This window comes from Deltaproteobacteria bacterium (genome assembly GCA_016218975.1).
Taxonomy (GTDB): domain Bacteria; phylum Desulfobacterota; class Deferrimicrobia; order Deferrimicrobiales; family Deferrimicrobiaceae; genus JAENIX01.
This window is the reverse complement of the sequence record JACRCO010000037.1, coordinates 55,906-113,053: the sequence shown is the minus strand read 5'-3', so window position 1 is coordinate 113,053 and position 57,148 is coordinate 55,906. Positions and strand designations below refer to the sequence as shown.

Genomic DNA, 57,148 nt, shown 5'->3' with positions numbered 1-57,148 from the left:
CCGGTAATCGCCGACGGCGGCATAAAGTATTCGGGCGACATCACCAAGGCCATGGCCGCCGGGGCCTCCGCGGTGATGATCGGCGGGCTGTTCGCCGGCACCGACGAAAGCCCGGGCGAACTCGTCCTGTACCAGGGGCGTTCCTACAAGGTTTACAGGGGGATGGGCTCCCTCGAAGCGATGAAACACGGGAGCAAGGACAGGTACTTCCAGTCGCACGTCGAAGCGGAGAGCAAGCTCGTTCCGGAGGGCATCGAGGGTCGGGTTCCATATCGCGGGCCGCTCGCCGCTGTAGTGTTCCAGTTGATCGGGGGACTGAAATCGGGGATGGGCTACGTCGGCGCGAAGAACATCGGGGAACTCAAGAAACGGTCGGTCTTCATCAAGATCACCCCGGCGGGCCTGCGTGAGAGCCACGTCCACGACGTGATCATCACCAAGGAAGCCCCGAATTACAGGGTGGAGTAGTCCTTTGCAGGGGAAAATCCTCATCCTCGACTTCGGCTCCCAGTACACCATGCTGATCGCGCGGCGCGTCCGCGAACTGAAGGTCTACAGCGAGATCCATCCTTTCAACGTTCCCGTCTCGTTCATCAGGGATTTCAAGCCGGACGGGATCATACTCTCCGGCGGGCCGTCCAGCGTTTACGAAGATGGAGCTCCGATCGTTCCCGGTGAGATCCTGTCGTTGGGCGTACCCGTGCTTGGGATCTGCTACGGGATGCAGCTCATCGCCCTTCTTGCCGGGGGGAAGGTCGGACGGTCGGCAGAGCGGGAATACGGAACGGCGAACATCCGGGGGGAATGGGGAGATCCGCTGTTCCTCGGCATCGAGGAATTCAGGCACAACATGACCATCCAGGTGTGGATGAGCCACGGGGACAGGATCGACGAGCTTCCAAAGGGGTTCCTGTCCATCGCCCGTTCGGAAAATTCGCCCGTCGCTGCGATCAGCAACGAAAAGAACACGATCTATGGGGTCCAGTTCCATCCGGAAGTCGCGCATACGCCGAAGGGGAAGGAGATCCTTGCGAACTTCCTGTTCCGCATCTGCGGGCTGTCGCCTGCATGGACGATGCATTCGTTCGTGGAGACGAGCGTTCGCAAGATCCGGGAAACGGTGGGGGGGGAACGGGTCGTCCTTGGGCTGTCCGGCGGCGTGGATTCTTCGGTGGCGGCCGTGCTGCTGCATCGCGCCCTCGGCGACCGGCTGACCTGCATTTTCGTCAACAACGGCCTGCTGCGGAAAGGGGAGGTCGATGACGTCCTGGCGACGTTCCGCAGCGGAATCGGGCTGCACCTGGAATACGTCGACGCCGCCGACCGGTTTCTCACCGCCCTCGAGGATGTCGATGACCCCGAGCGGAAACGGAAGATCATCGGAGAGATTTTCATACGGGTCTTCGAGGACGCGGCGAGGCATATCCCGGGGCATGTGGGATTCCTGGGACAGGGGACACTTTACCCCGACGTCATCGAAAGCGTCTCCTTCAAGGGGCCGTCCGCAACGATCAAGTCGCACCATAATGTCGGGGGGCTCCCCGAGAAGATGCACATGAAGATCATCGAGCCGCTCCGTGAGCTGTTCAAGGACGAGGTGAGGGAATTGGGAAAGGAGCTCGAAGTTCCCGATCACATCCTCTACCGGCAGCCGTTCCCGGGTCCGGGACTCGCCGTTCGGATCATAGGCCCGGTAACAGCGGAGCGGGTGCGCATCCTGCAGAACGCCGACGCGATCGTTGACGAGGAAGTCCGCGCCGCGGGACTGTACGAGTCCATCTGGCAGTCGTTCGCCGTGCTCCTTCCCATCAAGACCGTAGGGGTCATGGGAGACCTTCGGACCTACGAGAACGTGGCCGCCATACGGGCGGTGCAGAGCCAGGACGGCATGACCGCCGATTGGGTGCGGCTCCCTTACGATCTTCTCCAGCGCATCTCAACCCGGATCATAAACGAAGTGAAGGGCGTGAACCGCGTCGTCTACGATGTTTCGTCGAAGCCGCCGAGCACGATCGAATGGGAATGAAAGAGTTCGTACACCTTCACCTGCACTCGCAGTACAGCCTCCTCGACGGGACGATAAAGATCAAGGACCTCGTGCGGAAGGTCGCCGAACTGCGGATGCCCGCCGTCGCCGTTACCGACCACGGCGGGATGATGGGCACGGTCGATTTCTACGAGAAGGCGAACCAGGCGGGGATACGTCCCATCATCGGATGCGAAGTGTACGTCGCCCCGGGGTCGAGGCACGAGAAAAAGCAGGTTTCGGGGGACGAAAAGGCGTATCACCTTATCCTGCTGGCGGAGACCGGCGATGGATATCAAAACCTGATCCGGCTGGTATCCTCGGCGCACGTCGAAGGGTTCTATTACAAGCCTCGCGTGGACCACGAACTGCTGCGGCGATATTCGGAGGGGCTGATCGCCACCTCTGCCTGCCTTCAGGGGGAGATCCCCCGCACACTGGCGGCGGGCGGCGCGAAGGCGGCCGAGGAGATGCTGGAAACATACAAGGAGATATTTCCGGACGGAAGGTTCTTCGTCGAGATCCAGGACAACGGGCTCGAGGCGCAGAACAAGGCCAACGTGGAACTGGTCGGCCTCGCCCGCAGGACCGGTACGCCGCTGGTCGCGACAAACGACTGCCACTACCTCGAAAAGCAGGACGCTCGCGTCCACGACGTTCTTCTGTGCCTGCAGACGGGGAAAACCATAAGCGCGCCCGACCGGATGAGGTTCGGAAGCGACCAGTTCTACGTCAAGCCTGCGGAGGCGTTCGAAAAGGCGTTCGGGCACATCGCACCCGATGCCGTCAAGAACACGATGGCCATTGCGGAACGTTGCAAGGTGACCCTCGACCTCGGGCGCAACAAGATCCCGGAATTCAAGGTCCCGGAAGGGATGACGTCCGAGGAATATCTCAGGCGCCTGAGCGTGGAAGGCATGGACCGCCGCTTCATGGAGAAGCGTAAACGCGGCGAGAAGATCGCGGCCGCGGAGGAATCGGCGTACGCGAAACGCCTGGATTACGAGCTTTCGGTGATCGACCAGAGCGGCTTCTCCGGCTATTTCCTGATCGTATGGGACTTCATAAGGCACGCCAAGGAAGCGGGGATACCGGTCGGGCCGGGCAGGGGGAGCGCCGCAGGAAGTCTCGTCGCGTACGCCCTGCGGATAACCGAAATCGATCCGATACCCTACGGGCTGCTGTTCGAGCGGTTCCTCAACCCCGAACGGATAAGCCTTCCCGACGTGGACTGCGATTTCTGCAAGGACCGCAGGGACGAGGTCATCCGGTACATAAAGGAGCGGTACGGGGAGGAGAACGTAACGCAGATCATCACTTTCGGGACCATGAAGGCCCGCGCGGCGGTGCGGGACGTGGGAAGGGTCCTCGAGATGCCGTATGCGGACGTCGATCGGATCGCAAAGCTCATACCGCCCGATCTCGGGATGACGATAGAGAAGGCGCTCCAGGTGGAGCCGAGGCTGAAAGAGAGCATCCAGGAAAACCCGAAAGTAGGGGAGTTGTTCGAATACGCGCGATCGATCGAGGGGCTCTCACGGCATGCATCCACGCATGCGGCGGGAGTGGTGATAGCGAACAAGCCTATAACGGAATACGTCCCCCTCTACCGGAACTCCAACGGCGACATCACGACGCAGTTTTCCATGAAGGACATCGAGAAGGTGGGGCTCGTCAAGTTCGACGTGCTGGGCCTGCGGACGCTGACGGCGATCCACGATACGCTGGAACTTCTAAAAGAACGGGGAGAGGAAGTGGACCTCTCGACGATCCCGCTGGACGACGCCGAAACCTACGCGATGCTTTCGCGGGGGGACACGCCGGGGGTCTTCCAGTGCGAAAGCGGGGGATTCACGGACCTCCTTACCCGCCTCAAGCCCGATGAGTTCGCGCACCTTATCCATGCCGTCGCCCTGTATCGTCCAGGGCCTCTTCAGAGCGGCATGGTCGAAGACTTCATCGCGCGGAGGCACGGCAGAAAGTCGATAGAGTACCCGTTCCCGCAGCTCGAGCCGATCCTGCGGGACACCTGCGGCGTCATGGTGTACCAGGAGCAGGTCATGCAGATCGCGGTGACTCTCGCAGGCTTTTCCATGGGAGAGGCGGACGTGCTCAGGAAGGCCATGGGCAAGAAGGACACCGTCCTCATGGAGAAACAGAAGGCGCGGTTCCTCAAGGGGGCGGAGAAAAACGGTATCCCTTCGAACAAGGCGCAGGCGCTCTTCGAACAGATCGCGCAGTTCGGCGAATACGGGTTCAACAAGTCGCACAGTGCGGCCTACGCGATGGTCGCTTACCAGACCGCGTATCTCAAGGCGCACAACCCGGTGGAATACTTCTGCGCATTGATGACGTCGGAGTCGGGCGATACGGCCAAGATCATCCGTTACATCAACCATTGCCGTGAAAAGGGCATACCGATTCTCCCCCCGGACGTCAACGAGTCGCGGTTCGCCTTCTACCCTTCGGGGAAATCGATCCGGTTCGGCCTTTCGGCGATCAAGGGGATCGGCGAATCGGCGATCCAGTCGATCCGCGAGGCCAGGGGGGACGAGCCGTTCGTTTCCGCGGGGGACTTCCTGTCCCGGGTCGATCTAAGGAAGGTGAACAAGCGTGCGCTCGAGAGCCTCGTAAAGGCGGGCGCCTTCGATTCGCTCGATCCGGACAGGGGAAGGCTGTTTTCGTCGTTGCCGTCGATGATGGAAGGAGCGCAGGAAGAGACGCGCCGCAAGGAGTCCGGGCAGTTCGCGCTGTTCGGCGGCGAGCCCGCAAGGAAACAGGAACCCGCCGGGAGGATATCGGATGGAGCGGCGACGACGGTGTGGACCCGCCGGGAGCGGCTCGACGCCGAAAAGGAGACGCTCGGCTTCTACATCACAGGGCACCCCCTGGACGCTTTCACGGGGGAAATGTCCCTGTTCGCCAACGTCACATCTTCGCGCATAGGCTCGCTCAAAGCCGGCACCGAGATCAAGATAGGAGGAGTGGTCAGCGACCTGAAAAAAAAGACGACTAAACGAGGCGAGACGATGGCGATCTTAAGGCTCGAGGACCTCGAGGGTATCGTCGAGGTGGTCGTTTTTCCGGAAGCGTACCGGGCCAGCCTGGACGCTCTCTCTTCGGAGGAACCGATCTTTTTGCTTGGGAGAGTGGAGTCGGACGAAAATACGACCAAGCTGATCGCAGAAGAGATTTTCCTCATGAAGAACGTCCGCGAGCGGCTGGCGAAATCGGTCCATTTCCAGGTTAACCTGGACCGTATGACGCCCGCAGACATCTACGAGCTGCGCCGCATCGTCGAACGATTCAGGGGAGGGAAGAAGGGCTACCTGCACCTGTCGAGGGAGGGAGAATTCGAAGCCATGGTTTCCCTTCCGGATGGAATCGGAGTCGCGCCCACCCTGGAGCTCGCGAGGGAGCTCCGTTCGAGATTCGGGTACGACATGCTTCATCTGCACTGATGCGTCGGAGTTCGGGAACGCAGGAAAAAGCATGGCTTGTGTGGGTGCAGAGGAAGCACAGGCCGACCCGCCCGCCGCAGGCGCCCGCCGATCTGCTCGCGGAGCTGAAAAGCCTGGTCGAGGCTGCCGGCGGGATAGTCAAGGGCGGACAGGCGCAGGCGACGGCTTCCGAAAATCCGGCGACCCTGATCGGCAAGGGGACCCTGGAACGCCTGAAGGAAACGGTAAGGGAAAACGGCGTCGACCTGGTCGTCTTCCAGAACCTTCTTAAACCCAGGCAGCAGCTCCTGCTCGAGCAGGAGCTCGAGGTCAAGGTGCTCGACCGCAGGGAGGTGATCCTGGACATTTTCGCGCAGCGCGCACGCACGCGCGAAGGGAAACTCCAGGTGGAGTTGGCGCAGATGTCTTTTCGGCTGGGCAGGCTGACGGGCGGTCGCAGGGAGCTGTCCCGACTCGGCGGCGGCATCGGGACGCGGGGGCCGGGTGAAAAGAAACTGGAAGAGGACCGCCGGAAGATCCGGACCCAGTTGCGCCAGATCGGAAAGGAGCTGGCTGAGGTACGGCGAACGAGGAAGCTGCATTACCGGAGGCGCAGGGAGATCGGCTTTCCGGTACTGGCGCTGGTGGGATATACGAACGCGGGGAAATCGACCCTTTTCAACCGCCTGACGGGGGCGCAGGTTTTCGTCGCCGACCAGTTGTTCGCCACCCTCGATCCGACGGCGCGCAAGCTCGTCCTTCCGGGAGGAAAGGAAGCGATCCTGGTGGATACGGTGGGATTCATCCACGATCTTCCGGACGAGTTGCGGGAAGCTTTCATCGCGACGCTGGAAGGGATCGGAGAGGCGGACCTTCTGATCCACGTGGTGGACGGAAGTACGGAGGGGATGGAGGACAACATGGAAGCCGTCAACAGGATCCTCGGCACGCTCGATTTTCTGGGGAAACCGATCCTGCTGGCCGTCAACAAGTCGGACCTATTCGCCCCCGGCCCTCGCCTGATCGAAGGCGAGTACGGTATTTCCGCGAAGACCGGGGAGGGACTCGAACATTTGATGCGCGCGGCGGAAGGAGAAATATGCACGTCCCGATGGGGCGGGAACGGTTTGACGAAGCCCGCCTGATCAACATCGCGAACGCCCTCACGGCTGTCCGGGTGCTCCTTGTCCCCCTGTTCGCTCATTTCCTCATCACGGGAAGGATAAGGCGCTCGCTTCTCGTATTCGCCGTCTGCGGGTTGAGCGACGGGCTTGACGGACTCCTCGCGAGAAAGCTCAAACAAAGGACCGTCGTCGGCTTCTACCTCGATCCGATCGCCGACAAGCTGCTGATGGCTACCGCCTTCATCGTGCTCGCCTACGTGAAAATCCTTCCCGTGTGGCTGGCGGTGCTCGTGATCAGCCGCGACCTGTTCATTCTTGCAGGAAGCGTGCTCATTCTCCTCCTTCACGGGGTGGGAAGGATCCGGACGACGATCGCGAGCAAGGCGAACACGGTCGTACAGATTTTTACGGTGATCTATTTCCTGGTCGTTCGGGCGTACCCGCGCATCTGGGAATTCGTCCCCATGGGCTCGGAGGCGACGGCGACCCTGGTGGTGGTCGGACTCTGCGCGCTGACCACCGCGGTATCGGGACTACATTATCTGTTCATCGGAATGCGGCAGATCTCCAATGCATGAACCCGTAACCGGAGTACGCGTCGAGTCCGTCGCCGCCGGAAGCCCGGCCGACCGCGCTGGAATCGGATGCGGGGACCGGATAGTGTCCGTTTCGGAGGAGCCGATCTGCGACCTGCTCGACCTGCATTTCCACACGAGCCGGAAGTCCTTCAGGCTGCGATGGGTGAGCCCGGAGGGTATTACGAACGAAAAGACGATCCGCCCCGGGGGAGAGGCGCTGGGAATTTTCCCCGAGCCCATACGTGTGAAGCGCTGCAGGAACCGGTGCATCTTCTGTTTCGTGCACCAGCTTCCGCGCGGCCTGCGCCGCAGTCTTTACGTAAAGGACGAGGACATCCGCCTTTCCTTCCTCCACGGGCAGTACGTCACCTTTTCCGACATTTCAGGGGACGAACTCCGCAAGATTCTGGAATACCGCCTGTCGCCGCTCTATGTGTCGATCCACACGACCGATCTTTCCCTTCGCCGCAAGATGCTAGGGAATCCCGCGATAGCCGATATCATGGACGTGATGAAAAGGCTTGTGGAAGGCGGGATCGTGCTTCACGGGCAGATCGTAGTCTGCCCCGGCATCAACGACGGGGCGGAGCTGGAGCGGACGCTTCGCTCGCTCTTTCCTCTGCGCCCGGGGCTTGCCACCGTCGCGGTGGTTCCCGTCGGTCTCACTGCGCACCGTGAGGGGCTTCCCCCGCTTCGTCCGGTCGACAGGCGGGAAGCTGAGGAGACCCTCGCCATGCTGGAGAGGATCTCGCGTGCTGCGGGTAAAATAGACGGAGAATCGTTCGCCGTCGCCGCCGACGAATATTACCTGAAGGCCGGGAAGGAGATTCCCGAGGGCAGTGCATACGGGTCCTTCGCGCAGATCGGGAACGGAGTGGGCCTCCTGCGCAGGTTCGTGGACGAGGCCAAAGCCCTCTTCCGCAGAAAACGATGGCCTGCCGCGGACGCGGGAGGCGCAGTCGTGACGGGGCTTTCTCCCAGGGATTACGTGAGGCCGTTCCTCGCGGAATTTTCCAGGCGGGCAAGCGCGCGGTTCGAGGCGGTATCGGTGGAAAACCGCCTCATGGGGAAAAGCGTAAATGTGACCGGGCTGTTGGGAGGGCGGGATATCCTGGAGGCGCTGAAGCGGAAGGGGGGAGCCGGGCGTGTCTATCTCCCATCCGTGATCTTGCGGGACGCCGGAGATCGCTTTCTCGACAACCTTTCCCCGAAAGACCTTGCGAGGGAAACGGGGGCGGAGATCCGTGTTTTCGATCCGACGCCCAGGGGCTTTATCGAAGCCGTCTACGGATAGCTCATCGGTTATCGTCGCGGGAATGCGGGCCGGGAAACATTTACAATATAATTGACATCTTACGGTTAGTTTTGTTACTAATACTTGTTCGATGTCTACGGGGGCGATTAGCTCAGATGGTTAGAGTACCTGCTTGACATGCAGGGGGTCACTGGTTCAAGTCCAGTATCGCCCACCATTTTCTCTTCCCGGCACGGTGGATCGTCGATAAGCAAGGCGCCGGACCGTCGGTGCGCCGGGAGATTGCCGCAATGACGAAGGAAGGCGAATGACGCTGCTGGAGCTTGCGAAAACGAAAGGAAAGGCCAAGGTTGCTGTAGCCGCGCGCGTCGGCGGCGTGCTCGTGGACCTTTCCCGCCAGGCTCCCGATGGGGAAGAGGTCGACTGGATAACTCCGGTCGATGACGACGGCATCGGCATCGTGCGGCACAGCACCGCGCACGTCATGGCCGCCGCGGTAAAGGAACTGTTCCCGGACGCGCGGATCACGATCGGGCCTTCGATAGAAAACGGCTTCTACTATGATTTCGACGTGCCGTCCCCGTTCACTCCGGAGGACCTTTCCCGCATCGAGGAGAAGATGCGTGAGATCGTCAAGGCGGACTATCCTTTCACTCGTGAGGTCGTAACGAAGGAGGATGCGCGCCTGAGGTTCCCCGGGGAACCGTACAAGGAGGAACTCCTCGCGGACATCCCCGACAGCACCGTGACATTGTATCGCGTCGGGAATTTCCTCGACCTTTGCAGGGGACCGCACGTGCCCAGCAGCGGCAGGATCGGCGCGTTCAAGCTCATGAACACGGCGGGAGCGTATTGGCGGGGGGATTCGAAGAACCGAATGCTCACCCGTATTTACGGATGCGCATTCGCGTCGAAGAAGGAGCTCGACGCCCACCTTGCGCTGCTCGAAGAGATCAAGAAGCGCGACCACCGCAGGCTCGGCAGGGAGCTCGACCTTTTCAGCGTGAACGAAGATATCGGCCCCGGCCTGATCCTGTGGCATCCCAAGGGGTCCGTCGTCCGCCGGATAATGGAAGATTTCTGGCGGAACGAGCATGCGCGAGCCGGATACGACCTTGTGTTCTCCCCGCACATCGCCAGGCTCGACCTGTGGCGGGTGAGCGGGCATCTCGACTTCTACAAACAGAGCATGTTCGGAGCGATAGAGGTCGAGGGGCAGGATTACCAGCTGAAACCCATGAACTGCCCGTTCCACATACAAATATACAAATCGAGGCCCAGGTCCTACCGCGAGCTGCCCGTTCGCTATGCGGAGCTGGGCACTGTGTACAGGTATGAGCCGTCCGGAACTCTTCACGGCCTTTTGAGGGTCCGCGGATTCACCCAGGACGACGCCCACATCTTCCTTCGGCCTGACCAGCTTGACGAGGAGATCTATTCGCTCCTCGATTTCACGCTGTTCGTGCTGCGCAGGTTCGGCTTCGATAGATACGATGTATTTCTTTCGACTCGTCCGGATAAATACGCAGGAACGCTGGACAATTGGGCAAAGGCTGAAGCTGCGCTGAAAAAGGCCCTTGAGAGGAAAGGGCTTCCGTTCGAGGTCGACCCGGGCGAAGGGGTGTTCTACGGTCCCAAGATCGACATCAAGATCAAGGACATGCTCGGAAGATCCTGGCAGTGCTCGACGATCCAGGTGGATTTCAACAACCCGGAGCGGTTCGACGTCGGGTTCGCCGCAGAGGACGGGACGACGCGGCAGGCGATAATGATCCACCGTGCATTGATGGGCTCGCTCGAGAGATTCTTCGGCGTGCTGGTGGAGCATTACGCAGGCGCGTTCCCGGTTTGGCTCGCACCGGTGCAGGTGGACGTGTTGCCAGTCACCGACCGGCAGAACGGGTACGCGGGAGAACTTGTGGACCGGATGCGCGCGCAGGGATTCCGCGCGGAAGGGGATTTCCGAAACGAGAAACTGGGTTACAAGATCCGCGAATCGCAGCTGGGGAAAGTCCCCTATGCGCTGGTCGTGGGCGACAAGGAAGAGTCACAGCGGCAGGTGTCGCCGAGGAAACGGGGCGGGCAGCAGCTTTCCCCCATGTCCATCGAGGAATTTCTGGGCATACTCAGGGACGAGACGGAATCAACCGCAAACTAAAGGAGGGAGCCATCAGCAAGGAATCGAGAATCAACGAGCAGATCCATGTTTCCGAGGTGCGCCTGGTGGGCGCGAACAACGAGCAGTTGGGGGTGGTTTCGATCCACGATGCCTTGCAGAGGGCCCGGGTCCTGGACCTCGACCTGGTGGAGGTGGCGCCCGGCGCCGTTCCCCCGGTCTGCCGGATCATGGATTACGGCAAGTTCAAGTACGTGCAGAGCAAGCGTGAACAGGAAGCACGAAAGAAACAGACCGTGATCCAGGTCAAGGAGATCAAGGTAAGGCCGAAGACCGACGATCACGATCTGAACGTCAAGATCAAACACATCCGCAGGTTCCTTGAGGAAGGCGACAAGGTCAAGGTAACCGTGCGGTTCAGGGGAAGGGAACTGGCATACGCATCCCAGAGCGGTTTCGAGGTTCTGAAACACATCCTGGATTCGATCGGCGACCTTTCCAAGGTAGAGTCGACGCCCAAGATGGAGGGGAAGACGATGATGATGGTCGTCGCCCCGACGGCGCACAAGAAAAAGCCGGCAGGCGCGCCGCCCCCGGCGGCGGGGCAGAAGCCGCCGGAGGCGGGAGGCGGGGCTGCGAAGCAGCAATCGGCAACTCCCGCGAACCCGGCGGAAAAACAGGAGGGGAACTGATGCCCAAGATGAAATCGAACCGCGGCGCGAAGAAGCGCTTCAGCGCCACCGGAAGAGGCGGGATCAAGCACGCGAAGGCCGGCAAGAGCCACATCCTTAGCACCAAGAGCCGGAAGAGGAAGCGGGGACTGCGAAAGGGCGCGCTTGTCGGTTCGGCGAACGAGAAGTCGATCCGCCGCCTGCTGCCCTATCTTTAGGAAAAAGAGAGAGGAAGACCGAAAATGCCACGCGTAAAAAGATCCGTACACTCGCATAAGAAGCGCCGCAAGGTTTTCAAGATGGTGAAGGGATTCCGCGGGGGTGGAGGGCGCCTTCTCCGCTCGGCGAAGGAGTCGATCGCCCGGGCGCTGCGATACGCCTACCGGGACCGCAGGACGAAGAAGCGGGAAATCCGGTCCCTTTGGATAGTACGCGTCAACGCCGCGGCCCGCGAAAACGGGCTTTCATACAGCCAATTCCTTTTCGGCCTCAAAAAAGCGGGGATCGAGGTCGACCGGAAGATCCTTGCCGACCTGGCGGTGAACGACTCTGCCGGGTTCCGGGCCCTTGCCGACGCGGCGAAGGCCGCCATCGCGTGAGGAGGCTGATACCGGTTGGCTGACGAATCCGGCCGTTTGAAGGAGCTGCTGGAAGAGGGCCTGCGCGCGATTTCCGCCGCCGGAAACGAGAGCGTCCTTCTCGAAGCGAAGGGGAAATACTTCGGCAAGAAGGGTGCGGTCTCCGAGATACTCAAGACCGTAGCCTACCTCCCGGCGGATGAAAAGAAACGGATAGGCGCCGCCGCAAACGAGACGCGAAAAGCGCTGGAATCTGCGTTCGAGACGCGCCTCGAAGCGATCCGCGAGAAGGAACGCATCGCGAAGGAAGGAAGCGGGCGGCTGGACGTGACGCTGCCGGGCAGAACCCCGGCCGTCGGCCATCGCCACCCGATATCCCGGACGCTGTTCGATATCGTTTCCGTGTTCCAGCGGCTGGGGTTTTCCGTCCGGGGCGGGCCGGACATCGAAAAGGACTACTACAACTTCGAGGCGCTCAACATCCCGAAGGACCATCCGGCCAGGGACATGCAGGACACCTTCTACATGGATTGGCCGGAGATGGACCTAGTCCTTCGCACGCACACCTCCCCCATCCAGATCAGGACGATGGAAGCGATGAAACCTCCCGTCCGCGTGATCGCGCCGGGGGCGGTGTACCGGTGCGATTCCGACGTCACACACAGCCCGATGTTCCATCAGGTGGAAGGCTTCGCGGTCGACCGCAGCATCACGATGGCGGACCTGAAGGGCCTGCTCACGGAGTTCTGCCGGATGGTGTTCGGTGCGGGGCTGCCGTTGCGGTTCCGCCCGAGCTTTTTCCCGTTCACCGAGCCGTCGGCGGAAGTCGATATCCGTTGCGTAATCTGCAGGGGAAACGGCTGCCGGGTCTGCAAGGACACGGGATGGCTCGAAATACTCGGCTGCGGGATGATCGATCCCGCCGTCTTCGGATTCGTGGGGTACGACCCGGAAGAATACACCGGGTTCGCATTCGGGATGGGCGTGGAGCGCATCGCGATGCTGCGGCACGGCGTAAACGACATACGGCTGTTTTTCGAGAACGACATCCGCTTCATTTCGCAGTTTTAGCCGCACGCAACTACTCAAGAGGAACGCGCAAGTGAAGATCCTGTACAAATGGTTGAAGGAGTTCGTCGATACCCGGTTGTCTCCCGCCGAAATCGCGGAAGCCCTGACTATGGCCGGCGTGGAAGTTTCATCCTGCCGTTTCCTCGGGGAAGGGCTGGAAAACGTCGTTACGGCGAAAATACTGGCGCAGGGTAAACATCCCGACGCCGACAAGCTCTCGGTTTGCCGCGTCACCGACGGTGCGAAGGAATATCCCATCGTCTGCGGCGCGAAAAACATGAAGCAGGGCGACGTCGTCGCGCTTGCCCGCGTAGGAGCGAAGCTCCCGAACGGAATGGAGATAAGGAAGGCGAAAATCCGGGGGGAAGTTTCCGAGGGCATGCTCTGCTCCGAGATGGAGCTGCGGATCTCCGAGGAAGCGGCGGGGATCATGATCCTTCCGCCGGAATCGGAGCTCGGGAAGCCCATCGCCGAAGCCATCGGTCTTTCTGACTGGCTGCTGGAAGTCGAGATTACACCGAACCGCGGGGATTGCCTGAGCGTCCTCGGCGTGGCGCGGGAAGTCGCAGCGATCACAGGCGAAAAGGTCGCGGTGCCGGCTGCGGACGTCGTGGAGAACGGACCTTCCATCGCGGATTTCGCCACCGTGGGCGTGACGGACGCCGATCTCTGCCCCCGCTATTCGGCGCGTGTTATCGCCGATGTGACGATAGCGCCGTCACCCGGCTGGATGCAGCGCCGCCTCTCGCTGTGCGGCGTGCGGCCGATCAACAACATCGTGGACATCACGAACTACATATTCCTCGAGCTGGGACAGCCGATGCACGCGTTCGATCTGGACCGGCTGGCGGGGCGCACGATCGACGTCAAGCGGTCGGGAATCCCCCGCTCCTACGTCACGCTTGACGGCGCCGCGAGGGAGATCCGGCCCGAAATGCTGCTGATCTGGGACGGCGAGGGGCCGGTGGCTGTTGCAGGAGTGATGGGAGGGCAAAACACCGAGGTGCTGGACTCGACGAAGAGGGTGCTCTTCGAAAGCGCGCATTTCGAGCCCGCGTCCGTACGTTGGACCTCGAGGCGTCTCGGGTTGTCGACGGAATCCTCTTACCGGTTCGAGCGCGGCGTCGACCCGGGAGGAACGATGTACGCCGCCGACAGGGCGGTTTGCCTACTTTCCCGCTTCGCGACGTTTACCGCCGCGAAAGGCACGTACGACTTCGGAGGTGAAAAGGACTTTTCGCGGTCGGTGCGTTTTCGCCCGGCCAGGGCGGGGCGGATACTCGGAACGGAGTGCTCCGTGGAAGAATGCGCCGACGTATTCAGAAGGCTCGATTTTCCCGTGAAGGACGAAGGGGAGGGGAGATGGCTCGTATCCGTCCCTCCGCACAGGTTCGACGTCGAGCGTGAGATCGACCTCGTGGAGGAAGTGGCCCGCATAACCGGGTACGACAGGATTCCCACGACGTATCCGGAATCCGGCGCGCCGGAGTTCTCCGCGGACGACCGGTTCGTGAAGATGGCGGAGGACGCTTCCGAATTCCTGAGGGGATCGGGATTCACCCAGGCGATCAACTTCGCCTTCGTGCCGGAAAAGGAATGGACGCAGCACGCTGCCCTGTTGGGATTCGAACCACCGGATGCGATGCGGCTCGCCAACCCCATCTCGGACGACATGACCATGATGCGCCCTCACCTGCTGATGGGGATGCTGCACAATGTCGCGTCGAACCTGCGGCGTTTCGTCGAAGACGTGCGCCTGTTCGAAACCGGAAAGGCTTACGGGAAGAGCCTCTCGGAAGGCCACTTCGAAGAGCCGAGGCTCGGCTTCGTGATGTACGGGAAGCGGCTTCCGGAAAACTGGAGCGGCGGGCAGAGCGCCGTGGATTTCTTCGATGCGAAGGCCGTCGCCGAATCGCTTCTTTCGTTCCTCGATACCGCTCCCTTCCATTTCGTGCCCACGGCGGCGAAGCCGTTTCTCGCAGCCGGAAAGGCGGCGGAAATATTGAAGGATGGGGATACGATCGGCTGGCTGGGGGCCGTCCGCCGGGAGCTTTCGTCGGCGCTCGAAATCCCCGGTACGGTTTATTACGGCGAAATCAGGATTGAAGCCGCTACTCGCTCAGCGAAGCGGGATGCGCAATTCCGTGCGGTGCCGAAATTTCCACCCGTTATCCGCGATATCGCTTGCGTCCTTTCGGACGGGGTTCCCGTCGGCGACGTCCTTGCGATGGTTTCTTCCGCTGCAGAGGAAGTGGAATCGGCGACGGTTTTCGATGTGTTTACGGGGGAAAAAATCGGCGAGGGCTTGAAGAGCGTCGCGATCCGGGTGAAAATCCAGCCCACGGACAGAACCTTGACGGACGCCGACGTTAATAGTATACATACCAAGATAGTAAAATTATTGGAGAATCGCTTCGGCGGCAAAATTCGCACGTCATAAAACGCGCCGGGAGGGAGGGGATACATGACGAAGGCCGAACTGGTCGAGATCGTCTACGAGAAGGTGGGCGGGCTGTCGAAGAAGGAGTCGCAGGATATCGTGGAAGCGATTTTCGATACGATGAAGAACAGCCTGAAAACCGGGGAGAAAATAAAGATATCCGGTTTCGGCAACTTCATCCTGCGCGACAAGCGCCCGCGCAAGGGACGCAATCCGCAGACCGGAGACGACATACAGATCACGGCACGACGGGTCCTCACGTTCCGGCCCAGCCAGATCCTGAAAGCGCACATAAACGACCAGAAGTCCTGAAGCGACAGTCAGGGGCATGCGTGACGAGGCCCGCGATTCCGGACAAGTTTTACTTCAAAATCGGAGAGGTCAGCGAAATCCTCGGTGTAGAGCCTTATGTAGTGCGTTTCTGGGAATCGGAATTCCGCCTCACTCCCTCAAAAAACCGCTCGAAGCACCGCGTCTACAACAGGCAGGAGCTGGATACGCTTATCGAGATCAAGCGCCTTCTCTACGAAGAGAGGTTCACGATCGAAGGTGCGCGCAGGAAGTTAAAGGATGCGTTGAAGAGAAAGACGAAACAGCTCGATTTGGGACTGGAAGAGAAAAAGCGCGGCGCCCTGCTTCAACGCGTTAAGAAAGACCTCGTCAAGATCAGGGAGATACTGAAAAATTAAGCCCGTGCATCCTTCAATCCGTCCGCGAAAAGTCGAAACGCCCGGGGCGGAAAGGCGCCCGTGGGGGTCCTTCGCAGTGCTCGCCGACGAAAAAGATCACAAGGTGAAGCGGCTCGTCGTGCTGCCCGGCAAGCGGCTTAGCCTGCAGAGACACAGGTTCCGCACGGAGCATTGGCACGTGCTTTTCGGTGAAGGCACGGTGACGAAGGGGAAGAAGGAAATCCGCGTAGAGCCGGGCGTATCCGTCGACATACCGGCGGGGACGTTTCACCGCGTAATGAATACCGGAACCGGCGACCTGGTCATAATAGAGGTGCAGCGGGGGGAATACTTCGGCGAGGACGACATCGAGCGGATCGAGGACGATTTCGGCCGGGCATGATGTTAACATTATTGATGAGCAGATTGGGCGTGACATATCCGGTATGGACAGGTAATATGCTTTCCCTGGGTCGGGGCGTAGCGCAGCCTGGTAGCGCACTTGCATGGGGTGCAAGGGGTCGCTGGTTCAAGTCCAGTCGCCCCGACCATTTTACATTCCCTTAACACGATCCCCCGGTCTTGAAACGAATTCAGCCCATAATCCTTGTGTGCAACGACGACGGAGTAAGGTCGGAGGGCATCGCCGCGCTCGCGGATGCTCTGCGCTCCATCGGAACCGTCTACGTAGTCGCACCCGACCGGGAGAGAAGCGCCGCAAGCCATGCATTGACGCTGGCGCACCCCCTTCGTATCGAAAAACTGGAAAACCGCGTTTTCGCAGTGGACGGAACTCCCACCGATTGCGTGAACCTCGGCGTGAACCGGATCCTTCGACAAAAAAAGATCGCGCTCGTGGCCTCCGGCATAAACAAGGGGGCGAACATGGGGGACGACATAACGTATTCCGGGACGGTGTCAGCAGCGATGGAGGGTACTCTCCTGGGAATCCCGTCGATCGCCGTGTCGCTTGCCGCCCGCAGCAGGTTCCGTTTCGCGGAGGCCGCCGATTTCGCGCTTCGAGTCGCGCGAAAAGTGCTGCGTCACGGGCTTCCGAAGGACACCTTCCTGAACGTCAACCTGCCCAATGTGCCGGCCGCCGAGGTTCGAGGGATTCGGATCACCCGCCAGGGAAAGCGGATCTACGGCAATTCCATCGTCGAGAAGAAAGACCCGCGGGGGAGAAAATATTACTGGATCGGCGGCGACATACCGGACCGGGAAGACATTCCGGGCTCCGACCTCGAGGCCGTGGAGAAAAATTGCATCTCGGTTACGCCGATCCACCTCGATCTCACCAACTACGCTTCCATGCGCGCGCTTCGCCGCTGGAAATGGTGAACGACCGGTTCTACGCGATCAGGCGGCGCATGGTTGCGGAGCAGATCCGCTCCCGGGGTATCCATGACGAGCGTCTCCTCGACGCCTTGATGGAAATCCCCCGTCACTTCTTCGTGCCGCCGCACCTGTCCGAGCGTGCCTACGACGACGGGCCGCTTCCAATAGGTGAAGGGCAGACGATCTCCCAGCCGTACATCGTCGCGGAAATGACCAGGGCCCTCTCCCTGTCGGGCGAAGAGAAGGTGCTGGAAATCGGCACCGGTTCCGGCTACCAGACAGCCGTATTATGCCGGCTTGCGAAGGAAGTGGTCACAATGGAGAGGATAGGCTCCCTTCAGGAGACCGCTGAAAAAGTCCTCAAGGAACTTGGAATCGGGAACATCCGCTTCCTGGCCGGAGACGGCACCATGGGATGTCCCGGGGAGGCTCCGTTCGACAGGATTCTCGTCACGGCGGCCGCACCACGCGTCCCGGAGCCGCTGTTCGAACAACTTGCGGATGGCGGCATTGCGGTTATTCCCATCGGGGGACGGTGGGAGCAGGATCTGATACGTGTGACCAAGGACTCGGGCAAGGCCAGGAAGGAATTCCTCGGAGGGTGCCGGTTCGTCCCGCTCATCGGCAGGTTCGGATTTCCGGAATGAGTCGGCTGATATTGCCGCTGTTGGTTTTCGCCGTCGTGCTGAACGGGTGCGCGGCGGTGACGGGACTCCGCAGCCCCGGAGAATCCGTCGATGCCGCCCTGCGGCGGTTCCGGCGCCCCGTGGACGGAAGGATCGTCTCCGGCTTCGGAGGCCGGGGAGACCGGCAGCATAAAGGCGTCGACATGTCCGCGCCGGAAGGCACGCCGGTCTGCGCGGCTGAATCCGGATTCGTCTTCTACGCCGGGGACAAGTGGAAGGGATACGGGAATGCGGTCGCTCTCGACCACGGAGGAACGATCACATCGCTTTACGGACATTTACGGGAAATTCATGTAAAATCCGGTGATGCGGTGCCGGCCGGAGCCATGATCGGGACCGTGGGAAAAACCGGGAACGCCACCACTCCACACCTTCATTTCGAAATCAGGGTTGGTGATGGCGCAGTGGACCCCCGGGAATACATCAAGGAGTTGGAACCGACTCGATGAGGGAACTAAAAAAAAGGATACGGAACATTCCCGATTTTCCGAAGAAGGGGATCCAGTTCAAGGACATAACGACGCTTCTGTCCGACTCTTCCTCGTTTCAGCGCGCGATCGACCTCATGGCGCACAGGCATTTCAATGCGGGGATCGATGCGGTCGTCGGAGTGGAGGCGAGGGGTTTCATCATGGGCGCCGCGCTGGCGTACAAGCTGGGAACGGGAGTCCTCCTGGTGAGAAAGCCCGGAAAACTTCCTTATCGCACCGTGTCCGCGGCCTACGACCTCGAATACGGGAAGGACCGGCTGGAGATCCACGAAGACGCCATTCGTCCCGGAATGCGGGTGATCGTGGCGGACGACGTGCTCGCGACGGGCGGAACGATGGCGGCCGTGACCGGGTTGCTGGACAAGCTGGGGGCGGAAATTGTGGAATGCTGTTTCCTTGCCGAGTTGACGGATCTGAAAGGAAGGGAAAAGCTGAAAGGACGGAAGGTGTTTTCCCTGCTGAAGTTCAACGGGTAGGGAAACGGGTCGTTGGAGCCGAAACACGCCCCCGTAGCTCAGGCGGATAGAGCAGCGGTTTCCTAAACCGTTTGCCGGGTGTTCGAGTCACCCCGGGGGCGCCATCTTCCTCTGTTCTTTTCCGAGGAACCTCTCGATGTCCTTGCGGCGAAAACGCCACTGGTTACCGCTCTTGAAACCCTTCAGGATGCCTTTGCGGGCCATGTCGTTCACCGCATCAGGACTCATGTCGAGGATGATCGCCAGGTCGCGGGTCTTGAGAATGCTGGGAAACGCGTCCAAACGGTGAATTTCTCCTGCGGATTGAATTAGGTAATAAATAACATAATGTTATAAATATGTAAACAGGACAGATAGCCATAATAAATATTCGTTTTATCCGTACGGTGAAATACGGTTTCCATTCGGGAATACGAAAAGGCCTATGAGGATTTTTCTCTTTTCGCTCGCGGGCATACCCTTGCTGGTCGTATTCGGGATTCTTCTTTACGGTTTCCCGGCGCAGGCGGCCGGCATGTACACAAGAGAGGAAGGCTGGATACTTGCCGGCGGAGCGGCGCTGTATCTTGCTGCGCATTTTTTCATACGGAAACCCGAAAGGATGTACCTCTGGAGCCACGAGTTCTCCCACCTTCTCGCGGCGAAACTTTTTTTCCGAAAGGTCCATTCGTTTCACATCACGTCCCGCGACGGCGGAAAAGTCGTGATCGATCGGACGAACTTTGCGATCGATCTTGCGCCTTATGTTTTTCCCCTGTACAGCATCGCAGCCGCGTGCGCCGCGTTGATCCTCCGTTCCGCTTCGCCGTGGGTGCCTGACGTTTACCTTGCGACGGCCTCCTTCCTTTTTTCGATGCACCTGGTTTTTTCCGTGGAAGGGTTTTTCAGGGGACAGCCGGATGTGAAACGAAGCGGCCGCCTGTTCTCGGGGGCCGTGGTATTTCTGTTCCTGTTGTTGTGGATTCCCTGCCTTCTTGCGCCCGGTACCGCCGCGGGCTGGAAGGGAGCCGCTTCGGTCTACAGGAAATGGATGTACGCATCGGGTAACGACGCGCGGAAGCTACTTCTTTACGCCCGTTCCCTTTTTTAATCCGCCGACGATCCTTTCGAATTCGGAGGAAAGCCCTCGTACGCCTTCCGCCACGAACGTCGCTCGCACCGTGCCCGCCGCGTCCACCAGCACGGCCGTGGGCGTCTTTTCTATTCCGTACGGATCCGATGCGATGAACAGATCGCCGCGTATATCGTCGTAAAGAACCGGGTAGGATACGCCCGATTCACGGACGAACGACTGAACGGCATTGGAAAAACGTTTTCCATCGAGGTTCACGCTGACGATCCGGACGGAAGACCCGTATCGGCGGGCGATATCGTTCAGGGAAGGAGTCAATTCCCGGCAGAGCGGGCAGAACGCGGACCAGAAGACGACCAGCGAGGGTTTCCCGCCTTCGGGACGGTATGCGACGCGTTTTCCCTTGAGATCGGAAAGGGTGAAAGCGGGGGCTTTTTCTCCCGAACGGATGAGAGGCCTCAAGGAGGCCGGTTCGCCCGCACGGCTTGCGCCCGCCGATGCGACGGCAACCAGAAACACGGCGGCGAGAAACGGGGCGGATATCCGCGCCGGAAAAGGCGCCACGCCTATTTTCCCAAACGGATGGCCGTGATCACGTCGGCTATCTTTTCCTGCGACGCCCAGTAATAGTTCGGTTCCGCGAACCTCACGACCCCTTTTTTGTCCAGGATGATGCTGGTCGGAAGCGCGTTAATGCAGAACGCGTTCCACGCTTCGAGGTTGCGGTCGACGAGGACCGGGAAATCGATCTTCCACTCCTTCAGCGTTTTGCGGATCCGCTCGATGTGGGCCTGTGAGATGTTCTGGCTTTCCTGGTTGATCGCGACGACGACGATATCCGGGCTCGTCTTGTAGACCCCCTGGAGGAACGTGAGCTCCTCTTCGCATCGGGGGCACCACGAAGCCCAGAAGGCGAGAAGCACTATCTTTCCGCGCAACGAGGAAAGCGAAAGCGTCCCCCCTTCGAGTTTCGGCAGGCTGATGTCGGGAACGTTCTTTCCCACCTCCACGCAGAGGGCCTGTGCGGGCACGGCGAAAAAGGCAAGAACGAGGGTGCAGGCGAGAGACGCCGCGATTCGTTTCATGATCGTTCGGTTTCCTTTCCTGGCGATGGATGGCATCTGAAGCAGATGCTACGGAAATCAGGCGCGGGAAGATAGTCGTTTTTCGCAAGCGCTTCCGCCGGGATGTAGCGATGGTCGTGGACGGTGGTTTCCCCGTTCACGGTTCGCGCCGGGGGATGGCAGGACAGGCAAGCGGCGCCGCCCATGGCTTTCGACGAATGTTCCCGGGGAAGCGGAACGATCGTGCCGTCGTGGCAGGAGAGGCAGAATTCCTGCGCGGTCATCGTCTTCGTTCCGTTTCCGGACGCCTCCGTTCTCCCGACCCGGAAATTCCGGCAGAGGTCGCAGGTTTCACCTTCCATGAGAAGCATCCGTGACCGCCAGAAGAGATACTGCGAGTGGCGGTCCGTGTAACTTCCGTCTCCCTTGAACGACCTGTCGTCCTGGCCGGGCCTGGGGGTCAATCCCTGGAAGTACTGCCGCAGATCCGCTCCCGGGACGAACCCGACGGGATAGCTGAATTCCCCCGTCATGTCGTGTCCGGCCGTGTGGCAGGATTCGCATATCATGGCGCGGCGCGCCTCGGGGATCTTGCCGGGATGAACGATGTCCCCGGAATTTCCCGTTGCGGCGTGGCGTTTACCCGGACCGTGGCACGCCTCGCAGGATATCCCTTTCTCCGCGAACGTGCCGAGATTGGGATCGAAACCGGTGGTATGGCATCCTGCGCACGACTTCAACCAGTTCATCTCACGCCAGTATTTCAGATTCCACTGTTTCGAGCGCACAAGCCAGATCGGGGTGCGCACCACAAGATCGTTCCCCTTGCGGCTGATGAACCGCTGCACGTTCCGGCTTCCCAGCACGTAGGCGATTTCGGACGAGAGAAGGGGCGGCGAATCGGAAAATTTCGCGAGCACCGCATCCGGAGACAGGCGGGGATTCCGCATCATCCGCGCGTGCGGCGTCTTTTCCCACATGCGGAACTGTCCGGGATGGCAACCGGCGCATGCCCTTGCGCCCGCATATTTCGCGGGGTCCACGCGAACGACGTCTATCCGCTCCTTCATGTTACGGATGCTGTGGCAGGATTCGCAGAGCTCGCCGGCGGACGTCGGCATCCTCAGGAAATACGTGCGGTACTTGCCTGGGAGATACGGGAATGCGACGTCCCTCAACTTCTCGAACAGCGTCCTTCCCGTGTATAGCGTGTCTCCGTGGGCGGGAGCGTGGGGAGCGTGGCACGTGATGCACGTCATGGCGCCGTCGATATCGAGCGGAAGCGCCTTGCCTCGCTCTCGCCCCGGAGCGATTTCGACCGGATGGTATGTATGCATCGGATGGCAGGAAACGCACAGGCTGTAGATGTCCTTCCGGAAATTCATCGTGGCATAAGGCCTGCCGGGTTCCGGGCGGGCTTCCATGTGGCAATCCGCGCAATGCGCGGGGTCCTTCATGAAAGCGTGCGGGTTCGCGGATGCGGCGCCGGTGCGCCACCACGAGAACGCGGCGTAAATGGCCGCATACGCCGCAAGGGCGGCAACAAGCGGCAGGGCTTTCTTGATCACGCGGTTCCCTTGTCGAAGGCAAGTGAAGCTTCCCTGAGACGTAAGATCGTTTCCGCGGTTTTGTCGAGAACCGACCTTTCCTCCGGAGGAAGCGGGATCAGGAGGAACTTGGATCGAAGATCGTGCGCAAGGGAATCCGCCGAATCGGCAAGCTCCTGAACGGCGGCGATGCGGTCCCGGTTCGCCTGAAGCGCAGCCCGGTAAGATTCCCCCATTGCATAAAGCAGATCCCCGCGGCGAAAATGGAAATCGGCGGCGAAATTCCCCGACTCGAGGCGGGCGAACAGGATGTTGAACTTGTATATCGGTCCGCCGAGGCGGTGCGATTCCCTGAGCGCGAGATACAGGATTGCTGCGATCGTCAGGAAGAAGGAGATCCCGCCGCTGATCAGCACCGCGGGTAAAAGGATCTGCCAGGTGTTGCGGATCCGCAGATGGACGCTGTAAAAATTGCGGGCGATTTCCTCGTCAGCAAGGTAATAAAGGAGGACGCAAAGGAGCAGGGTCCCCGCGGCGCAGATGGAGCCGGCCTTCAACAGGAACGGTCCCTGAGTTCGAATATCGATCAGGTATTTTCTGCGGTTCGCGCTGCCCATCGACGCCTCCGGGAACGGACGATCGGATATTTGCAGGATTTTTTCCTGCCTTCTTAAACTTTTCGGCCGTTTTGGCGTAAAATTTACCAGAATGTAATGGAGAATCGCCAAACGTGAAGAACCCGGTCTGGAAAAAACTTTCGGCGCCCGGTCGAAAAAGCGACCTTCTCCTGGCGGTCGTCCTGATACTGATATTCATCTCGTTCGTATTTTCCGACCGTTCTTCGACTGAAACCGTAAAGCACATCATGACCGCATTCGGCTTCATCCTCATGTACCTGCGGTATCTGAAACCCGCCGATTATTCCGTCGATCTCCTTTCGGATGCATTGAAGGAGCACGGGGAGGAAATTCCATGCCGGAACGATCCTATGGGGCTCGCCGATTCGGTAAAGGACAAGATCGAGCAATTATCGGCTGAAGTCGCCCTTCTAAAGCAGGAACGCCAGCAGATGAAGGACCAGCGTCTTATCGAGCTGGCGAAGATGCACCAGGATCTGCTCACGCACCACCGGTGCACGAAGAAGATGCTCGGCTCTTTCCGGATGGAAGAGGTATTCGACGCACTGCAGAAAGGAATACGTGAAGGGCTCGGATTCCAGGGAGCGACGCTCGGGGTGGTAGACAGGGACGGATACCTTGCGTTTCACGAGGAATTCGATATCGCCACCGGTCCGTCGGTGGTCAAGGTTCCCGTATGGAGCGAGGAATCCCTGCTCGCGGGCGCTGTCTGGTCGGGGAACTCCATTCTTTCCGGGTCGCTCGCGGATAATCCGCATTGCCGCGAGGACGGGATCGTCGTCGGCGAGGGGGCGTTTTTCATTCTTCCCGTTTCCAGGAAGACCGGCGCGAGATGCTCGGAGGTGAAAAACTGCGGAAACGTCGATTGCACGGCGTACCTTTCCAGGAGCGGACGGTGCTGGGTGGAGCACTCCGCGGATTGCGTTTCCAACGCCTCCATCCCCGTTCCGGAACGGCGAAAAGCCTGCGCACTGTGCGAAATGTTTTCGCAGACGGCGGTGCTGGCGGTGCGCACGCGGGAGGAGTCGAGGAAGGTGTCGAGGGAAACGGTCGTCCCGATCGTCACACTCGCCAACGAGGCCTCCATGGCGCTCGAAGTGGTGGAGCTGCACGAAAACATGCGAAAGATGTCCATAACGGACGGATTGACCGGCCTCTACAATCACCGAGAGTTCTACCAGCAGCTTCGCCGGGAACTGGAGAGAGCGCGCCGGTACCGGCATTCCGTTTCCCTGCTGATTATCGACGTCGACGACTTCAAGAGGTTCAACGACAGCTTCGGCCATCTCGCTGGGGACCTTGCCCTTCGGAAGATATCCGACCTGCTCAGGAATTGCGCGCGGGCCACGGACATCGTCGCCCGTTACGGAGGGGAAGAATTCGCGGTCATCCTTCCGGAGTCGACATCCGCCGGGGCGCTCATGCTGGCGGAGCGCATCAAGACGGAAGTGGCCAGGCATGATTTCCTTCCCCAGGTGCCGGGAGAGGTGCATCTCACGGTAAGCATCGGAATATACACTGCGGAAGAGGGAGCGGCCACGGAAGACCAGCTCGTCCGGTACGCCGACGAGGCCGCCTACAGCGCGAAGAGCGCCGGGAAAAACCGCGTGGTCGTCAAGGCCCATGTTTGACAGGGAGGAACTGGAGCGGCTGGAATCGGAGCGTCTCGCGACGTATGCCGTGAAAAGCGGCCTGTCGCGAGGCAGGAAGCATGCGGAGCAGGAAGATCCGTTCAGGTCCGTCTTCCAGAGGGATCGCGACCGGGTTATCCATTCCGCGGCCTTCCGCCGTCTCGAATACAAGACACAGGTATTCGTTAACCACGAAGGCGACCACTACCGCACGCGCCTGACGCACACGATCGAAGTTTCGCAGATCGCCCGCTCCGTTTCACGCGCGCTTCGTCTCAACGAGGACCTGACGGAAGCGATCGTGCTGGCGCACGACCTTGGGCATACCCCTTTCGGGCACGCCGGAGAGCGTGTCATGGACGCCCTGATGGAAGGGGAGGGCGGATTCGAACACAACCTGCAGAGCCTGCGTGTCGTCGACGTTCTGGAAAAGAGGTATCCGCATTTCGACGGCCTGAACCTGACGTACGAGGTTCGCGAAGGCATCTGCAAGCACAGTTCGGAATACGACAATCCGCCTCCGGTCCCGGGTTTCGAATCGCCGGGGTTTCCATGCCTCGAAGCCCAGGTCGCCGATATCTCCGACGAGATCGCATATTGCAACCACGACGTGGAAGACGGGTTGCGGTCGGGGATGTTGACGCCTGCCTCCCTGGAATCGGTGGAGTTGTGGCGGGAAGCGGTTGCGGCCGTCAGGGAACATGAAGCGATGGATGAAGAAATATTGTGGTCCCGCTCGATATCGCAAATGATATCCATGCTCACACAAAACCTGATCAGAACGAGTTTCGGTCTACTGGAGAAGAACGGCATCAGGACGCCCGACGACGGCCGAAATTGCAGGAGCCGCTGCCTCGCATTCGACGCTCGATTCTCGGCCAGGAAAGCCGAGTTGAAGGGCTTTCTCCTCAAGGAGATGTACGGAAATTACCGCGTGATCAGGATGGAGCAGAAGGCGCGCCGCGTCATCGGAGACCTGTTCCGCTCCTATTGCGAGCGGCCCGAGCAGTTGCCGCCGCACATATATTCACGCGTGAAATCGGACGGGGTGCGAAGGGTGGCGTGCGATTACATCGCGGGGATGACCGACCGCTACGCCATGGAAGAATACCGGAAACTCTTCGATCCTCTCGTGAGGGTTTGAGCAGGCAATGAATGAAATAAACGACCGCAACGGCCGTTTCAAGAAGGCCGTAGAGAGAAATTTCGACGAAAGCGCGGGGATTTACGATTCCTTCGAGGAAAGGCACAACCTCTTCGAAAGCCTTTCGCGCCGTCTCTGTGAACTGATCGAGCCCGACGTTCCCGAACGGATCCTTGACGTCGGATGCGGAACCGGCATCTCCACGATTGCGCTTTACAAGTCTTTTCCGCGGCCGCCCGTCGTTTATGCCATCGATATATCGGAGCCCATGCTTCTGAGGGCCCGGGAGCGTTGCAAGGGGCTCCCGGGAATATATTTCGTGCGCGGCGATGCTGAACGTCTTTCGAATTACTTCCACGAGAATTTCGACGCCGTTTTTTACACCGCTTCGATATTTTTGCTTCCGAAGTACGCCGATTCGATAAGACAGGCTTGCAGCCTTATCGTGCCGGGAGGTGTAATAGCGATCAGTTTCTATGCTGGATTGTTCGACGAACGCCAGGAGGAAACCGTATCACGCGTTTTCCCGGATATGAAATACCAGTACGGCGCGGTTTCCTTTCCGGATCTCCTGGATTGCCTTTCATCGCAGCCGGATTTCAGGACCACGGAAGTCGATTACCACTTCGAAGTCGGCCGGGAATTCCTTTTCGATTTCCTGAGCATCCCGGCCCAATCCGCCGGCCTTTTTCCGAAGATTCCATACCTGCAAAGAATACCGATGGTGCGCGATTTCTGCGACCGCCTTGCGGAGCAGGTGAGTCCGCTTTTCATGGGATGGAAGTTCGTGATATCCCGGAAGCGGTAGAATTTTTTCGACTCTCCCCAATTTGACATAATATACATTACCAGACATTGTGTTTGCGCCGGCTACGGCGCACCTTGCGCCCACGATGTCGGGGCTCGACTTGGCATCAACCGGGGTCCCGGCGTCTGGAATTGCGCTGGAATATCGATTCATGCGCGGCCGCAATTTCTTGACACGTTCTAAAGGTTATGCGAATGTTGCCCGATACGTACAAAGAAACATATTCGACTACATTCAACGGGAGGTATTTTTGAAACGGTCGCCACGGATGTTCCTGTCGCTCGCAATCACTCTCCTGATCGCGGCGCCGCTTGCCGCCGTAGCGGAAGAAATTCCTCGTTATGCCTACGACAAGCATTCTTTTGAATTGGGAGCCGAAATTTCTCACAGGAACTACCGTGAGCCCGGTGTGATGCGCGACAAGGGATGGATGTACGGTTTTAACGGCTCATATGCATACCACGACAGGAAGATGCTGAAATTCGAGGGAATCGCCAATTTCGGCGAAGTAGATTACAGCGGATCGTATTCCGACGGAACACCCGTGAACCTGTACGGCATCCCCGACTACATGCTGGAGGCCAGGGGATTGATCGGATACGATTTTCCGGTCTGGAAAACCACCGTTCTCACGTATTTCGCCGGAATCGGGTATCGATACCTGAACGACGACAGCCATGCTTTTGTCGGCGGTTATAAAAGGGAAGCAAACTATTTCTACAGCCCCGTAGGCTTTACGCTGATGACCAACCTGGGAAACGACTGGTCTGTCGGGGAGACGGCCGAATTGGATATTTTCTGGCGGGGGGAGCAGAAAAGCTACCTTAGCAACGCCTCACCCGATCTACCGGACGTTTCAAATTCACAGCATGACGGGTACGGAATGAGAGGCAGCGTTTCGGTCGAGAAGAAACTATCGAGGATCTCCCTGAAAGGCACCGCATTCATCAGATATTGGCATATCAAGGATTCGGACAATGAAATCCGGGAAATCAGCGGGGTGACCTACAGATTGTGGGAACCTAAAAACACTTCCACGGAAGTAGGTTTTGTTCTGGGGTTCAAGTATTAGTTAAACTTCCCACATCCTCTCTTCGAAATCCTCGCCGGGGAGCTCGGCCGTGAAGGTGCCGTACATAGGCCAACGCTCCCCTATCAATCCCAGCCCTGAAAGCGTAATGAAGAATTCGATCTTTTCGTCTCCGTCCGAGCGAAGCAGGAGGAACGGTATTCCCAGCTCGAGGACCTTCTGGAAAGCTGCGGTGATGGTTTCCGGCCGGAGTCCGGTAACCTTTTCCTTTTCCGCCGGGACTTCCTCGATCGTTCCGGCAGACAGGCCAAGCGTAAAATCGGACGGTCCGACGACCAGCGATATTTTCCTGTCTTTCTTCGGGAACAGGAATTCGACCTCGATCGGCGACTCGGATTCGAGCGCGGAAGGGATGAAATCGGCCCGGAAATAAAGGCTGGTCTTGTCGAAACCGTAATACAGGCAGGCGAGGATCCCGTGGCCGGCCCTGTGCATGGCGCCGAAGCCCGGATTGGGAACGTAACGCGTGGCCCCGCTCCACTCGAAGTAGGAGTCGATGATTCCGTTGATCCGCGGTTGCAGGTAAGTCATTGGGCTTTGCAGGTAGCTGGTTTTCGCCGGAAGCCTCTCCGCGTGGATGATGGGAATGTCGAGCGCGTCGGGAGAGGTCTCCCCCATCTCGCGGTATGCCGCTTTCAGATGGTTCCGGAAGAGCCGGTCGAATTCGGGTCCGTGCGGAGTGAAGTGCTCGTCTCCGTACCACCAGCACCAATCCGACCCTTCCGCTACGAAAAGGTGCTCCCGCGCTTTCGCCAACTGCGGCGTAAGTTCACGGCCGGAGCGCCGGTACGGCTCCTGCCGGATTTCCCACAACGCCCTTGCGCGCGCCAGCAATTCCCAGGCTTTCCGGTCTTCCTCGTGGCCGATCCATATATTGAACGTCCCGTCGATCCAGGATCCCGTCGGAATGTGGTGAAGATCGTCTATGTTATCGGTTCCTTGCATCGCTTCATTAAAGGTGATGCATTTGACCTCCGGAGCCATCTTCCCGAGCCGGTCCATGAGAGTCCGCAGGAAAAGGCGCCCCGAGTCGTAATAATATTCCCAGGCATTTTCGCCGTCCAGGATCACCGGGATCGTGTATGCATCCCTTCTTTTATCCGATGGGAGGGTTGCGAGTTTGCGGCAGATCGACTGGATCTTCCGAACGAAATCTCCCACCGCTTCGTAAGACCCCCAGCGCGAATACTCGAATCCGATAAGATCGGAAAGCCGGTGGTCGCGGAAGAAAAGCTGCAGGGGGCCGGCGGGCGTGTTCGCACGGTACGGACGGTACAGCCATTCGGGTTCCGCAGGTATGCCTTCATGGTCCCTGTGTATGGCTTTCTTCAAGGATTTCGCGAGGAGCCCCTCGTCGGTGGCGGCCCATCGGAAACCCGCGCGGGCGGCGAGCTCCAGCGCGGCCGGACTTATAGACCCTTCCGAAGGCCACAACCCTGCCGGGTACCCTCCGAACATCGACCGGAATGCTTCACGTCCTTCTTTCAACTGTCCCAAGGCATCTTCGGGATAGGCGAACGGCAATTTGGGAAGCGGAGCGTCAGGCCTTGCATCCCTCGCGGAATTCGTATCGATGACAAGCGGCAGGATCGGATGGTACATCGGCGTGGAGGACAGTTCTCCTCCGCTTTCTTCCGCGAGTTTGCGGTACTCGGGGATCACCGTGGACATGACCTCGATCTGCTTGTCGAGGACATACTCCTTTTCCCGCTCGGTGTATCCCCTTCCTTTCGCCCACAGCCTGGTGAGCTCCGCGTCCTCTTCCCGCAACATCGGATGGAACCACGTCAGGTTGAACAGCGTCATGAGATCGGTATATTCGGACGCCCCGAATCCTCCCGGCGCGCCCGGCTTCCTGACGGCCCGGCGCGCGTCTTCCTGGCGCTGGTACAGGTCGGCGTAACGGGGCTGCGGGAGGATCATCGTGGGAGGGAAGGCCGAAAAGAAATTTTTCAGCAGGAATTCCTCTTCCTCCCGGGAAAGGTCCAGTGCGTTCTTTCGCGATACGGAAAGGAAGATGTCCTCCGCCCCGTTCTCCACGTAATCGCGCAACTGCACGAGCAGGGACGGGACGAGGTTCATCGTGTGGTGGATGTCGGGGGATTGCCGGAAGATCCTGGGGAGCGCCACGTAGTCCTTTATCGCGTGGAGGCGGACCCATGGAAGGATATAGGTCCCGGTTTCCGGGTCCTTGTAATACGGCTGGTGCATGTGCCAGAGAAAGCAGACGTAGACTTTCATCCGGCGCCCGCTCCCCCCGGCCTATTCCGCCCGGGCAAGCTTGAGTTCGACGAACTCCTTGATCTGCGGATCGGCTGCTTCCGAAAGGATCTGGCGGTACAACGCGACCGCCTCCTGCTTTTTGCCGGCAAGCTCCGTCGACCGCGCCTGGCCGATCTGCGCCTGCGTCTTCAGCGCTCCCCCGGCCATCCCCGCGGCGTCCCGGTAGGCGGCCGCGGCTGCGGCATAATCTCCCTTGGCCTCCAGGGCATGCGCCAGCCCGGTTCCAAGGAGATACGGCATGATTTCCTTCGCCTTGCCCGTCCGGATCGCCGCGCGGTAATGCGCCTCGCTCAGGCTGTAATCGCCCCGCAGGAAAGCGATGCTTCCGAGGTAATACCGCGCATAGACGGCCGCAGCGGTCCCGGGATGCGAGTTGACGTGCGCGGTCAGGAACTGCTCCAGCCGCATCAATTTCTCCGCGTCTACAGCCTGGGGAGCCTGCAGGAATTCACGTGCGCGGTTGAGGTGCGGCCAAAGGGCGCGGGTAGCCTTGTTCTCCTCCCAGCGATAATACGCCTGGGCGCCGAAGACCCCCCCGACCGCGAGTAGAATGCCGAGTACGCCCGCCAGCACTTTCGTGCGGTTTTCCCTCGTCCATTCGACCGCGCGGCTGAACGCCGACAGGAATTCGTCGGGACTTTTAAGGTCCTTGCGGGTGTACTTTATTTTCTCCGCCATCCGATGTCCCCTTTATCTTTTTCCTTCCAGGAGTTCCAGCGCGTTTTTCTGCATTCGCCCGGCATCCGCCGCTGTGAGACCCGCGCCCCTGACGATCCTCAAGGCCGTTTCCCACGGGGTGAAGTCGCCCGGGGAATGCGAATCGGTATTGTACACCATGCGGGCTCCGTGTTTCGCCGCCAATCGTGCGACGTGTCCGTTCGTCAACGAGTGCCCGCGGCGTGCGGTGATCTCGAGCAGGACGCCGTTTTTCCCGGCCAGCACGACCTCTTTCTCCGTTATCAGCCCGGGATGGGCCAGGATGTCGGCTCCCGCCCGTATCGCGGCCAGGTTGGTCCCTTTCGGGACCGGCTCCACGATCGTTTCACCGTGCACGATCACGACCTTTGCGCCTTTCCGCCGAGCCAGTCCGACGAGAGGCGCGATCAGCCGGGGGGGCACGTGGGTTATCTCCACTCCGGGATATACCTTGGCGCCCACCTTCCCCTGGAGTTCGGCGCATACGAGCAGCATGCCGTTCAGCACATGTTCCATGTTGGATGGGTCCGCGTGGTCCGTGATGGCAAGATGGGTGTAACCCGCATGCAACGCCCTGGATACCACTTCGGACGGAATTAGCTCCCCGTCGCTGAAGGTGGAATGCATGTGAAGGTCTATCATTTCATCTCTCCCTGAAGTGGTGGCGGACGACGGACGCGGTCGCGCGCCGGATTTCTTCGGAGGACAGCCGCTCCATCTCCTGCACCTTGAGGATCCCCCCCCGTTTTTCGACGTGGTTCCGGAACAGGCTGATCGTGTTCCTTCCCAGCCCGATCCCGGCGCCTGTGCGCTCGATCGCCGCCAGCATGCAGCCCGCCCCGGAATCCCCCGCGTATTCGGAAACCGCCATCAACTCATCGAGCGAATCGGCCGCTTCCTCCCTGAAAAAGCCGACCACTCCGATGGGACGGGCGGCGACCGCATGCCAGACCGGCGAAGCGTACCGCATGCAGGGAAACGCGTAGAGCAGCAACGCGGTCTCCTCGCCGTCCCGTATCCGTCCGAATGCGCCGAGGGGGAAATCCCCGTCACGCCGCAGCGCGAAATAGGAGATTTCCGGCTCGAATTCGCGAAACGCGGCGAGCGCCTTGACACACGCTTCCAGATACGGAGGATCGGGAAAGAAATAGACGATGCGTTCGATCGATCCGTCGCCGTATTCGGATCGTTCCTCCCTGCGGGCGCGCAGGCGCGCAAGGTCTTCGAGGGAGACCAGCTCCCGCTCGGCCGGCATGGCCGGAAAAAGTACGCGGCGCATCCTCGCGAAAAGGTCCTCCTCCTCGAATGGCCTGCGAAGGAATCCGTCGAGTTCCGGCCGGAATCCGGCGATGCCCTCGTTCCGGTCGCCGAGATAAAAGACCGGGATGCCGTCCGTGTTCGGGTTGGCCCGGAGGATCCGGACAAGCCGGTCGGGCGGCAGGACACCCAGGGAAAGGTCGAGGATCAACATGTCGGGAAGGTTTTGAAGCACGACGGAAAGGGCCATGCCGCCGTCCTGCGCTTCGATGATTTCCAATCCTTTGCCTCGCAGGAAAACGGATAGAGACCGCCTCGAATCGCCGGAGGGATCGGCGACGAGGATTTTTTTCGCCGCAGCGGAAGCGCTCATCGCGGCGGCTCCCTAATGGGTTCCCAGGGACGGGTAGGTTTCCTGCAGCTTCTCCGTCATGGCATCCACCAGCCACTCATCCGCGGAATGAAATCCGCGCACTTCTTCACCTTGTACCGCAGCGAAAATTCCGTATGCCCCGTTTTCTCTCCGGTACAGGAGAAATTCATTTTCCTCGAGCGCTTCGTCGTCGATGTAAAAATGAGTCATGTTCCCGTCATCCGGAGGTGTTTCGCAGGACCTCCCCACGATCCGGATCGCGCATCGTTCCGGTCCGCCGGGATTGAAGGAGAGGCAGATCTGCTTGAAGATTTCAGGCCGTGGACCGGCGGCGATCACGATAGCCCTGGAGTCCCCTATGGCGCAAACATCCTGGGCGATGGCCTCCACCAGGCGAAGGTAGGCTCTCCTGTGCAGCGAAAATCGCCCGCTTCTCCCCTGTGCCGGGGACACATCCGCTCCGCTCGCAAGGAGGCGGCAGGCTTCCCAAAACGTTTTCCCTTCGAGACGAAGCCTGTGAAGCGGGCTTTCCCGCCTGCGCAGGAGCTTGTTTTCGGCCGATCTATACAGGTCCGCGAAGCTTTCCCCTTCCAAGGGCCAGGTGGCCGGAGCAAATACGGGATCGAGATCCAGCTTCCTGCCCGGAAACCGGAAGATCTCCATTTCCCGGACCGTCTTTCTCAATCGCCTGATCGCGAGCACCGAGCCGAAGCGGTCCGTCTCCGGCAGCACGACGCAGAAGCGGTCGTGTGCGAATCGGGCGATGAAGTCGGAACCTCGAAACGTTTTCCGGAGTTCCTCCACCATGCAAGCCAGCGTTTCCGGGGCCCGGTGGTCCCGCACGGTTTCCGGCGGGAATCCGCCTCCGTCGATCGCGAGGAACACGAGCGAGAGAGGACGGCGGAAGCGGACCGCCTTTCCCCGCTCCCTTTCGAAGGCTTCCGCAAGGTACGCCGCGGAATAGGCTCGGGATTCGGGATCCCGCACTGCCTGTATCCGTACCTCAGTCATTCCGGGGCGGCTACATCTTGTACTTGCTGAAGTCTTCCGGGTCCATCTTTTCGAGAAGCTCCGTCCACTTGTCCTTGTCGGCGCTCGAAACGGAGGCGTCGATTCGCACCGCTTTATCGATGACCGTATCGTGGACGAGGATAGGACATCCGAGGCGCAACGCTATCGCGATCGCGTCGCTGGGACGGGAGTCCACCACCATGGGCTTCCCCCCGGCGTCGAGGTGAAGCTCCGCGTAGTAGGTGTTGTCCTTGATGTCGGTCACCTCCACTTTCACGAGACGGATTTCAAGCGTGTCCAGCACGTTTTTGAAGAGGTCGTGGGTCATGGGCCTTGGAAGCCTCACCTTTTCCAGCCCGACGGCGATCGCATTCGCTTCCAGGATGCCGATCCAGATGGGGAGTATGTGATTGTTTTCCGCATCCCGCAATATTACGATCGGCGACTGCGTGGCGGGATCGACCGTTATTCCGACGACCTGCATTTCCTTGGCCATGTCAGGCTCCTTCCACTCCCGAAAGGGAATGGGCTCCGGCTGTCCGGATCCGTACGCGCCGGATCGGTCCCGGCCGGGATTCCATTGGTGAAAAGTTGACCATCTTGTAGCATTCCGTTCGACCGCAGAGCATCGTTTCATCCTTCAGGCTCGGACCCTCGACAAGGACATCCATCTCCCTGCCTACGCATTCCGACAGCTGTTCGCATGTGTGCCGTGACTGGAGCTGTTGCAGCCTGCGGAGCCGGTTCCCCGCCGTTTCCGCCGGAACTGCGCCCGGCATCGAGGCCGCCCGGGTCCCGGCCCGCGGGGAGAACCGGAAAGAGAATGCGGAGTCGAACCGGACTTCTTCCATCAGATCGATAGTGTCCTCGAAATCCTTTTCCGTTTCGCCCGGGAAACCGACAATGAAATCGGAAGAGAATGCGAGTCCGGGCCTTGCCCTGCGCAGCGCATCGATCTTTTTCAGATACCCGTTCCGTGTGTATCCTCTCCCCATGTCCGCGAGGATCCGGTCGGAGCCCGATTGCACCGGCAGATGCAGGTGCGGGCAGACCGCCTCGATTTCCGAAAAAAGGGCGATCGTATCCGCGCCGAGATCGCGCGGATGCGAAGTGATGAAACGGATTCTCTCGATTCCGGGCACTTCGGACATCCGGCGCACCAGTTCGGAGAAACCGATCTCCCCTTCTCTTTTACCGTACGAGTTCACATTCTGCCCCAGCAGCACGACTTCCGCCACGCCGCGATCGGCGAGTTTCCGGACATCTTCCAGAACCCCGGACGCCGGCCGGCTGATCTCCTTCCCTCTCACATATGGGACGATGCAATAGGCGCAATAGTTCTCGCATCCCTGCATTATGGTCACCATGGCGCTGGACGCCCCTTCGGGAAGGTACGGCAGGACATCCCAATGGGCAGTGTTTTCCGTGAAATCGGTTTCCATGGAAGGGATCGCATTTTCCGCCTTCCGTACAAGTTCCGGAAGCCGTGAGATGTTGTGTGTCCCGAAGACGATGTCCACGTAGGGAGCCCTCACCGTGAGCGCCGCTCCCTCCTGCTGCGCCAGGCACCCTCCCACCGCGACGATCCTGCCGTGCCGCGCCCTTTTCCACCTTCGCAATCTGCCGAGCGCGCTGTAGATCTTCTGGTCGGCTTTTTCCCGTATGCTGCAAGTGTTCAGCAGGACGAGATCGGCCTCCGCGACGGAGGAGGCGGTGGTGTAATCCACCTTTTCCAGCAGCGATAGCATTCGCGCGGAGTCGACCTCGTTCATCTGGCAGCCGAACGTTTCTATGTACACCCGTCTCGACATAATTTTTTGATTATAGCACCAGGGGATGACGCGACAAACGGGGGGGGGTGGATCAAACGGCAGCGGACATCTTTTCGCCCCGGATGATGATCCGGGAGGGGTCGATCTCTTCGCGCAGCAGGCGAAGCTCGTCTTCGGTAGGCGGACCGATCTCCGCAATGTTTTCGGCGAGCCTGGGCCGGAACGCCATGTCCTTGATCACTTCGGCGGGAGACAATCCCCGCAGGACGGACAAAAGCGTCATCTCCTTGGTCCGTTCGTCGAAACCAAAAAGCGCTTTCGACGTGACGACCCGGTAAGGTCCGGTATCTTTCGGCAACCCGGCCTTCTCTCGCGCGCCGGGGCCGGTCAGGTATCCCGGGGAGGTCGCGAACTCCACCTTGGGGACGAACCGGCGGCCTTCGTGCTTGATGATGATCACCGTTCTCCAGCAATGGGATGCGACCTGGTTGCCGCCGCCGCTGCCGGCGAACCTGCGCTCCGGCTTTTCGAAAGTGCCGCCCAGATACGTGGAATTGATGTTCCCGTAAGGATCGACCTGCAACGCTCCGAGCATCCCGTAGTCCATGTATCCGGACGCCGAATAGGAAAAGGCCCAGTTCATGTTGAGCCATTGGAGCGATCGGAAGGTGTTCTGCGGTCCGCCCATCGTCCCGCGTACGAAAGGGAGGACCGATTGCGGGCCGACGGCGCCGAACTCGAAGAGCTGCACGACATTCGGCACGTAGAGCTTCTGCGCCAGGATCGCCACGATCTGCGGGATGCCCCAGCCGACGAAGAACGTCTTGCCGTCTTCGAGCAGCCGGGCGCCCTGCGCGATCATGAACTCCGTATCCGTGAACTCTACCGTGCGCGACAAATCGTAACCTCCGTTTCAACAAGGTTCAGGAAGGCGTGCGTAGCCTTCCGGTTTCGTTTCATCTGTATCCTTCTATAATCGTTGCCCGTCGGCGGAGTTCTCTCATACGTGCGAACCCGACGCGCTTGTCGAGGAAATCCTCGTGGTCCGCGACGCCGTAGATGTTTTCGTCGAGGTATTTCCTCATCTGTTCGTCGTTCCTGATCGCGTTCAGCCTGTCCACGTGTTCGAGGTCGATCTCGTACCTTGCCGGCATCGCGCCGGGGTAGGCTCCGAACGGGGCGTGGACCACGGCGTCGACCAGGAAATACGGGATCGTCGTGCGCATCGGGTCCTTGCGGAATTCATCCGGCTCGATGATCTCCTCCGCCGAGACGATCACCCTGTGCGAAGCCATCGCCGCTTCCAGTGCGAAGAGGTTCGTGCCGAAGATGCGTGCGTTGCCGTAAATGTCCGCCTGGTGGACATGTATGAACGCCACGTCCGGGTTCAGCGCGGGAACGAGGCAAACCGGCAGCCCGGTGTACGGATCTTCGATCGTCTTCGCGGCGGAGACCTTCATGTTGTCCGACCCCAACAGGTCTCTCGTCGGCAGGAAAGGCACCCCCCGGGCGCCGGCTAATATCCGCAGCGCCAGCCCGCCGTTGGTCCATTCGTATACCTTCACGCGGCCGTCGCACACGGCTTGTCCGATGTAATTGCCGTAGCCGAGGAAACCGACGTCGATCCTCGTGGCGCACCCTGCGCCCGCAAGCAGCGCGGATTCGTGCAGGGTGAACTCGGCGCCGATCCACAGGTCCTGCTTTTTCTGCCTGATGACCTCCCGAATGAGGGACTGCGGGCCGCGTGTCAGGCTGGAAAAGTCGTATACGATATAGTCCCCGTCGGAGACGAACTTCGACACCGCGTCCCTGGAGGCGCATGTCTTGTCCGCCGGCTTGCGGCTTTTCCGGTCCCGCACGAACGCGCGGAAATCGTCCGGGTGCTCGAAACGATACTCTACGTTTCCTTCCTTCCGTATACTGCTCACGTTTTTTTCCCCTTGGAGGCGTTCCGCCGCGTTTTTTCGAGGAGGTGGAAGGCGAAACTGTGGTCGATCATCTTTTCCACTATGGAATAAGGGTCTTTCTTCTTCGCAGCGATTTCTCCGAGGAGCGGATCGAGCAGGTTGGATCGCGCCAGGTCGTCGACGGCCTTTTCGACCAGCTTTTTCTTGAGGATTTCAAGCAATTCGACGCGTGCTTTTCCCGCCATGTAGCGCCCCAGGTTTTCTTCCTGGAAGACGTACTGCCTGTGCCGGCCGATTTCCTCCATCAGTTCGGGAAGCCCCGTTCCGGCGGGAGCGACCGTCTGAAGAACCGGCGGGACCCACTTCCCTTCGTTATATTCGTTCATGGACACCATCGTTTCCAGTTCGCGCCTCGTTTTATCCGCGCCCTCGCGGTCCGACTTGTTCACGACGAATATGTCGGCGATTTCGAGGATCCCCGCCTTGATCGCCTGGATGTCGTCGCCCAAGCCCGGAACGACTACGACCAGGTTGGTGTGCGCAACCTTCACGATCTCCACTTCGTCCTGACCCACCCCGACGGTTTCGATCAGGATAACGTCCTTCCCCATTGCATCCATGACGTTGACGATGTCGATCGTTGACTTGGACAGCCCTCCGAGGTGTCCCCGTGTGGCGAGGCTGCGGATGAACACATCTTCGTCGAGAGCATGCTTCTGCATACGGATGCGGTCGCCCAGGATCGCCCCGCCCGTAAAGGGGCTTGTCGGGTCGATGCAGACGATCCCCACCGTCTTCCCCTGTTTGCGCAGGAGTTCCGCGAGGCCGTCAACGAGCGTCGATTTTCCTGAGCCGGGCGCCCCGGTGATGCCGAGGATGAACGCCTTCCCCGTGTGCTTGTACAGTTGCTTCAGCGCCCGGTGCGCCGCCGGAATCTCGTCGTCCAGGTCGCGCATTAGCCGCGCCGCGGCCCGGACGTCTCCGGCAAGGATGTCCTTGATGGAGAATGCCATAAGGTTACATGCCTCTGATCAGGCGCCGGGCGATGATAAGCCGCTGGACCTCTGACGTCCCCTCGCCGATTTCGCAGAGCTTCGCGTCGCGCATGAAACGCTCCACGGGATATTCGCGGATGTAGCCGTATCCGCCAAGCATCTGGACCGCCTTTATCGTAGCGCGCATCGCTGCCTCCGAGGCGAACAGCTTGGCGATGGCGGCTTCCTGGACGTACGGCTTGCCCGCGTCCTTCAGATATGCGGCGCGGAAGGTCAACAGCTCGGATGCCTCCAGCTCCGTCGCCATGTCCGCGGCCATCCATTGAATCGCCTGGAACTCGGAGATCGGACGGTCGAACTGTTTCCTTTCCTTTACGTACGCGACCGCCTCCGCCAACGCGCCGAGGCCGATCCCCGCGGAAAGGGCGGCGATGGAGATCCTTCCCCCGGCAAGGTTCCGCATCGTGTCGCGGAATCCGGAGTTCACCTCTCCTATCACATTCCCCGGACGCACCTCCAGGTCCTCGAACACCAGTTCCGCCGTGTCGGAAGCGCGCATCCCGAGCTTGTTCAGTTTCTTTCCGACGACAAGACCCTTTGCGCCGCCCTCCACCATAAAGGCGGTCACGCCGTCCCGACCTTTCGACTTGTCCGTCACGGCCAGGATGACGTAAACCGACCCTACGCTTCCCTGCGTGATGAACATCTTGCTCCCGTTGATTACCCAGCGGTCTCCCTTCCACTCCGCCTTTGTCCGCATGTTCAACGAATCGGAGCCCGATCCGGGTTCCGTGAGCGCCCAGGCGCCGAGCGCCTTGCCGGATGCGAGCAGCGGGAGATATTTCCTCCGCATCGACTCCGAGCCGAAAGCGAGGATGTGCGCGGTGCAGAGGGAGTTGTGGGAAGCCACGGTGAGCGCCAGCGAGCCGTCCCCCTTCGCCAGTTCCTCGACGATGATGGCATATCCGACGGTGTCCATCCCCGATCCGCCGTATTCCTCGGGGACCATCGCCCCCATGAGCCCGAGGTCGCCGAGGGTGCGTACGGCTCCGTGGGGGAACTTCCCTTCTTCGTCCCACTTTCCTGCGAATGGACGCACTTCCTTCTCGACGAAGGAGCGGACCATGTCCCTCAAGGTTACGTGCTCCTGCGACAGCTCGAAGTCCATTACGGCCTACGCCACCGGGACGAAATAGACGTCCGTCGGTTTCAACTGCGAGTTCCGGCGGAATTTCGCACGTATCTTCATCCCGATCCTGATGTCTTCAGGTCCATCGACGCCGATGAGCCGTGCGAGGAGAAGCGTGTCCACGCCGTCGAACTCCACGAGCACCAGGTGGAACGGGGTTTCCTTCAGGAATTCCTCGCTGCCGAAGTAGCACGTCGTGAACGTGTGGACGCGGCCTTCCTGTGGAATTTCCACCCAGTTCGTTTCCTCGCCGCAGTGAGTGCAGTGCATCCTTGGCGTAGCGTACGTGTAGTCGCATTTCGGGCAGCGGGTACCCAGGATCTTCCTGTTCGCAAGGCCCGCGAAGAACGGGGAATCCTGCCCGTAGGAGTGGAGGTATTCGACGTAGTACGGGTGCTTGATGACTATGGGAGACATGTCTTTCAGCGCGTCCAGGTCCTTCGGGAAGGGGACGTTGAACACCGTTGTCCCGGTCATCACCTCTTCGAGTTTGGCCGCCGGATTGTAGCGCGGAGCCTTTTTCGCCTTGTTGAAGATCTTCGCCATGATTACCACCCCCGTTCCATGATCGACACGGTGACATAGGTGCCCGTGCCGGCGTGGCTGTGGATGAGTCCCCGGTTCGCTTTCTTCAACTGGAGGTCCGGGAATCCGTAATGCTTTTTTATGGTCCCCTGGATCTGCCAGAACGCGAAGACGGCCTGCATGAGTCCCGTCGCGCCGACCGGGTGGCCGCAGGCGATCAGGCCGCCCGAGGGATTGACGGGGATAGTCCCTTTTTTCTTCAGCTTCAGCCCGTAGTCGATCTGGGGCATGAAGGGATGTCCCTCCTCGACGAACTTCCCGCCCTCTCCGTATTTGCAGAGGGCCAGGTCCTCGTAGGTCTGGATCTCCGAGGAAGTATAGGCGTCATGCAGCTCGACGAAGTCGATCTCCTTTTTCGGGTCCGTGATGCCCGCCATCCGGTAGGCCTGTAGCCCTGCGGACCTTCCTGCCCGGAAGGAGTGTACCCCCGGATACTTCAGGTTCTTGTAGTCGCTCTTCTTTTCGTTCGGCGCAAGGATGACATCCCCGTGGGGGCGGTCCGCCATCCGCATCATGTCAGTCCCGGTCCCCACGCCGGTGATCTTCACAGGCCGGTCCGTGAGCTTGCGGGCCATCTCCTCGCTCGCCAGGATGCAGACCGCCGCTCCGTCCGACATGACACAGATGTCGAGCAGCGTCAGCGGATAGGCCACCATCGTCGAATTGCGGACGTCCTGGATCGTCAGTTTCTTCCGTTTCTGCGCGTACGGGTTGGCGTAGGCGTTCATGTGGTTCTTCACCGACACCATCGCGAGCTGCTCGACGGTGGTGCCGAACTCGTGCATGTGGCGGTTCACCATCATGGCGTAGTAGCCGGAGTAGAAGCCGCCTACGGGGTAATCGAAATTCACGTCGGACGCGAGCGCGATGAACTCGTTCCCCTTCCACGTCTGGACGTGGGACATCGTCTCGAAGCCGAACGCTACGCAGACGTCCATCCTTCCGGAAGCGACCGCCTCCCACGCGCCCTGGAAGCAGAGCCCCCCGGTGGCGCCGCCGCCTTCGATCCGCTTGTTCGGCTTGGGGCAAAGGCCAAGGTAGTCCGTGGCCATGATCCCCGCCATTAGCTGCCGGGTGAAGTGGTCAGAGAAATAGGAACCGACCGATCCGTCGATCATCGACGGCTTCAGCCGGGGAACGTCACCCATCGTGTAATCGAACGCTTCCTTCACCATCTTCTGGAACGTCGCGTCGGGCCGGGCCTTCTCGAACTTGCTGACGCCCCCCGAAACCATGTAGACAGGTCTCACGTCTTCTCCTCCCGCACGGTAATTTTCCGTTTCGTTGTTTTCCCGATCCCCTTCTACTTCCTCGGCCGGACCCTCTCGCGCACGTACGTGACGATTTCCTGGAGGGGCGTTCCGGGTGTGAACACGCGGTCGACTCCCTTCTTGCGCAGCTTCGGAATGTCCTCGTCCGGGATGATGCCGCCTCCGAAGACCACCACGTCGTTCATCTTCTTCTCCTTGAGCATGGAGACGATCCTCGGCAGAAGGTAGTTGTGCGCCCCCGAAAGTATGGAGAGCCCGATTCCGTCCACGTCCTCCTGGGCTGCGGCGTTCACGATCATCTCGGGCGTCTGGTGAAGCCCCGTGTAGATGATCTCGAAACCGGCGTCCCGCAGCGCGCGCGCGATGATCTTGGCGCCCCGGTCGTGCCCGTCCAGCCCGGGCTTCCCGATCAGTATCCGCACCTTTCGGTCGGGCTTGCCGTTCTTCCCCGCAACCTGCCTTTTCGCCGCACTTGCCATTTCGTTCCCCCTGGTACCGGCTTAAAACATCGCCGGGTCGGTATAGGTTCCCAAAGTCTCCCTCAGGGCGTCGCAGACCTCGCCCAGGGTCGCATATTCGCGGAATGCGTCGAGCAGCACGGGCATGAGGTTAGCTCCCGACAGCGATGCGTCCTTCAACGCCTCGATGCGCGCCTTGACAAGCTTCGTGTTCCTCTTACGACGGACTTCCCGCGTCCGCTCGACCTGCTTCTTTTCCACGTTCTCGTCTATCTTCAGGATCGGTATAGGAAGATCTTCATCCATCTTGTAGCAGTTGACGCCGACGATCTTCTTTTCAGCCGCATCCACCAGCCTCTGGTAGTGGAATGCCGCGTCGGCGATCTCGCGCTGGGGATATCCGCGCTTTATAGCGGCGACCATCCCCCCCATGTCGTCGATTTTCCGTATGTACTCCATCGCTTTCGCTTCCATGTCTTCCGTCATTTTCTCGACGAAGAACGACCCTCCCAGCGGGTCGATCGTGTTTGCGGCCCCGGATTCCTCAGCTATGATCTGCTGTGTGCGCAACGCCACCGTGGCCGCCTGCTCTGTCGGAAGCGCCAGCGTCTCGTCCATGGAATTCGTGTGCAGGGATTGCGTTCCACCGAGCACGGCGGAAAGCGCCTGGAGAGCGACACGGGCCACGTTGTTCAGCGGCTGCTGCGCAGTCAATGTGCAGCCGGCCGTCTGTGTATGAAACCTGAGTTTCCAGGAGTTTTCGTCCTTCGCCTTGAACCTTTCCTTCATGATCCTGGCCCACATCCGGCGGGCCGCCCTGAACTTGGCGACTTCCTCGAAAAAATCCATGTGAGCGTTGAAGAAATATGAAAGGCGCGGGGCGAACTTGTCCACTGGGATCCCCGCCTCCACCCCGGCCTTCACATAGGCGATCCCGTCGGCGAGAGTGAACGCGAGCTCCTGGACGGCGGTCGATCCTGCCTCCCTTATGTGGTATCCGCTGATGCTGATCGTGTTCCACTTCGGAACGTAATCGGAGCAGTAACCCAAAATGTCCGTGATGATCCTCATCGAAGGCTCGGGCGGAAAGATCCAGGCGTGCTGCGCGATGTATTCCTTCAGGATGTCGTTCTGTATCGTGCCGCCGAGTTTATCGAAGGAGACGCCCTGTTTCTCGGCTACCCCCAGGTACATGGCGAACACCATCGCGGCAGGGCCGTTGATGGTCATCGAAGTCGTCACCTTGTCGAGCGGGATTCCGTCGAAAAGGATTTCCATGTCCTTCAGCGAGTCGATCGCCACGCCGCACTTCCCCACTTCTCCCCTGGCTCGCTGGGAATCGGAGTCGTAGCCCATAAGTGTCGGGAAATGGAATGCGGTCGACAGGCCCGTCTGGCCCTGCTCGAGCAGGTATTTGAAGCGGCGGTTCGTGTCCTCGGCGGTTCCGTATCCCGCGAACTGCCTCATCGTCCACAATCTTCCGCGGTACATCGACGGCTGGACGCCGCGGGTGTACGGGTAGTCTCCCGGAAAAGACAGCTCCTTTCCGTAATCGAACCCCCCCAGGATGTCCGGGGTATACAATGCCGCGATCTCTTCGTCCGAGACCGTGGAGAACCGTGATGACCTTTCGGGGGAACGGCGGAGGACTTTCGCGAGGCTGCCCTCCTCCCAACGTTTCCTGTCTGCTGCAATCCTGCTGCCTTTCTTCCTGTCGTACACTGCTGCCCCTCCCCTAATCTACCGTTCGACGCCCACGCGGGCGTCGACGCCCTTGTCATAGTAGTGTTTGACTTCACGCATCTCCGTAACCAGGTCGGCGGCCTCGATCACGGCCTCCGGCGCCCCTCTCCCGGTCAGGATCAGTTCCATGCCTTCCGGCTTGCCTTTCATCGCCGCAAGGACTTCCTCAACCGGGATCAGGCCGAAATCCATCGCGCAATTGATCTCGTCGAGAACCACGATGTCCCATTTCCCGTCGCGGATGAGCCGCTTCGCAAGGTCCCATCCCTCCATCGCAAGCCGGATGTCCTCGGGGTCCGGGTTATTCCTGTTCACGAACGTGTCCCTTCCGGCCTGGTGGATCTCGACGTACGGATCCAGCATCCGTACCCCCTTGAGTTCGCCGTAATCGATCCATCCCTTCATGAATTGGATGATAACGGTCCGGAGGCCGTGCCCCGACGCGCGGACCGCCAACCCCAACGCGGCCGTGGTCTTCCCCTTCCCCTTGCCCGTGTAGACCTGTATGTATCCCCGGCCCATGTTTCCTTGCATCAAGGCATCTACCTCGTCAGCAACCGGGAAATCACGAGACGCTGCACCTCGGACGTCCCTTCGTAGATGGTCGTCACCCGGACATCGCGCAGGTGCCGTTCCACGGGATACTCCCTGATGTATCCGTATCCCCCCAGGATCTGCACGGCCTTGTGGCACACCCGGTTCGCCGCTTCGGTCGCGAACACCTTCGCCATGGAGGCCTCGCGGGTGTAGGGCTTCCCGCCGTCCTTCAGGCATGCCGCCCGGTAAACGAGAAGTTGCGCCGCATCCAGTTCCGTAGCCGCATCGGCAAGCATCCACTGGATCGCCTGGAATTCCGCGATAGCCTGCCCGAACTGCTTCCTGTCCCTGGCGTAGGAAACGGCAGTATCGAGGGCTGCCCTCCCGATCCCGATTGCCTGGGAGGCTATGCCGATCCGTCCGCCGTCCAGCGCGGACAACGCGATCTTGAATCCTTCCCCCGGTCTCCCCAGCAGGTTTCGCGTCGGTACGCGGCACTCGTCGAACGAAAGGGAAACCGTGGCGGACCCCTTCAGCCCCATCTTGTGCTCCGCCTTGCCGATGGAGAACCCGGGGGTCCCCGGCTCCACGAGAAATGCGCTGATTTTCCGCGGTTCCCTCTGCGTCACCGCCATCACGATAGTGACTCCGGCGGAAGGCCCGTTGGTGATGAAACACTTGCTCCCCGTGAGGACGTACCCGTCCCCGTCTTCCGCCGCGAACGTCTTCATGCCGCCCGCGTCCGAGCCTGCAGACGGTTCCGTCAGGGCGAACGCGCCTGACCCGATCGCGCCCGACGCGAGCCCCGGCAGGTATTTTTTGCGCTGCTCATCGGTACCGAAGCGGAAGATCGTCTCCCCCACCATGTTGGTCACCGCCATGCCTACGGCGGTGGAAGCGCATGCGGATGCCACTTCCCTCAATGCGATGTTGTACGAAACGGCGCCGGCTTCCGAACCGCCGAAGGAAGCCGGGTACAACATCCCCAGGAGGCCGAGTTCGGCCAGAAGACGCATGTTCTCCTCGGGGTACCGGCCCTTCTCATCGATCTCCGCCGCCTTCGGCGCGAAAGACTTCCGTGCGAGGGACCGTACCATGTCCTCGATTTGCAGCTGCTCTTCCGTCAGTTCGAAACGCACGCTTTAATCAGCCCTTCAGGACCGCGGAGGCGATGACCAGCCTCTGGATCTCGGAGGTCCCTTCGTAGATTTCCGTGATTTTGGCATCCCGGAAATGCCGCTCCGCCGGGTATTCCTTTATATAACCGTACCCGCCGTGGATCTGGATACCCTTCACCCCGGCGCGCATGGCGGTTTCCGAGGCGTACAGCTTCGCCATTGCGGATTCCTTGGAGTGCCTTGCCTTTCTGTCCTTCAGCCACGCTGCGCGGTAGATCAAAAGCCTCGCAGCGTCTATTTCGGTCGCCATGTCGGCCAACATCCACTGGATCGCCTGGAACTCCGCGATCGCCTGGCCGAATTGTTTCCGCTCCCTGGAATATGCCAGCGCGTCCTCGAGCGAGGCCCGCGCGATACCGACCGCCTGCGCAGCGATGCCGATCCGGCCGCCGTCCAGCGTGTGCATCGCGACCTTGAATCCGTCCCCCTCGTTCACCAACCGGTTTTCCGCCGGGATCTTTACATCCTCCAGGATTATGGAAGCGGTTGGGGAAGCCTTTATCCCCATTTTATGTTCGGGTTTACCGACCGATACCCCATCGGACTTCATGTCGAGGATGAAGGCTGTGATCCCCTTTTGCTTCTTCTCCCTGTCCGTCATCGTGAACAGGATGCAATAGTCGGCCACCGGGGCGTTGGTGATGAAATTCTTCGTCCCGTTTATCAGGTAGTATCCGTCTTTATTCACAGCCGTGGTCTTCTGGGAGCCCGCGTCGGAGCCCGCGCCCGGCTCGGTCAATCCGAAGCAGCCCAGCTTTTTGCCGGAAGCGAGCGGGACGAGATATCTCTTCTTCTGCTCCTCCGTTCCGAACTTGAGCAACGGGTCGCAGACAAGCGAATTGTTTACCGACATGATGACCGCCGTGGAGGCGCAGGCGCGGGCGATCTCCTCCATGGCTATCGCGTAGCAGATGTTGTCCATCCCGGCGCCGCCGTACTCCTCCGGCACCGCGACTCCCATGAGGCCGAGATCCGACATCTGCTTCACCAACTCCTCCGGGTAGCGCCCGGACTCGTCCAGATCCGCGGCAGCCGGGAGAACCTCCTTCTGCGCGAAATTCCGCGCCATCTCCTGGATCATCCGCTGTTCTTCGGTAAGATCGAAAACCATCGCTCTCGTCCCCCGTGAAGTGTGTTCTTCCGTCGTTATCCTATTTTCCCGTGAATACGGGCTTCCTTTTTTCAAGAAACGCCGCCATGCCTTCGGCCCGATCGGCGGTGGAAAAACCGACCGCGAACGCGTTCGCTTCCAGCGCGCAGGCATTCGACAGGTCGAGGTCCAGCCCCCGGTTCATCGCCATCTTCGCCGTCCGAACCGCCACCGGACCCTTTGCCAGGATTTTCATCGCCATCTCGCGCGCGGCGTTCGACAGGTCGGCCAGCGGGACTACCTTGTTCACGAGTCCGATTTCGTACGCCCGCTGCGCGGTGATCATTTCGCCCGTGAGGACGAGTTCCTTGGCGATGTTGCGTCCCACGAGCCGCGGCAACCGCTGGGTCCCGCCGTATCCCGGTATGATGCCGAGGTTCACTTCCGGCTGCCCGAGTTTCGCGGTGTCGGCGGCGATGAGGATGTCGCATGCCATCGCCAGTTCGCACCCCCCGCCCAGGGCGAACCCGTTGATCGCCCCGATCACAGGTTGCGGAAGCCGCTCGATCCGCTCGAGGACTCCTTGCCCGAACAGCGCGAAATCAAGCGCCTGGACGGCATTGAAGTTCTTCATTTCGGATATGTCGGCGCCCGCAACGAAAGCCTTTTCCCCGGCGCCGGTAAGGATCACGACCCCCGCATCCTCCCTGGTTCCCAGCTCTTCGAATGCGGAGGAGAGCTCCCGGATCGTGGCGGGATTCAGGGCATTGAGGGATTTTGGGCGGTTGATCGTGACCGTCGCGATCTTTTCGGAAACCGAGACGATAAGGTTCGCGTATTCCATCGCCCGCTCCTTACGCTTTCCGGTAGTCGTAGAAGCCGCGGCCCGACTTCTTCCCGAGGTAGCCGGCCTCGACGTATTTCCTCAACAGCGGGCAGGGGCGGTATTTCGGATCCCCGAGCCCTTCCTGGAGGACCTTGAGGATTTCGAGGCACGTATCAAGCCCGATCAGGTCCGCAAGCGCCAGCGGCCCCATCGGGTGGTTGGCGCCCATACGCATGATGGCGTCGATGTCTTCGGCTTTTCCCACGCCTTCCATCAACGCGTAGGCCGCCTCGTTGATCATGGGCATAAGAACGCGGTTGGCGATGAACCCCGGCGCGTCGTTCGCGGGGACCGGCTCCTTTCCGAGACGGCGGGAGAGATCCATCGTGGCGTCGAATGTTTCCTGCGAAGTCTGGAGCCCCCGGATTACCTCTACAAGCTTCATCAGGGGGACGGGATTCATGAAGTGCATCCCGATGATCTTTTCCGGACGTCTGGTCACTGCGGCGATCCCGGTGATGGAAATGGAAGAAGTGTTCGTGGCCAGGATCTTTCCTGCAGGGACGATGCCGTCCAGTTTCCGGAACAGCTCGTGCTTGAGCTCCAGCCGTTCCGTCGCCGCTTCGATGGCGAAATCGCAGAGGGAGAAATCGGAGAGGTTGGTCGTCGTGACGAGGTTCCCGAGCATCTTCTCCTTGTCCGCCGCCTGGATCTTCTCCTTTCGGACCAGTATATCCAGTCCTTTCTCTATGCCCGCGCGCCCCTTGGCCAGGTACGCCTCGGATATGTCGTTCAGCAGCACCTTGAAGCCGCCCATGATCGAAACCTGAGCGATGCCGCCGCCCATCTGGCCGGCGCCGATCACCCCGATAGTCCGGATCTCCATGGATTCCCCCCTTGTGGATTCAGATGCGCTCGACCAGCATCGCCACCGCCTCGCCCCCGCCGATGCAGAGGGTTGCGATGCCGTATTTTTCGTTCCTGTCCTCCATCGCGTACAGGAGCGTCGTGAGAATGCGCGCTCCCGAAGCGCCGATAGGATGGCCGATCGCCACAGCACCGCCGTTGACGTTGACCCTCGACGGGTCGAGGGAAAGCCCTCGAATCGCCGCCACCGCGACGCCGGCGAAAGCCTCGTTGATCTCGTACAGCCCCACCTTCTCCTTGTCCACGCCGGTTTTTTCCAGCAGCTTCCGGATGGCGTCGATCGGCGCAACGGTGAACCACATCGGATCGAGCGATGCCGTGGAGTAGCCCGCAATTTTCGCGAGAGGCTTGATCCCGCGATTTTTCGCGTTCTCCGACGACATCAGCACCACCGCAGCACCGCCGTCGTTTATGGTCGAGGCGTTCCCCGCGGTCACGGTCCCGTCCTTCTGGAACGCGGGCTTGAGACCCTGGAGCTTGGCCACGTTTCCTCGCCCGGGCTCCTCGTCCACCCGGAACGCCACGGGGTCCCCTTTCTTCTGCGGGATCTGAACGCTTACGATCTCTTTCTCGAATTTCCCGTCCTTGATCGCAGCTAGCGCCCGGCCGTAAGAGGAGGCGGCGAATGCGTCCTGGTCTTCCCGCGTGATCCGGTGCTCCTTCGAAAGCAGCTCCGCGCAGATTCCCATGTGGACGTTGTTGAATGCGTCCTGAAGCCCGTCGATGATCATGTGGTCGAAGATCGTCTCGTTCCCGAGCCGGTAACCGCCTCGCGCCTTTTTAAGCAGGTAAGGCGCCTGGCTCATGGATTCCATCCCGCCTGCCACGACGATCTCGAACTCACCGGTGGCGACAGACTGCGCGCCGAGCATGACGGCCTTCAGGCCCGACCCGCACATCTTGTTCACGGTCAGCGCCCCCGCGGACACGGGAATCCCCGCGAAGATGCCCGCCTGCCGGGCCGGCGCCTGGCCGATTCCGGCCGGGAGCACGTTCCCCATGATGACCTGCTCGACCTCTTCCTTCTTGATCCCCCCGCGGGAGACGGCTTCCGCGATGGCGACCGCGCCGAGCTTCGGCGCCGGGATATCGGCAAGGGTCCCCATGAAACTTCCGACCGCCGTCCTGGCTGCCCCGGTGATGACGACTTCCTTCATGGCCATTCTCCTATTCCGCTAACGCGAATTGCGTTACGTTTCCTGCGGCAACTTTCCGCGGAGCCTCACCTGGTACTCCCGGATTTCCTTTTTGAGCATCGCGAGCTGCCGGATCCGATCGTCGATCTGGTCGGCGCGCTCGTCGAGAATAACGATGAGTTTCGGGATTATTTCCCGGTTGTTGCGCTGCTGCCGGTAGGTCTTCTCCAGGTCGACCATTTCTGCAAGCGACAGCCCAAGCACCTTGAGCCGGTTGATGAACTTGAGGCGGCGGACGTCGTCGTCCGTGTAGACGCGCTTTCCGTTTTCGATCCTTCGGATGCTGTGGAGAAGCCCGATTTCCTCGTAGTACCGGATTGTCCTCTGGGTGAGGTTCACCATGCGGCTAAGCTCGCCTATCGGGTATGTGCGAGTGTTCTCCGGGGACCCCATAATTCCACCTTACGTTAACTGGCAGAGAATGTACATAACCTTCCGCAAACTGTCAACCCGTATTTTATTCAGGGATGTTTCATTTCAAATTCGGCGACAATTTTTTTAAGTAGCCGCCATTCCGGCAGGTCACGCGCCCACGATGCCGCAAGCTATGGCGTTAATACGGAAAGGAAATTCCTGTTAATTTTGTCACTTTCCCTGGTACAGGACCGCCAGGATCAGCGCCTCCTTCTCTTCCGCGGAATGGACGTGGTGCGGGATCGTGGAGTTGTAATAGATGCAGTCCCCTTCGCCCAACAGGTCGGAATACTTGTCGAGAAATACCTCTACCCTGCCGGACAATACGTAAATGAACTCTTCCCCCTCGTGCGAGTTGCGCACGACATTCCGGTCGATGAGCGGCTTAAGGCGTACGAGAAACGGCTCCATCTTTCGTCCCGCCTTTCCCGCGCCCAACGCCTCGTAGGTGTAGGCCGACTGTCCGCCATCCTTCAATCCCACACGGGAAATGGTCGTCCGGTCTTGCTTCCGAACGATCGAGAATTCCCTCTCCTCCTTGCCGATGAATGAGGAAACGTAGGTGTCGAGCGCATTGGCGATTTTTACAAGTGTTCCAAGAGGCGGGGACGTCATCCGGTTCTCGATCTGCGACAGGAGAGCCGCCGAGAACCCGGTCTTCTCGGCTAGTTGCTGGAGAGTCACGCCCCTGGATTCCCGGAATTTCCTGATGTGGTCCCCGACCTGGACTTCCGGGTCTCCGGCGGCCGGCCCCCAGTCCCCCGACTCTTCGGCTATCTTTGAAAGCAGGTCGTCCAGCGATTCGTCACGCGTGATTTCTGGCAAAGGATTCCCCCTCCTTCAGGGCGTTCACGTTCAGCGGGATGAACTTTTCGTATTTCTTCGATATTACCTTGGGAAGGCAGTCGAAAAGGGACTGGAGCCGGACGACGCCCGTCCGCGTAACGTAGGCGCCGAGCGCCACCATCGAAGCAAGCTGCTGGCTTCCGACGGCCTCCCGGGCGATGTCGTTCGCGGGAATGGAAAGAAGCCGGATATCCGCCCGTCCGGCTTTCGCGGGATCGACGAGGGAACTGTTGATGACGAGGTCCCCGCCTTTCCGGATCGATGGGAGGTACTTCTCGAGAGACGGACCGTTCATGATGACGCAGGCCCTCGGTTCTCCCACCACGGGCGACCCGATTTCCTCGTCGGAGATGACGACGGTGCAATTCGCGGTCCCTCCGCGCATCTCTACTCCGTATGCGGGGAAATAGGTTACGTGCCTTCCCTCCCCCATCGCGGCGATCGAAAGGAGGTTCCCGATCATAAGTATCCCCTGGCCGCCGAAACCGGCCATGATGACGTCCGTGTTCACAGGAAGTCCGCCTGTTTGCGTTCCTTGTAAACGCCCAGCGGGAAATATTCCGACATCTCCCCGAGAACGCGCTTTTGAGCATCAAGGGGTTTCATCCCCCAGTTGGTCGGACATGTCGAAAGAAATTCCACGATGGAAAATCCCATTTCCTTCATTTGCATTTCGAACGCTTTCTTCACCGCTTCCTTCGCTTTCCGTATCTGTCCCGGGGTGCTGGTCGCCACGCGCGCCGAGTATGCCGTGCCTTCCAGCGTCGCCAGCAGTTCCGCCATCTTGATGGGATACCCGTCCTTGCGGAAGTCGCGGCCGTACGGGGAGGTGGAAGTCTTCTGCCCCAGCATCGTCGTAGGGGCCATCTGTCCGCCTGTCATGCCGTACGTCGTGTTGTTGACGAAAAGAACGGTGATGTTCTCCCCGCGGTTCGCCGCGTGGATCACCTCGGATGTGCCGATTGCCGCCAGGTCTCCGTCTCCCTGATATGTGAATACGAACTTGTCGGGTTGCGCGCGCTTGACTCCTGTGGCCACGGCGGGGGCGCGCCCGTGCGGGGCTTCCGCCACGTCCACGTCGATGTAATCGTACAGGAAGACCGCGCAGCCCACGCAGGCGACCCCGACCGTCTTCTCCCGAAGACCGAAGTGGTCGATCGTCTCCGCAAGGATCCTGTGTGCGATCCCGTGATGGCATCCGGGGCAGAAATGAGACTTCACGTCCACGAGGGACTTCGGGCGCCCGAATACCTTCTTTTCCATCCGCTCTTCCCTCGTATCCGTCATTCGCCCCTCCCGGAAAGCTTGCGAAGCTCCCGGTGGATCTCCTCCGGGGTGGGCATCGCGCATGGTTTCCCCAGGAACCGGATCTTGTCGTGGCACGTCGTGCTCGCCTTGACGTCCTCAAGCATCTGGCCGGTGTTCATCTCGATCACCAGGACGATGTCCACCCGCCGCGCCACTTCGTCCAAATGCGACGAAGGGAACGGGAACAGGGTGATCGGCCTGAGCATGCCGGTTTTTATCCCTTCGCGTCTCGCCCACTGGATCGCCGTTTTGCTCACTCGCGCGGCAGTCCCGAAGGCGACGACGGCGATCTTCGCATCGTCAAGATGGTAATCCTCGTACCGGACTTCCTCCTCCTGCATCCGGCGGTATTTCGCGTGGAGCTTCCAGTTGTGGACCTCGATCGCGTTGTCCTTCAAGTAGAGGGATTTCACGTGCTGCCGCGGCCGGCCTTCGCATCCGGTCAGCGCCCACGGTTTCTCCGGGGAAACGGTGGACACATAGGTGGTTTGAAGGAACGGCTCCTTCATCTGCCCCACGATGGCATCTCCGAGGATCATGGCGGGATTCCGGTACTTGTCCGCGAGGTCGAACGCCAGCATCGCCAGCGAGTACATCTCCTGGACGGAATGCGGCGCGAGGACAGGCATCCGGTATCCGCCGTGCCCGCCGCACTTTACCGCCTGGAAGTAATCCCCCTGCGAAGGCGCGATCCCCCCCAGCCCGGGGCCGGACCGCGATATGTTGACGATGACGGCCGGCAGTTCGGATCCCGCCATGTAGGAGAGCCCTTCCTGCATCAGGGAGATCCCCGGTCCCGATGAGGAGGTCATGACGCGCTTTCCCGAGGCGGAAGTGCCCAGGATGAAGTTGATCGTCGCGATCTCGCTTTCCGCCTGGAGGAATGTTCCACCCATGGCCCGCAGGTGCGCGGACATGTATTCGGGGATATCGTTTTGCGGAGTGATGGGATAGCCGTAATAGAACCTGCACCCGGCCGCGATCGCGCCGACGCAGATCGCTTCATTCCCTTTCATGAAAACGCGCTGGTCCACGCGCGCCCCCACGCTCACCGCCATACCTCTATGCAAACGTCCGGGCAAAACTCCGCGCAGATGGCGCAGCCGGTGCAGTCCGCGGGACGTGCGAAAACCGCCGCGGCGAACCCCCCCGCGTTGATTCCGCTTCCCATCTCGATGCACTTTTTCGGACAGGCCGGCACGCAGAGTTCGCATGCCTTGCACCGCTCGAAATCGATTTCTATCCGCCCCTTCGGGGCGCTTTCCTTTTTCGCGGCCTGCTGCATACCGGTTGCCCGTCTCCTATTCGTACCTTGGCTTGAACTCGAAATAGTGCGTCGTGTCTATGGTGCGGATCGTGCGCGACTTCGACCGCATGACGACCGACTGTGTATGGGCCCCTCCGCTGAAAAACCGGACTCCCGTAAGAAAGTCCCCGAAGGTAACCCCGGTCGCGGCGAACATGACATCGCTCTTTGCCAGGTCATCCATCGAGTAGACCCGGTTCGGGTCGGTTACCCCCATCGCATTCGCCCTTTCGGCCTCTTCCTTGTTCCGGAATTTCAGGACCCCCTGGAAGTCCCCTCCCAGGCATTTCAGCGCGGCAGCGGCGAGCACCCCCTCCGGCGCCCCTCCGATGCCCATGAGCACGTTCACCCCGGAATCCTCCTTCGCGGTGGCGATCGCCCCGGCGACGTCCCCGTCTCCGATCATCTTTATACGCGCGCCCGCCTCCCTGCATTCGCGTATCAGGTCCTGGTGCCTTGGCCGGTCGAGGATAATGACGCAAAGGTCCTCCACGTAGACCTTGAGCGCCTTTGCGACGCTGCGCAGGTTTTCCGTCGGCGAGGCGGTGATGTCGATCGCCCCTTTCGCCTTCGGACCGACGGCCAGCTTCTGCATGTAGGTGTCGGGCGCGTGCAGAAACCCTCCTTCCTCCGCGATGGCGATGACGGCGAGCGCGTTGTTACCGCCGGTCGCGACGATGCTCGTCCCCTCAAGCGGATCCACCGCGATGTCGACCCGCGGCGTGTCGGCGGCGCCGACTTCCTCGCCGATGAAGAGCATGGGGGCCTCGTCGCGTTCGCCCTCGCCGATCACCACGCGCCCCTTGAACTGGACGTAATTCAAGGCCTTCCGCATCGCGTTCACGGCAGCCTGGTCCGCCGCGATGTTGTCCCCACGTCCCATCAGGCGCGCCGCCGCGAGGGCCGCCGCTTCAGTCACGCGAACCACTTCCAGCGCCAGGTTACGCTCCACGTCTACCCCCCTTTCACTCCCGTAATTATGTCGATGCGCACAAGCTCGAGGAAATCAGCCGGCATGCGAACCACTTTCCCGGAATCATCCGTAAAGGCATGGAGGGTTTCGCCTTCCGCTATACGCTTCCCGTCCGCGCGGTCTATTACGTATCCGAACTCGATGCTGGCTCCGCCCAGCTTTCTTACCTCCGCGTGGATCCTTAGCGAGTCGTCGTATCGCGCCGGCGTATGGTAGCGGACCCCCGCCTCCACGACCGGAAGGTGATACCCGCGTGAGGTCAGGTCCCGGTAAACCATCGCCTTCTTCCGCAGGAGCTCCACGCGCCCCATCTCGAACCACTTGAGATAGTTCGCGTAGTACACGATCCCCATGGCGTCGGTGTCCGCGAAGATCACCCGGACGTCCGCGACGTGCTCCACCGGGTACGCTCAGGCTCCTTGGCGCTTGCCGACGAGGTATCCCATCAGGCGCGTTCCGATTTCCACGAACTGCCCCGTGGAACGAGCGTCGGCTTCTGTGTATCGCTTCCCGGGATGCGTGGATAGCCCTTCAGGCGCCGGGTAAATGACGAAGGGCACCGGCTCCTGCGCGTGGGTGCGTATGGCGACGGGCGTCGGATGATCCGGAAGCAGCAATACGCTCAGGTCGCCTCCCTCCTTCGCCCGGCCGATGATTAGCGAAAGCATTTCCCGGTCGATCCGCTCGATCGCGCGCACCTTGTCGGGAACGCTGCCGTTGTGCCCCGCCTCGTCCGGAGCTTCCACGTGTATCAGGACGAAGTCCTTCGTCTCGAGAGCGCGGAGCGCGTGCTCGGCCTTCCCGCGGTAATTTGTATCGACGTAGCCGGTGGCGCCCGGCACCGGCACGATCTCGAGGCCGCAATAGATCCCTATTCCCTTGATGAGATCGACGGCCGCGACTACCGACCCGGACAATCCGTACCGCTCCTTGAAAGGCTCGATGCGGGGGGCCTTCCCCTGCCCCCATAGCCAGATGGAATTACCGGCGGCCTTCCCCTCCGCCTTGCGCTGCCGGTTGACGGGGTGGTCCTCGAACAGCTCGCGTGATGCGGCCATGAGGTCGAGGAGGAGGTCCGCGCCGTCTCCTCGAGGAAGATATTCCGTGATCTTCTTCCCGTGGATATCGTGGGGGGGGGTCGTCTCCACCGCGTCGTTCCCGCCGGGCCAGACCATGAGGTTCCGGTAACTGACGCCGGGATGGAAGCGAACGCCTTTCTCTCCGACTTTTTCCTGGAGGTCCTTCAGCAACTCCGCCGATTCGGCCGACGAGATGTGGCCGGCCGAGAAGTCCTCCATCTCCGAGTCGGCGCCGTCGTTTTTAAGCGTGACGACGTTGCACCGGACCGCCACGTCGTTCATGCCGAGCGAAATCCCCATCGAGGCGGCCTCCAGCGGAGACCTGCCGGTGTAAACTTCCCGCGGGTCGTACCCGATGATGCTCAGGTTCGACACGTCGCTGCCCGGATACATCTCCTTCGGCACTACCTGCACCATTCCAAGCGCCCCGTTGGATGCCATGAAATCCATGTTCGGCTTGTCGGCAGCCTCGAGCGGGGTACGGTTTCCGAGCGAAGCGATCGGCCAGTCGGCCATTCCGTCGCCGATCAGGATGAGATACTTCCGCGCCATTCCCTCTCCTTTAGAACCCGAGCACTTTTTTGACTTCGTTCAAAATGGGCGGGACGGTCACCGGCGAATCGGATTGCGCGATCGCGTTGTCCGGGTCTTTGAGCCCGTGACCGGTGAGAGTGCAGACCAGGCTGTCCCCGCTCCGGAAAAATCCTTCTTGCGCCAATTTTATCACACCGGCGATGGATGCCGCCGACGCGGGCTCGCAGAATACCCCCTCGGTCTCCGCTACGAGCTTGTATGCATCGAGGATCTCCGCATCGCTCACCATGCGGATCAACCCGCCGGACTCGTCTCTCGCCGCTTCCGCCTGCTTCCACGAGGCCGGGTTCCCGATCCGGATCGCCGTGGCGACGGTTTCCGGCTTCGCTACCGGGCGCCCCCGCACGATCGGCGCCGCCCCTTCCGCTTGCCATCCCAGCATGCGGGGGACCCGCCGGGATTTTCCCGCATCCCGGTACGCCTTGTATCCCGCCCAGTAGGCGGTGATGTTCCCCGCGTTGCCCACAGGAAGGACGTGATAGTCCGGCGCGTCCCCCAGCGCATCGCAGATTTCGAAGGCGGCGCTCTTCTGTCCTTCGATGCGATACGGGTTCAGCGAGTTGACCAGCGTCACCGGGTATTTCGCGGAGATCTCCTTCACGAGCGTCAGCGCGTCGTCGAAGTTTCCGAGGATCTGGATGACGCGGGCGCCGTGTATCATCGCCTGCGACAACTTCCCCAACGCGATCCGCCCTTCCGGGATCAGGACGAACGCCTTCAGATTCGCCCTTGCCGCATACGCCGCCGCGGAAGCCGAGGTGTTTCCGGTGGATGCGCAGATCACGGAATCGGACCCGTCGGCTTTCGCCTTCGACACAGCCATCGTCATTCCGCGGTCCTTGAAGGAGCCGGTGGGATTCAGCCCCTCGTACTTCAGGAAGATCTCCGTGCCGGGGGCTACCTTGCGCGCAAGGCCCGGCGCCGGCACGAGCGGAGTATTCCCTTCCAGTAAAGTCACCACGCAGTCGTCGGGGACCTTGGTGAAAAAGGCTGAAAAGTGCCGGATGATTCCTTCCCAGTGCATCGCTTCGCTGCCCTCGTCGTTGTGATTTACAGGTTGTTTTCGATCCGGATCATGCGGGTGCGGTCGAGGACGACGGGAAGCATGTCCGTTTCCGCGAGCGCCGCGCGCATGTCGCTTTCTTTAGCGTGGTGCGTCACGATGAAAATAGGCACTGCGCTCTCTTCCTTCCGTCCCTTCTGGATGACGGAGGAGATGCTGATGGAATGGTTTCCGAGCACGCCTGCGATTTTCGACAGGACGCCGGGCTTGTCCACGACCTTGAACCGCAGGTAGTATTCCGAGCGCACGCCGGAGAAGGGGGAAACCGCCGCCTTTTCGCCCGGGTCGTGCAGAAAGAAACCGCTCGGGGGGATCCTGC

Annotated in this window: 61 protein-coding genes and 3 tRNA genes (2 of these 64 running past the window's edge); 27 read left to right on the top strand and 37 right to left on the bottom strand. The window is 60.4% G+C overall.

Translation table 11 applies throughout. The features are described 5' to 3' along the window. The 22 genes from guaB to HY896_05035 form a co-directional block, all read left to right on the top strand. On the top strand, positions 1-468 hold the 3' end of the coding sequence (guaB, locus tag HY896_05140) for an IMP dehydrogenase (protein MBI5575729.1). It extends 1,017 nt beyond the left edge of the window; 468 of the gene's 1,485 nt are visible here — the last part of the coding sequence; its start codon lies beyond the left edge, outside the window; the stop codon is at positions 466-468. A 49-nt stretch (positions 469-517) separates the two neighbouring features. Then, on the top strand, positions 518-2,026 hold the full coding sequence (guaA, locus tag HY896_05135; GenBank protein MBI5575728.1) for a glutamine-hydrolyzing GMP synthase: 1,509 nt from the start codon (positions 518-520) through the stop codon (positions 2,024-2,026). Beyond that, positions 2,017-5,487 carry a DNA polymerase III subunit alpha gene (gene dnaE / locus HY896_05130; GenBank protein MBI5575727.1) on the top strand — a complete coding sequence of 1,157 codons (3,471 nt, stop codon included), beginning with the start codon at positions 2,017-2,019 and terminating at the stop codon, positions 5,485-5,487. The genes guaA and dnaE overlap by 10 nt, the downstream gene beginning before the upstream one ends. Before the next feature lie 38 nt (positions 5,488-5,525). Next, the gene (gene hflX / locus HY896_05125; GenBank protein MBI5575726.1) at positions 5,526-6,611 is read left to right on the top strand and encodes a GTPase HflX; all 1,086 of its coding nucleotides are present in this window, start codon (positions 5,526-5,528) and stop codon (positions 6,609-6,611) included. Next, positions 6,566-7,168 carry a CDP-alcohol phosphatidyltransferase family protein gene (locus HY896_05120; GenBank protein ID MBI5575725.1) on the top strand — a complete coding sequence of 201 codons (603 nt, stop codon included), beginning with the start codon at positions 6,566-6,568 and terminating at the stop codon, positions 7,166-7,168. Before hflX ends, HY896_05120 begins: the two co-directional genes overlap by 46 nt. Continuing rightward, positions 7,161-8,462 carry a DUF512 domain-containing protein gene (locus tag HY896_05115; protein ID MBI5575724.1) on the top strand — a complete coding sequence of 434 codons (1,302 nt, stop codon included), beginning with the start codon at positions 7,161-7,163 and terminating at the stop codon, positions 8,460-8,462. The genes HY896_05120 and HY896_05115 overlap by 8 nt, the downstream gene beginning before the upstream one ends. A 101-nt stretch (positions 8,463-8,563) precedes the next feature. Further along, positions 8,564-8,640, top strand: a tRNA-Val gene (locus tag HY896_05110). A 90-nt stretch (positions 8,641-8,730) separates the two neighbouring features. After that, positions 8,731-10,581: a threonine--tRNA ligase gene (gene thrS, locus HY896_05105; protein MBI5575723.1), complete on the top strand. Its 1,851-nt coding sequence runs from the start codon at positions 8,731-8,733 to the stop codon at positions 10,579-10,581. A gap of 11 nt (positions 10,582-10,592) precedes the next feature. After that, the gene (locus HY896_05100; GenBank protein MBI5575722.1) at positions 10,593-11,231 is read left to right on the top strand and encodes a translation initiation factor IF-3; all 639 of its coding nucleotides are present in this window, start codon (positions 10,593-10,595) and stop codon (positions 11,229-11,231) included. Further along, on the top strand, positions 11,231-11,428 hold the full coding sequence (gene rpmI / locus HY896_05095; GenBank protein ID MBI5575721.1) for a 50S ribosomal protein L35: 198 nt from the start codon (positions 11,231-11,233) through the stop codon (positions 11,426-11,428). Before HY896_05100 ends, rpmI begins: the two co-directional genes overlap by 1 nt. 24 nt (positions 11,429-11,452) lie before the next feature. Then, positions 11,453-11,809, top strand: a complete 357-nt coding sequence (rplT, locus tag HY896_05090; GenBank protein ID MBI5575720.1) for a 50S ribosomal protein L20 — start codon at positions 11,453-11,455, stop codon at positions 11,807-11,809. 15 nt (positions 11,810-11,824) lie between these two features. Beyond that, positions 11,825-12,859, top strand: a complete 1,035-nt coding sequence (gene pheS, locus HY896_05085; GenBank protein ID MBI5575719.1) for a phenylalanine--tRNA ligase subunit alpha — start codon at positions 11,825-11,827, stop codon at positions 12,857-12,859. A 31-nt stretch (positions 12,860-12,890) separates the two neighbouring features. Continuing rightward, a complete protein-coding gene (locus HY896_05080; protein MBI5575718.1) occupies positions 12,891-15,299 on the top strand; it encodes a phenylalanine--tRNA ligase subunit beta in 2,409 nt (802 codons plus the stop codon). Between the two features lie 24 nt (positions 15,300-15,323). Beyond that, positions 15,324-15,611, top strand: a complete 288-nt coding sequence (locus HY896_05075; protein ID MBI5575717.1) for an integration host factor subunit alpha — start codon at positions 15,324-15,326, stop codon at positions 15,609-15,611. A gap of 20 nt (positions 15,612-15,631) precedes the next feature. Beyond that, positions 15,632-15,988 (top strand): MerR family transcriptional regulator, encoded by a 357-nt coding sequence (locus HY896_05070; GenBank protein ID MBI5575716.1) that lies wholly within the window; start codon positions 15,632-15,634, stop codon positions 15,986-15,988. 16 nt (positions 15,989-16,004) lie between these two features. Further along, positions 16,005-16,370, top strand: coding sequence for a phosphomannose isomerase type II C-terminal cupin domain (locus HY896_05065; protein MBI5575715.1), 366 nt, complete (start codon positions 16,005-16,007; stop codon positions 16,368-16,370). A 71-nt stretch (positions 16,371-16,441) separates the two neighbouring features. Continuing rightward, a tRNA-Pro gene (locus HY896_05060) sits at positions 16,442-16,518 on the top strand. 31 nt (positions 16,519-16,549) lie between these two features. Continuing rightward, entirely contained in the window at positions 16,550-17,308 is a 759-nt protein-coding gene (gene surE, locus HY896_05055; protein ID MBI5575714.1) for a 5'/3'-nucleotidase SurE, read from the top strand. Beyond that, positions 17,302-17,952: a protein-L-isoaspartate(D-aspartate) O-methyltransferase gene (locus tag HY896_05050; protein MBI5575713.1), complete on the top strand. Its 651-nt coding sequence runs from the start codon at positions 17,302-17,304 to the stop codon at positions 17,950-17,952. Before surE ends, HY896_05050 begins: the two co-directional genes overlap by 7 nt. After that, complete coding sequence (locus HY896_05045) at positions 17,949-18,440, top strand: M23 family metallopeptidase (protein ID MBI5575712.1); 492 nt, start codon at positions 17,949-17,951, stop codon at positions 18,438-18,440. The genes HY896_05050 and HY896_05045 overlap by 4 nt, the downstream gene beginning before the upstream one ends. Then, complete coding sequence (locus HY896_05040) at positions 18,437-18,958, top strand: adenine phosphoribosyltransferase (protein ID MBI5575711.1); 522 nt, start codon at positions 18,437-18,439, stop codon at positions 18,956-18,958. The genes HY896_05045 and HY896_05040 overlap by 4 nt, the downstream gene beginning before the upstream one ends. A gap of 27 nt (positions 18,959-18,985) precedes the next feature. After that, positions 18,986-19,062, top strand: a tRNA-Arg gene (locus tag HY896_05035). On the opposite strand, the gene HY896_05030 is transcribed toward HY896_05035, so the two are convergent. Continuing rightward, positions 19,046-19,240 (bottom strand): helix-turn-helix domain-containing protein, encoded by a 195-nt coding sequence (locus HY896_05030; GenBank protein ID MBI5575710.1) that lies wholly within the window; start codon positions 19,238-19,240, stop codon positions 19,046-19,048. The genes HY896_05035 and HY896_05030 overlap by 17 nt on opposite strands. A 142-nt stretch (positions 19,241-19,382) precedes the next feature. Between HY896_05030 and HY896_05025 the strand changes: the two genes are divergently transcribed. After that, on the top strand, positions 19,383-20,048 hold the full coding sequence (locus HY896_05025; GenBank protein ID MBI5575709.1) for a hypothetical protein: 666 nt from the start codon (positions 19,383-19,385) through the stop codon (positions 20,046-20,048). Here HY896_05025 and HY896_05020 read toward each other — a convergent pair. The 4 genes from HY896_05020 to HY896_05005 are packed head-to-tail and all read right to left on the bottom strand — an operon-like array spanning position 20,019 to position 23,258. Beyond that, positions 20,019-20,594 carry a TlpA family protein disulfide reductase gene (locus HY896_05020; protein ID MBI5575708.1) on the bottom strand — a complete coding sequence of 192 codons (576 nt, stop codon included), beginning with the start codon at positions 20,592-20,594 and terminating at the stop codon, positions 20,019-20,021. The two genes, HY896_05025 and HY896_05020, sit on opposite strands and share 30 nt — an antisense overlap. 2 nt (positions 20,595-20,596) lie before the next feature. Next, entirely contained in the window at positions 20,597-21,115 is a 519-nt protein-coding gene (locus HY896_05015) for a TlpA family protein disulfide reductase (GenBank protein MBI5575707.1), read from the bottom strand. Further along, positions 21,112-22,662, bottom strand: coding sequence for a hypothetical protein (locus HY896_05010; GenBank protein MBI5575706.1), 1,551 nt, complete (start codon positions 22,660-22,662; stop codon positions 21,112-21,114). The genes HY896_05015 and HY896_05010 overlap by 4 nt, the downstream gene beginning before the upstream one ends. Next, a complete protein-coding gene (locus tag HY896_05005) occupies positions 22,659-23,258 on the bottom strand; it encodes a hypothetical protein (GenBank protein ID MBI5575705.1) in 600 nt (199 codons plus the stop codon). Before HY896_05005 ends, HY896_05010 begins: the two co-directional genes overlap by 4 nt. Before the next feature lie 113 nt (positions 23,259-23,371). On the opposite strand from HY896_05005, the gene HY896_05000 reads away from it, so the two are divergent. The 4 genes from HY896_05000 to HY896_04985 all read left to right on the top strand — a co-directional run bounded on the left by HY896_05000 (position 23,372) and on the right by HY896_04985 (position 27,934). Then, entirely contained in the window at positions 23,372-24,910 is a 1,539-nt protein-coding gene (locus HY896_05000; protein MBI5575704.1) for a GGDEF domain-containing protein, read from the top strand. After that, positions 24,903-26,054: a deoxyguanosinetriphosphate triphosphohydrolase gene (locus HY896_04995; protein ID MBI5575703.1), complete on the top strand. Its 1,152-nt coding sequence runs from the start codon at positions 24,903-24,905 to the stop codon at positions 26,052-26,054. The genes HY896_05000 and HY896_04995 overlap by 8 nt, the downstream gene beginning before the upstream one ends. 7 nt (positions 26,055-26,061) lie before the next feature. Beyond that, positions 26,062-26,862: a methyltransferase domain-containing protein gene (locus HY896_04990; GenBank protein MBI5575702.1), complete on the top strand. Its 801-nt coding sequence runs from the start codon at positions 26,062-26,064 to the stop codon at positions 26,860-26,862. Positions 26,863-27,112: 250 nt separating this feature from the next. Beyond that, positions 27,113-27,934, top strand: coding sequence for a hypothetical protein (locus HY896_04985; protein ID MBI5575701.1), 822 nt, complete (start codon positions 27,113-27,115; stop codon positions 27,932-27,934). Here the strand turns inward: HY896_04985 and HY896_04980 are convergent, their stop codons facing one another. The 32 genes from HY896_04980 to HY896_04825 form a co-directional block, all read right to left on the bottom strand. Then, entirely contained in the window at positions 27,935-30,193 is a 2,259-nt protein-coding gene (locus tag HY896_04980; protein MBI5575700.1) for a glycoside hydrolase, read from the bottom strand. A gap of 21 nt (positions 30,194-30,214) precedes the next feature. Next, positions 30,215-30,913 carry a tetratricopeptide repeat protein gene (locus HY896_04975; protein MBI5575699.1) on the bottom strand — a complete coding sequence of 233 codons (699 nt, stop codon included), beginning with the start codon at positions 30,911-30,913 and terminating at the stop codon, positions 30,215-30,217. A 12-nt stretch (positions 30,914-30,925) separates the two neighbouring features. Then, positions 30,926-31,573, bottom strand: coding sequence for a histidinol phosphate phosphatase domain-containing protein (locus tag HY896_04970; protein MBI5575698.1), 648 nt, complete (start codon positions 31,571-31,573; stop codon positions 30,926-30,928). A 1-nt stretch (position 31,574) separates the two neighbouring features. Beyond that, positions 31,575-32,561 carry a hypothetical protein gene (locus tag HY896_04965; GenBank protein MBI5575697.1) on the bottom strand — a complete coding sequence of 329 codons (987 nt, stop codon included), beginning with the start codon at positions 32,559-32,561 and terminating at the stop codon, positions 31,575-31,577. Positions 32,562-32,573: 12 nt separating this feature from the next. Beyond that, positions 32,574-33,548 carry a diguanylate cyclase gene (locus tag HY896_04960; GenBank protein MBI5575696.1) on the bottom strand — a complete coding sequence of 325 codons (975 nt, stop codon included), beginning with the start codon at positions 33,546-33,548 and terminating at the stop codon, positions 32,574-32,576. A 34-nt stretch (positions 33,549-33,582) separates the two neighbouring features. Next, on the bottom strand, positions 33,583-34,068 hold the full coding sequence (locus tag HY896_04955; GenBank protein MBI5575695.1) for a bifunctional nuclease family protein: 486 nt from the start codon (positions 34,066-34,068) through the stop codon (positions 33,583-33,585). Position 34,069: 1 nt separating this feature from the next. Next, complete coding sequence (gene miaB, locus HY896_04950) at positions 34,070-35,383, bottom strand: tRNA (N6-isopentenyl adenosine(37)-C2)-methylthiotransferase MiaB (GenBank protein ID MBI5575694.1); 1,314 nt, start codon at positions 35,381-35,383, stop codon at positions 34,070-34,072. Between the two features lie 52 nt (positions 35,384-35,435). Beyond that, positions 35,436-36,206, bottom strand: a complete 771-nt coding sequence (locus tag HY896_04945) for an acyl CoA--acetate/3-ketoacid CoA transferase subunit beta (protein ID MBI5575693.1) — start codon at positions 36,204-36,206, stop codon at positions 35,436-35,438. 94 nt (positions 36,207-36,300) lie between these two features. Next, positions 36,301-37,263 carry a CoA transferase subunit A gene (locus tag HY896_04940; protein MBI5575692.1) on the bottom strand — a complete coding sequence of 321 codons (963 nt, stop codon included), beginning with the start codon at positions 37,261-37,263 and terminating at the stop codon, positions 36,301-36,303. Between the two features lie 5 nt (positions 37,264-37,268). Next, a complete protein-coding gene (meaB, locus tag HY896_04935; GenBank protein MBI5575691.1) occupies positions 37,269-38,264 on the bottom strand; it encodes a methylmalonyl Co-A mutase-associated GTPase MeaB in 996 nt (331 codons plus the stop codon). A 4-nt stretch (positions 38,265-38,268) separates the two neighbouring features. After that, on the bottom strand, positions 38,269-39,414 hold the full coding sequence (locus HY896_04930; protein ID MBI5575690.1) for an acyl-CoA dehydrogenase family protein: 1,146 nt from the start codon (positions 39,412-39,414) through the stop codon (positions 38,269-38,271). Between the two features lie 6 nt (positions 39,415-39,420). After that, positions 39,421-39,981, bottom strand: coding sequence for a Zn-ribbon domain-containing OB-fold protein (locus HY896_04925; GenBank protein MBI5575689.1), 561 nt, complete (start codon positions 39,979-39,981; stop codon positions 39,421-39,423). 2 nt (positions 39,982-39,983) lie between these two features. Then, complete coding sequence (locus HY896_04920; protein MBI5575688.1) at positions 39,984-41,270, bottom strand: thiolase domain-containing protein; 1,287 nt, start codon at positions 41,268-41,270, stop codon at positions 39,984-39,986. Between the two features lie 53 nt (positions 41,271-41,323). Then, on the bottom strand, positions 41,324-41,770 hold the full coding sequence (locus HY896_04915; GenBank protein MBI5575687.1) for a cobalamin B12-binding domain-containing protein: 447 nt from the start codon (positions 41,768-41,770) through the stop codon (positions 41,324-41,326). 21 nt (positions 41,771-41,791) lie between these two features. Further along, positions 41,792-43,471: a methylmalonyl-CoA mutase family protein gene (locus HY896_04910; protein MBI5575686.1), complete on the bottom strand. Its 1,680-nt coding sequence runs from the start codon at positions 43,469-43,471 to the stop codon at positions 41,792-41,794. A gap of 18 nt (positions 43,472-43,489) precedes the next feature. Next, a complete protein-coding gene (gene cobO, locus HY896_04905; GenBank protein MBI5575685.1) occupies positions 43,490-44,026 on the bottom strand; it encodes a cob(I)yrinic acid a,c-diamide adenosyltransferase in 537 nt (178 codons plus the stop codon). Between the two features lie 8 nt (positions 44,027-44,034). Next, positions 44,035-45,168 (bottom strand): acyl-CoA dehydrogenase family protein, encoded by a 1,134-nt coding sequence (locus HY896_04900; protein ID MBI5575684.1) that lies wholly within the window; start codon positions 45,166-45,168, stop codon positions 44,035-44,037. A gap of 7 nt (positions 45,169-45,175) precedes the next feature. Next, positions 45,176-46,318, bottom strand: a complete 1,143-nt coding sequence (locus HY896_04895) for an acyl-CoA dehydrogenase (GenBank protein ID MBI5575683.1) — start codon at positions 46,316-46,318, stop codon at positions 45,176-45,178. A 40-nt stretch (positions 46,319-46,358) separates the two neighbouring features. Continuing rightward, a complete protein-coding gene (locus tag HY896_04890; GenBank protein MBI5575682.1) occupies positions 46,359-47,141 on the bottom strand; it encodes an enoyl-CoA hydratase/isomerase family protein in 783 nt (260 codons plus the stop codon). 10 nt (positions 47,142-47,151) lie between these two features. Then, entirely contained in the window at positions 47,152-48,009 is an 858-nt protein-coding gene (locus HY896_04885) for a 3-hydroxybutyryl-CoA dehydrogenase (GenBank protein MBI5575681.1), read from the bottom strand. A gap of 19 nt (positions 48,010-48,028) precedes the next feature. Beyond that, a complete protein-coding gene (locus tag HY896_04880) occupies positions 48,029-49,207 on the bottom strand; it encodes an acetyl-CoA C-acetyltransferase (protein MBI5575680.1) in 1,179 nt (392 codons plus the stop codon). Between the two features lie 33 nt (positions 49,208-49,240). Further along, positions 49,241-49,639: a MerR family transcriptional regulator gene (locus tag HY896_04875; GenBank protein MBI5575679.1), complete on the bottom strand. Its 399-nt coding sequence runs from the start codon at positions 49,637-49,639 to the stop codon at positions 49,241-49,243. A gap of 192 nt (positions 49,640-49,831) precedes the next feature. After that, entirely contained in the window at positions 49,832-50,485 is a 654-nt protein-coding gene (locus HY896_04870; protein MBI5575678.1) for a helix-turn-helix transcriptional regulator, read from the bottom strand. Continuing rightward, on the bottom strand, positions 50,466-50,999 hold the full coding sequence (locus tag HY896_04865) for a 2-oxoacid:acceptor oxidoreductase family protein (GenBank protein MBI5575677.1): 534 nt from the start codon (positions 50,997-50,999) through the stop codon (positions 50,466-50,468). The genes HY896_04870 and HY896_04865 overlap by 20 nt, the downstream gene beginning before the upstream one ends. 14 nt (positions 51,000-51,013) lie before the next feature. Beyond that, positions 51,014-51,769, bottom strand: coding sequence for a 2-oxoglutarate oxidoreductase (locus HY896_04860; GenBank protein ID MBI5575676.1), 756 nt, complete (start codon positions 51,767-51,769; stop codon positions 51,014-51,016). Between the two features lie 20 nt (positions 51,770-51,789). Beyond that, positions 51,790-52,848, bottom strand: a complete 1,059-nt coding sequence (locus HY896_04855) for a 3-methyl-2-oxobutanoate dehydrogenase subunit VorB (protein ID MBI5575675.1) — start codon at positions 52,846-52,848, stop codon at positions 51,790-51,792. Between the two features lie 14 nt (positions 52,849-52,862). Next, positions 52,863-53,099 carry a 4Fe-4S binding protein gene (locus HY896_04850; protein MBI5575674.1) on the bottom strand — a complete coding sequence of 79 codons (237 nt, stop codon included), beginning with the start codon at positions 53,097-53,099 and terminating at the stop codon, positions 52,863-52,865. 16 nt (positions 53,100-53,115) lie between these two features. Then, positions 53,116-54,072, bottom strand: coding sequence for a class II fructose-bisphosphatase (glpX, locus tag HY896_04845; GenBank protein MBI5575673.1), 957 nt, complete (start codon positions 54,070-54,072; stop codon positions 53,116-53,118). 2 nt (positions 54,073-54,074) lie between these two features. Next, positions 54,075-54,494 carry an acyl-CoA thioesterase gene (locus HY896_04840; protein ID MBI5575672.1) on the bottom strand — a complete coding sequence of 140 codons (420 nt, stop codon included), beginning with the start codon at positions 54,492-54,494 and terminating at the stop codon, positions 54,075-54,077. 9 nt (positions 54,495-54,503) lie between these two features. Then, complete coding sequence (locus HY896_04835; protein MBI5575671.1) at positions 54,504-55,724, bottom strand: cofactor-independent phosphoglycerate mutase; 1,221 nt, start codon at positions 55,722-55,724, stop codon at positions 54,504-54,506. Between the two features lie 10 nt (positions 55,725-55,734). Continuing rightward, a complete protein-coding gene (locus HY896_04830) occupies positions 55,735-56,790 on the bottom strand; it encodes a threonine synthase (protein MBI5575670.1) in 1,056 nt (351 codons plus the stop codon). Positions 56,791-56,816: 26 nt separating this feature from the next. After that, positions 56,817-57,148: the 3' end of a homoserine dehydrogenase gene (locus HY896_04825; protein MBI5575669.1), read on the bottom strand. 991 nt of this gene lie beyond the right edge of the window; only the last 332 of its 1,323 coding nucleotides appear in the window; the start codon falls outside the window, past its right edge; the stop codon is at positions 56,817-56,819.

Coding starts and splice junctions, on each gene's coding strand:
- guaA (MBI5575728.1), top strand. CDS start 518: ATGCTGATCGCGCGGCGCGTCCGCGAACTGAAGGTCTACAGCGAGATC.
- dnaE (MBI5575727.1), top strand. CDS start 2,017: ATGGGAATGAAAGAGTTCGTACACCTTCACCTGCACTCGCAGTACAGC.
- HY896_05120 (MBI5575725.1), top strand. CDS start 6,566: ATGCACGTCCCGATGGGGCGGGAACGGTTTGACGAAGCCCGCCTGATC.
- HY896_05115 (MBI5575724.1), top strand. CDS start 7,161: ATGCATGAACCCGTAACCGGAGTACGCGTCGAGTCCGTCGCCGCCGGA.
- thrS (MBI5575723.1), top strand. CDS start 8,731: ATGACGCTGCTGGAGCTTGCGAAAACGAAAGGAAAGGCCAAGGTTGCT.
- rpmI (MBI5575721.1), top strand. CDS start 11,231: ATGCCCAAGATGAAATCGAACCGCGGCGCGAAGAAGCGCTTCAGCGCC.
- rplT (MBI5575720.1), top strand. CDS start 11,453: ATGCCACGCGTAAAAAGATCCGTACACTCGCATAAGAAGCGCCGCAAG.
- HY896_05075 (MBI5575717.1), top strand. CDS start 15,324: ATGACGAAGGCCGAACTGGTCGAGATCGTCTACGAGAAGGTGGGCGGG.
- HY896_05050 (MBI5575713.1), top strand. CDS start 17,302: ATGGTGAACGACCGGTTCTACGCGATCAGGCGGCGCATGGTTGCGGAG.
- HY896_05045 (MBI5575712.1), top strand. CDS start 17,949: ATGAGTCGGCTGATATTGCCGCTGTTGGTTTTCGCCGTCGTGCTGAAC.
- HY896_05040 (MBI5575711.1), top strand. CDS start 18,437: ATGAGGGAACTAAAAAAAAGGATACGGAACATTCCCGATTTTCCGAAG.
- HY896_05025 (MBI5575709.1), top strand. CDS start 19,383: ATGAGGATTTTTCTCTTTTCGCTCGCGGGCATACCCTTGCTGGTCGTA.
- HY896_05015 (MBI5575707.1), bottom strand. CDS start 21,115: ATGAAACGAATCGCGGCGTCTCTCGCCTGCACCCTCGTTCTTGCCTTT.
- HY896_05005 (MBI5575705.1), bottom strand. CDS start 23,258: ATGGGCAGCGCGAACCGCAGAAAATACCTGATCGATATTCGAACTCAG.
- HY896_04995 (MBI5575703.1), top strand. CDS start 24,903: ATGTTTGACAGGGAGGAACTGGAGCGGCTGGAATCGGAGCGTCTCGCG.
- HY896_04990 (MBI5575702.1), top strand. CDS start 26,062: ATGAATGAAATAAACGACCGCAACGGCCGTTTCAAGAAGGCCGTAGAG.
- HY896_04980 (MBI5575700.1), bottom strand. CDS start 30,193: ATGAAAGTCTACGTCTGCTTTCTCTGGCACATGCACCAGCCGTATTAC.
- HY896_04975 (MBI5575699.1), bottom strand. CDS start 30,913: ATGGCGGAGAAAATAAAGTACACCCGCAAGGACCTTAAAAGTCCCGAC.
- HY896_04970 (MBI5575698.1), bottom strand. CDS start 31,573: ATGATAGACCTTCACATGCATTCCACCTTCAGCGACGGGGAGCTAATT.
- HY896_04965 (MBI5575697.1), bottom strand. CDS start 32,561: ATGAGCGCTTCCGCTGCGGCGAAAAAAATCCTCGTCGCCGATCCCTCC.
- HY896_04955 (MBI5575695.1), bottom strand. CDS start 34,068: ATGGCCAAGGAAATGCAGGTCGTCGGAATAACGGTCGATCCCGCCACG.
- miaB (MBI5575694.1), bottom strand. CDS start 35,383: ATGTCGAGACGGGTGTACATAGAAACGTTCGGCTGCCAGATGAACGAG.
- HY896_04945 (MBI5575693.1), bottom strand. CDS start 36,206: ATGATCGCGCAGGGCGCCCGGCTGCTCGAAGACGGCAAGACGTTCTTC.
- meaB (MBI5575691.1), bottom strand. CDS start 38,264: ATGGCATTCTCCATCAAGGACATCCTTGCCGGAGACGTCCGGGCCGCG.
- HY896_04930 (MBI5575690.1), bottom strand. CDS start 39,414: ATGGACTTCGAGCTGTCGCAGGAGCACGTAACCTTGAGGGACATGGTC.
- HY896_04925 (MBI5575689.1), bottom strand. CDS start 39,981: ATGGCGAAGATCTTCAACAAGGCGAAAAAGGCTCCGCGCTACAATCCG.
- HY896_04915 (MBI5575687.1), bottom strand. CDS start 41,770: ATGGCAAGTGCGGCGAAAAGGCAGGTTGCGGGGAAGAACGGCAAGCCC.
- cobO (MBI5575685.1), bottom strand. CDS start 44,026: ATGCAAGGAAACATGGGCCGGGGATACATACAGGTCTACACGGGCAAG.
- HY896_04895 (MBI5575683.1), bottom strand. CDS start 46,318: ATGGTTTTCGATCTTACCGAAGAACAGCGGATGATCCAGGAGATGGCG.
- HY896_04890 (MBI5575682.1), bottom strand. CDS start 47,141: ATGGAATACGCGAACCTTATCGTCTCGGTTTCCGAAAAGATCGCGACG.
- HY896_04885 (MBI5575681.1), bottom strand. CDS start 48,009: ATGGAGATCCGGACTATCGGGGTGATCGGCGCCGGCCAGATGGGCGGC.
- HY896_04880 (MBI5575680.1), bottom strand. CDS start 49,207: ATGAAGGAAGTCGTCATCACCGGGGCAGCCAGGACGGCGGTCGGAAGT.
- HY896_04875 (MBI5575679.1), bottom strand. CDS start 49,639: ATGGGGTCCCCGGAGAACACTCGCACATACCCGATAGGCGAGCTTAGC.
- HY896_04865 (MBI5575677.1), bottom strand. CDS start 50,999: ATGGCCGGTTTCGGCGGCCAGGGGATACTTATGATCGGGAACCTCCTT.
- HY896_04860 (MBI5575676.1), bottom strand. CDS start 51,769: ATGGAAAAGAAGGTATTCGGGCGCCCGAAGTCCCTCGTGGACGTGAAG.
- HY896_04850 (MBI5575674.1), bottom strand. CDS start 53,099: ATGCAGCAGGCCGCGAAAAAGGAAAGCGCCCCGAAGGGGCGGATAGAA.
- HY896_04835 (MBI5575671.1), bottom strand. CDS start 55,724: ATGGCGCGGAAGTATCTCATCCTGATCGGCGACGGAATGGCCGACTGG.
- HY896_04830 (MBI5575670.1), bottom strand. CDS start 56,790: ATGCACTGGGAAGGAATCATCCGGCACTTTTCAGCCTTTTTCACCAAG.